The 45,919-nt window shown below is 61.7% G+C and carries 39 protein-coding genes and 2 tRNA genes; 35 read left to right on the top strand and 6 right to left on the bottom strand.

Annotation, left to right across the window (positions count from 1 at the left end; translation table 11 throughout):
• Nucleotides 1-33: 33 nt before the first annotated feature.
• The 4 genes from K8I04_15810 to K8I04_15825 form a co-directional block, all read right to left on the bottom strand.
• Nucleotides 34-831: a thiazole synthase gene (locus tag K8I04_15810; protein ID MBZ0073181.1), complete on the bottom strand. Its 798-nt coding sequence runs from the start codon at nucleotides 829-831 to the stop codon at nucleotides 34-36.
• Nucleotides 832-1,063: 232 nt separating this feature from the next.
• On the bottom strand, nucleotides 1,064-1,264 hold the full coding sequence (thiS, locus tag K8I04_15815; protein ID MBZ0073182.1) for a sulfur carrier protein ThiS: 201 nt from the start codon (nucleotides 1,262-1,264) through the stop codon (nucleotides 1,064-1,066).
• 230 nt (nucleotides 1,265-1,494) lie between these two features.
• Nucleotides 1,495-1,568: transfer RNA gene (locus tag K8I04_15820), tRNA-Gly, on the bottom strand.
• Between the two features lie 203 nt (nucleotides 1,569-1,771).
• Nucleotides 1,772-2,269, bottom strand: a complete 498-nt coding sequence (locus K8I04_15825) for a host attachment protein (protein MBZ0073183.1) — start codon at nucleotides 2,267-2,269, stop codon at nucleotides 1,772-1,774.
• Between the two features lie 428 nt (nucleotides 2,270-2,697).
• Between K8I04_15825 and K8I04_15830 the strand changes: the two genes are divergently transcribed.
• The 9 genes from K8I04_15830 (at nucleotide 2,698) to K8I04_15870 (ending at nucleotide 12,603) form a co-directional block, all read left to right on the top strand.
• Nucleotides 2,698-4,851 (top strand): AsmA family protein, encoded by a 2,154-nt coding sequence (locus K8I04_15830; protein ID MBZ0073184.1) that lies wholly within the window; start codon nucleotides 2,698-2,700, stop codon nucleotides 4,849-4,851.
• 62 nt (nucleotides 4,852-4,913) lie between these two features.
• On the top strand, nucleotides 4,914-5,438 hold the full coding sequence (locus K8I04_15835) for an SRPBCC family protein (GenBank protein MBZ0073185.1): 525 nt from the start codon (nucleotides 4,914-4,916) through the stop codon (nucleotides 5,436-5,438).
• Nucleotides 5,439-5,756: 318 nt separating this feature from the next.
• Nucleotides 5,757-6,878: an A/G-specific adenine glycosylase gene (gene mutY / locus K8I04_15840; GenBank protein MBZ0073186.1), complete on the top strand. Its 1,122-nt coding sequence runs from the start codon at nucleotides 5,757-5,759 to the stop codon at nucleotides 6,876-6,878.
• Nucleotides 6,879-7,306: 428 nt separating this feature from the next.
• Nucleotides 7,307-8,188, top strand: coding sequence for a glucose-1-phosphate thymidylyltransferase RfbA (gene rfbA / locus K8I04_15845; GenBank protein ID MBZ0073187.1), 882 nt, complete (start codon nucleotides 7,307-7,309; stop codon nucleotides 8,186-8,188).
• Entirely contained in the window at nucleotides 8,185-8,751 is a 567-nt protein-coding gene (gene rfbC / locus K8I04_15850) for a dTDP-4-dehydrorhamnose 3,5-epimerase (protein MBZ0073188.1), read from the top strand. The genes rfbA and rfbC overlap by 4 nt, the downstream gene beginning before the upstream one ends.
• A complete protein-coding gene (gene rfbD, locus K8I04_15855) occupies nucleotides 8,748-9,611 on the top strand; it encodes a dTDP-4-dehydrorhamnose reductase (GenBank protein MBZ0073189.1) in 864 nt (287 codons plus the stop codon). The genes rfbC and rfbD overlap by 4 nt, the downstream gene beginning before the upstream one ends.
• Complete coding sequence (rfbB, locus tag K8I04_15860; protein ID MBZ0073190.1) at nucleotides 9,608-10,654, top strand: dTDP-glucose 4,6-dehydratase; 1,047 nt, start codon at nucleotides 9,608-9,610, stop codon at nucleotides 10,652-10,654. The genes rfbD and rfbB overlap by 4 nt, the downstream gene beginning before the upstream one ends.
• Nucleotides 10,655-10,939: 285 nt before the next feature.
• A tRNA-Phe gene (locus tag K8I04_15865) sits at nucleotides 10,940-11,015 on the top strand.
• A gap of 67 nt (nucleotides 11,016-11,082) precedes the next feature.
• Nucleotides 11,083-12,603: a phosphomannomutase gene (locus tag K8I04_15870; protein MBZ0073191.1), complete on the top strand. Its 1,521-nt coding sequence runs from the start codon at nucleotides 11,083-11,085 to the stop codon at nucleotides 12,601-12,603.
• A gap of 363 nt (nucleotides 12,604-12,966) precedes the next feature.
• Here K8I04_15870 and K8I04_15875 read toward each other — a convergent pair whose 3' ends face one another.
• Complete coding sequence (locus K8I04_15875; protein MBZ0073192.1) at nucleotides 12,967-13,323, bottom strand: hypothetical protein; 357 nt, start codon at nucleotides 13,321-13,323, stop codon at nucleotides 12,967-12,969.
• A 502-nt stretch (nucleotides 13,324-13,825) separates the two neighbouring features.
• On the opposite strand from K8I04_15875, the gene K8I04_15880 reads away from it, so the two are divergent.
• The 20 genes from K8I04_15880 (at nucleotide 13,826) to K8I04_15975 (ending at nucleotide 35,060) form a co-directional block, all read left to right on the top strand.
• Nucleotides 13,826-14,062 (top strand): type II toxin-antitoxin system Phd/YefM family antitoxin, encoded by a 237-nt coding sequence (locus tag K8I04_15880; protein ID MBZ0073193.1) that lies wholly within the window; start codon nucleotides 13,826-13,828, stop codon nucleotides 14,060-14,062.
• A complete protein-coding gene (locus tag K8I04_15885; GenBank protein MBZ0073194.1) occupies nucleotides 14,062-14,451 on the top strand; it encodes a type II toxin-antitoxin system VapC family toxin in 390 nt (129 codons plus the stop codon). The genes K8I04_15880 and K8I04_15885 overlap by 1 nt, the downstream gene beginning before the upstream one ends.
• Before the next feature lie 648 nt (nucleotides 14,452-15,099).
• Entirely contained in the window at nucleotides 15,100-15,321 is a 222-nt protein-coding gene (locus tag K8I04_15890; protein MBZ0073195.1) for an AbrB/MazE/SpoVT family DNA-binding domain-containing protein, read from the top strand.
• A complete protein-coding gene (locus K8I04_15895; GenBank protein MBZ0073196.1) occupies nucleotides 15,318-15,731 on the top strand; it encodes a putative toxin-antitoxin system toxin component, PIN family in 414 nt (137 codons plus the stop codon). The genes K8I04_15890 and K8I04_15895 overlap by 4 nt, the downstream gene beginning before the upstream one ends.
• Before the next feature lie 274 nt (nucleotides 15,732-16,005).
• Nucleotides 16,006-17,772: a bifunctional sulfate adenylyltransferase/adenylylsulfate kinase gene (locus K8I04_15900; protein ID MBZ0073197.1), complete on the top strand. Its 1,767-nt coding sequence runs from the start codon at nucleotides 16,006-16,008 to the stop codon at nucleotides 17,770-17,772.
• Nucleotides 17,773-17,834: 62 nt separating this feature from the next.
• Nucleotides 17,835-18,059 carry a DUF433 domain-containing protein gene (locus tag K8I04_15905; protein ID MBZ0073198.1) on the top strand — a complete coding sequence of 75 codons (225 nt, stop codon included), beginning with the start codon at nucleotides 17,835-17,837 and terminating at the stop codon, nucleotides 18,057-18,059.
• Between the two features lie 494 nt (nucleotides 18,060-18,553).
• Complete coding sequence (locus K8I04_15910) at nucleotides 18,554-18,877, top strand: nucleotidyltransferase family protein (GenBank protein ID MBZ0073199.1); 324 nt, start codon at nucleotides 18,554-18,556, stop codon at nucleotides 18,875-18,877.
• Between the two features lie 61 nt (nucleotides 18,878-18,938).
• A complete protein-coding gene (locus K8I04_15915; GenBank protein MBZ0073200.1) occupies nucleotides 18,939-20,327 on the top strand; it encodes an oligosaccharide flippase family protein in 1,389 nt (462 codons plus the stop codon).
• Between the two features lie 17 nt (nucleotides 20,328-20,344).
• Nucleotides 20,345-21,331, top strand: coding sequence for a sulfotransferase (locus K8I04_15920; protein MBZ0073201.1), 987 nt, complete (start codon nucleotides 20,345-20,347; stop codon nucleotides 21,329-21,331).
• A gap of 403 nt (nucleotides 21,332-21,734) precedes the next feature.
• Nucleotides 21,735-22,499, top strand: coding sequence for a methyltransferase domain-containing protein (locus K8I04_15925; protein ID MBZ0073202.1), 765 nt, complete (start codon nucleotides 21,735-21,737; stop codon nucleotides 22,497-22,499).
• Nucleotides 22,500-22,672: 173 nt separating this feature from the next.
• A complete protein-coding gene (locus K8I04_15930) occupies nucleotides 22,673-23,650 on the top strand; it encodes a hypothetical protein (protein MBZ0073203.1) in 978 nt (325 codons plus the stop codon).
• A 218-nt stretch (nucleotides 23,651-23,868) separates the two neighbouring features.
• The gene (locus tag K8I04_15935; protein MBZ0073204.1) at nucleotides 23,869-24,663 is read left to right on the top strand and encodes a hypothetical protein; all 795 of its coding nucleotides are present in this window, start codon (nucleotides 23,869-23,871) and stop codon (nucleotides 24,661-24,663) included.
• Between the two features lie 13 nt (nucleotides 24,664-24,676).
• Nucleotides 24,677-26,104: an O-antigen ligase family protein gene (locus K8I04_15940; protein ID MBZ0073205.1), complete on the top strand. Its 1,428-nt coding sequence runs from the start codon at nucleotides 24,677-24,679 to the stop codon at nucleotides 26,102-26,104.
• Nucleotides 26,101-27,189, top strand: coding sequence for a glycosyltransferase family 4 protein (locus K8I04_15945; GenBank protein ID MBZ0073206.1), 1,089 nt, complete (start codon nucleotides 26,101-26,103; stop codon nucleotides 27,187-27,189). Before K8I04_15940 ends, K8I04_15945 begins: the two co-directional genes overlap by 4 nt.
• A 4-nt stretch (nucleotides 27,190-27,193) precedes the next feature.
• On the top strand, nucleotides 27,194-28,444 hold the full coding sequence (locus K8I04_15950; protein ID MBZ0073207.1) for a glycosyltransferase family 4 protein: 1,251 nt from the start codon (nucleotides 27,194-27,196) through the stop codon (nucleotides 28,442-28,444).
• Nucleotides 28,437-29,612: a glycosyltransferase family 4 protein gene (locus K8I04_15955; protein ID MBZ0073208.1), complete on the top strand. Its 1,176-nt coding sequence runs from the start codon at nucleotides 28,437-28,439 to the stop codon at nucleotides 29,610-29,612. Before K8I04_15950 ends, K8I04_15955 begins: the two co-directional genes overlap by 8 nt.
• Before the next feature lie 4 nt (nucleotides 29,613-29,616).
• On the top strand, nucleotides 29,617-30,432 hold the full coding sequence (locus tag K8I04_15960; GenBank protein ID MBZ0073209.1) for a class I SAM-dependent methyltransferase: 816 nt from the start codon (nucleotides 29,617-29,619) through the stop codon (nucleotides 30,430-30,432).
• Between the two features lie 21 nt (nucleotides 30,433-30,453).
• Nucleotides 30,454-31,638, top strand: a complete 1,185-nt coding sequence (locus K8I04_15965; protein MBZ0073210.1) for a glycosyltransferase family 4 protein — start codon at nucleotides 30,454-30,456, stop codon at nucleotides 31,636-31,638.
• Nucleotides 31,626-34,265 carry a carbohydrate binding domain-containing protein gene (locus K8I04_15970; GenBank protein MBZ0073211.1) on the top strand — a complete coding sequence of 880 codons (2,640 nt, stop codon included), beginning with the start codon at nucleotides 31,626-31,628 and terminating at the stop codon, nucleotides 34,263-34,265. Before K8I04_15965 ends, K8I04_15970 begins: the two co-directional genes overlap by 13 nt.
• A gap of 33 nt (nucleotides 34,266-34,298) precedes the next feature.
• Nucleotides 34,299-35,060 carry a class I SAM-dependent methyltransferase gene (locus K8I04_15975; GenBank protein ID MBZ0073212.1) on the top strand — a complete coding sequence of 254 codons (762 nt, stop codon included), beginning with the start codon at nucleotides 34,299-34,301 and terminating at the stop codon, nucleotides 35,058-35,060.
• A 253-nt stretch (nucleotides 35,061-35,313) separates the two neighbouring features.
• On the opposite strand, the gene K8I04_15980 is transcribed toward K8I04_15975, so the two are convergent.
• Nucleotides 35,314-36,132, bottom strand: a complete 819-nt coding sequence (locus K8I04_15980; protein ID MBZ0073213.1) for a WecB/TagA/CpsF family glycosyltransferase — start codon at nucleotides 36,130-36,132, stop codon at nucleotides 35,314-35,316.
• A 397-nt stretch (nucleotides 36,133-36,529) separates the two neighbouring features.
• Between K8I04_15980 and xrtD the strand changes: the two genes are divergently transcribed.
• The 6 genes from xrtD to K8I04_16010 all read left to right on the top strand — a co-directional run bounded on the left by xrtD (nucleotide 36,530) and on the right by K8I04_16010 (nucleotide 45,661).
• Nucleotides 36,530-38,059 (top strand): VPLPA-CTERM-specific exosortase XrtD, encoded by a 1,530-nt coding sequence (gene xrtD, locus K8I04_15985; protein MBZ0073214.1) that lies wholly within the window; start codon nucleotides 36,530-36,532, stop codon nucleotides 38,057-38,059.
• Between the two features lie 216 nt (nucleotides 38,060-38,275).
• Nucleotides 38,276-39,916: an undecaprenyl/decaprenyl-phosphate alpha-N-acetylglucosaminyl 1-phosphate transferase gene (locus K8I04_15990; protein ID MBZ0073215.1), complete on the top strand. Its 1,641-nt coding sequence runs from the start codon at nucleotides 38,276-38,278 to the stop codon at nucleotides 39,914-39,916.
• A 231-nt stretch (nucleotides 39,917-40,147) separates the two neighbouring features.
• Nucleotides 40,148-41,239 carry a GDP-mannose 4,6-dehydratase gene (gene gmd / locus K8I04_15995; GenBank protein MBZ0073216.1) on the top strand — a complete coding sequence of 364 codons (1,092 nt, stop codon included), beginning with the start codon at nucleotides 40,148-40,150 and terminating at the stop codon, nucleotides 41,237-41,239.
• Between the two features lie 202 nt (nucleotides 41,240-41,441).
• Complete coding sequence (locus tag K8I04_16000; protein MBZ0073217.1) at nucleotides 41,442-41,807, top strand: GxxExxY protein; 366 nt, start codon at nucleotides 41,442-41,444, stop codon at nucleotides 41,805-41,807.
• Nucleotides 41,808-41,858: 51 nt separating this feature from the next.
• On the top strand, nucleotides 41,859-42,815 hold the full coding sequence (locus K8I04_16005; protein MBZ0073218.1) for a GDP-L-fucose synthase: 957 nt from the start codon (nucleotides 41,859-41,861) through the stop codon (nucleotides 42,813-42,815).
• A gap of 212 nt (nucleotides 42,816-43,027) precedes the next feature.
• Nucleotides 43,028-45,661, top strand: coding sequence for a tetratricopeptide repeat protein (locus tag K8I04_16010; protein ID MBZ0073219.1), 2,634 nt, complete (start codon nucleotides 43,028-43,030; stop codon nucleotides 45,659-45,661).
• Nucleotides 45,662-45,919 lie beyond the last annotated feature (258 nt).

The following is a 45,919-nucleotide window of genomic DNA, read 5'->3' on the forward strand; positions in this document are numbered from 1 at the left end:
AATCCCGAATCCCGAATCCCGAATCCCGAATCCCTAGAAGAACATCCCATCCAACGGTGAGGAGGCGCTGGCGAAGCGTTTGCGGGGGATGCGGCCGGCGCGGAAGGCCTCGCGGCCGGCCTCGATGGCCTTCTTCATGGCCGAGGCCATCAGCACCGGGTCCCTGGCGCCGGCGATCGCGGTGTTCATCAGCACACCATCGCAGCCGAGTTCCATGGCGATCGCGGCATCCGAGGCCGTGCCGACGCCGGCGTCGACCAGGATCGGCACGCTGGCGTTCTCGACGATGGTGAGGATGTTGTAGGGATTGCGGATGCCCAGTCCCGAGCCGATCGGCGCGGCCAGCGGCATCACCGCGATACAGCCCATCTCCTCGAGGCGCTTGGCGATGAGCGGGTCGTCATTGGTATAGACCATCACCTTAAAGCCATCCTTGATGAGCGTCTCGGCGGCGGCGAGCGTCTGGATGATGTCGGGAAACAGGGTCTTCTCGTCACCCAGCACCTCCAGTTTCACCAGATCACGGCCATCGAGCAGTTCGCGCGCCAGCCGGCAGGTGCGTACCGCGTCCTCGGCCGAATAGCAGCCGGCGGTATTGGGCAGGTAGGTGTATTTCGACAACGGCAGGGCGTCGAGCAGGTTTGGCTGGTTCGGATCCTGGCCGATGTTGGTGCGGCGGATCGCGACGGTGATGATCTCCGCGCCGCTGGCCTCGACCGCACGCTGCGTCTCGTCCAGGTCCTTGTACTTGCCGGTGCCGACCAGCAGACGTGATCGATACACACGCCCGGCGAGCAGCAGGCCGTCATCATTCACGCTGGCGGGTTTCATCACGCTCGACATAGTGACACTCCTTCACTGACGTAGGGTGCGTCGGCGCAGCGACGCACCATGGCGGTGGTGTGGTGCGTCAGGCTGCGCCTCGACGCACCCTGCGGGTGTGGTGCCGACCTGCCCGGATCCCGGATCCCGGATCCCGAATCCCGAATCCCGAATCCCGAATCCCGAATCCCGAATCCCGAATCCCGAATCCCGAATCCCGAATCCCGAATCCCAGCCGGCCTCAACCGCCGCCTATGGCCTGCACGATCTCGATGCGGTCGCCATCGCTCAGTGCATGTTCGGCGTAGCGGCTGCGCGGCAGGATCTCGCGGTTGATCTCCATGGCGAGGCGCCGGCCGCCAAGCTCCAGCAGTTCGACCAGCTGTGCGGCGGTCAGACCGGGCGCGACGGCGCGGGGTTCTCCATTGACAAGTATGTTCATCATCTCGGTGTGGCAGACCGGGGTCCGGCCTGCGGTCCTCGGCTTGTGGACAGGAGCCACAGATTCTAACTCAAAACGCCGGATTCGGGGGTCGGGGGTCGGGGGTCGGGATTCAGCAATCAGGATTCGGGATTCAGGATTTAGGATTCAGGGCGTTGACACCTGAACCGAGGCCGTCATGCCCTTTACCGAATCCCGAATCCCGACCCCCGGATCACTTGAGCAAGGAATGGAGCGGGTGAAGGGAATCGAACCCTCGTATGCAGCTTGGGAAGCTGCCGTTCTACCATTGAACTACACCCGCGTGGGTCTCGGATTCTACACACAACGCCGGCCGGATTTCACCTCCCCTGGGTCGGGGTCGGGATTTAGCAAACGGGGGTCGGGATTCAGGATTTGGGATTCAGGGTATTGACACCCCATCCAGAGGCCCCACACTTCTTCCCGAATCCCGAATCCCGAATCCCGAATCCCGAATCCCGAATCCCGAATCCCGAATCCCGGCACTCAGCCGGCCGGGGTGCGGCGCTCGGGGATGAGGCGCTCGCGCGCCAGGTGTTCGTGCAGTTCCAGTGGTGACAGCTTGCTCAGGTCCTTGGCCAGTTCACGGATCTCGACACCGGCCTTGAGCAGGCTGTGGAGTTCGTGGCGCAGGAAGCCCAGCACGCGCGTCTGTGCCACCAGCACCAGTTCACGGGTGGCATTGGTCGCCATCAGGCGGGCGACCTCATGGGCGATATCGCGGGCGAAGCGTCGCTCCAACTCGTTCTGGTGCTGACTGCGGTGGTCGTCGTAACCGTGCGCCGGACTGCCGCCACCGCCGCGGTTGCGCCCGGATTTGAGGTTGGTCCACAGGTCGCTGCCGGGCAGGTCCTTCTCGGGGCTGACGAGGTCGGCGATCTCGTGCAGATTGGGTCCGGACTCCATCTCCGGGAACTCCGAATCCCGCAACGTAAAGAAACGGGCACGCGAACCACCGGCAACCACGACACAATTATGGTTCATACGGGTACTCCTTCATGCAGACCTACAAGACGGCGGCGCCGGACGGTGCACGCCTGGAATGCGGGGATGGCCGGGCCCCGGGTGTCGGGGCCGGACACATCGCCGGGACGGCCATCCGGGCGAATACTGGGAAACCTGGCGGCCATACCTAAGGACATAGCCGCCCGCCCGAGGGAATTCAAGGGGGGTGGAGTCGCTACGGCTGTCGATGTCGCACCTGTGTTTTTTTCTGTCCCCGGACCCGGAACGCGGACTCAATCAAGTTTGGGCGCCCGGCGGCGCGCAAAGTTCCGCAGGCCCGTGAATGTGCCCAAGCGCATGAAAAACGGATGGTCCTGCGCGGTGGCTCGCCGCGGTGAGGGGTCTTATACTGTAAGACTCGCCGGCAGCGCGGCGACCTAATCATTGAGATAAAAGGATGTCACAGCATGGGCAAGATCCTGCGAGTGCTCGGAATTCTGGTCGCGATCCTGGTGGTACTCATCGTCGTCGCGGCGCTGGTGCTGCCGCGCGTCATCGATCCGAACAACTACCGCGACCAGATCGCCGACCTGGTGAAGGACAAGACCGGGCGTGATCTGACCATCGCCGGTGGCATCGGCTGGTCGGTGTTCCCCTGGCTGGGCGTCGAGATCGGCGCGGTGCGCCTGTCGAATGCCAAGGGCTTCGGCGAGGAGCCCTTCGCCCAGATCAACGCGGCCCAGGTGCGCGTGAAGGTGCTGCCCCTGTTACGCAAGGAAATCGAGATGTCCACGGTGGTGTTGGACGGCTTGCAATTGCGGTTGGCCAAGGACAAGAACGGGCGCACCAACTGGGACGACCTGATGAAGAAGGTCGAGGGCGCCAAGCCGGCCTCCCCCGGGAAGCCCGAGCGCCCCGCCGAGCCGTCCCGGGGCCTGCCCGTGGCGGCGCTGGCCATCGGCGGCGTCCAGATCAAGGATGCCCAGGTGCTCTGGGAGGACCGGGCCGCCGGTGTCACCCAGCGCGTCGACGGACTCAACCTCGAACTGGGCGCCATCGAGCCCGGCCAGCCGGTCGACGCGACACTCAGCCTGAAGTACAAGGGCGGCAAGCCGGAGCTGGCCGCGCAGGTCAAGCTGGCGGCGGTGGTCGCGCTGTCCGAGAGCCTCGAGCAGGTCACCATCCGCAAGCTGAAGCTGGATGTCGACGCCCAGGGCGAGTCGCTGCCGGGCGGCCGGCTGCGCGCCGATCTCGCCGCCCAGGCGGCACTCGACCTCGACAAACAGACGCTGAGCCTGACGGACCTCGTGGCCCACGCCATGGGTCTCAGCCTGCGGGGCGAGGCCCAGGGCACGGGCATCGGGGGCGATAAGCCACAGTTCGCCGGCAAGCTGCAAGTCGACGAGTTCGTACCGCGTGAGGTGCTGAAGACGCTCGGCCAGAAGCCCCCCGAGGTCAGCGACGCCACCGTGCTCGGTAAGGCCGATGCCGGATTCGCGTTCAAGGCGACCAGCGACAGCGTGAACCTGTCCGACCTCAAGCTGCGGCTCGACGACAGTCACATCACCGGTTCGCTGGGCGTCAGCAACTTCGCCAAGCCCGCCACGACCTTCGATCTGACGCTGGATGCCATCGATCTCGACCGCTACCTGCCGCCGCAGAAACCCGGCGCGGTCAAGGTGGCACCGACGCCGGCCGAGGCGGCTGCCGGCGCCGCCGGTGCCCTGCCGGTCGACACCCTGCGCGACCTGAACCTCAACGGCACCCTGAAGATCGGCACGCTCAAGGCCTTTCAGCTGCGCAGCACCGACATCCGCGTGACCATTGCCGCGAAGGACGGTCTGGTGCGGGTGCATCCGGCCAGTGCGAAGATGTACGAGGGCAGCTACGCCGGCAACGTCACACTGGACGCACGTGGCAGGGAGCCGCGCATCGCCATGGACGAAAAGCTCGCCGGCGTACAGATCGGTCCCATGCTGACGGACATGACGGGCGACGCCAAGCTCACCGGCAAGGCCGACATCGCCGTGAAGCTCGGCGCCGCCGGCAATGACACCGACGCCATGCGCCGCACCCTGAACGGTAACGCCAGCTTCTCCCTGCTCGACGGCGCCGTGAAGGGCATGGACGTGCTCGACGAGATCCGCCGCGCCTATGCGCTGGTGCGCGGCAGGCCCGTCCCGGCGGCGACCGGCACGCCCAACCAGACCGATTTCAGCGCGCTCACCGGCACCGCCGTCATCACCAACGGCCTGCTGCGCAACGACGACCTGCTGGTCAAATCGCCGCTGCTGCAACTCGCCGGCAAGGGTACCGCCAATCTGGTGGACGAGCAGATCGACTACAGCGTCACTGCCAACCTGATCGACGTGCTGGAGGGCGAGGGCGAGCTCACCGGACGGCCGATCCCGGTGCGCATCACCGGCACGTTTGACGCACCCAAGGTCAGCGTCGACATGGGGCAGGTGCTCAAGCAGGAAGTGAAGAAACAGATCGAGAAACAGATCGAGAAGAAGCTCGGCATCGGCGGTGAGGCGCAGACGGAAGGGGTGAAGCAGGACGCCCAGCAGAAGCTCGAAGAAAAGGTACAGGACAAGCTCAAGGGGCTGTTCGGTAAATGATCCATGCACCCCGGCGGAGGCGGGTGGCGGGCCTCTGCCGGGATATCTTCCGGGATATCTGCATGGCGGTGCTGTTGACCGGACATGCGTTTGCCGCGGACGTATTGAACATCGACGTGGAGCAGACCGGCAGCCGCTATGCGGTGGAGGCCGAGGCCCGCTTCGATGTGCCGGCCGCGCGCTTGCGCGCGCTGCTCACCGATTACACACACCTCGATCGCATCAACGACGCCATCCGGCGCAGCGAGGTCCTGGCGATGACCGGGCCGCAGCAGCACCGGATACGCACCGAGGCGTGGGTGTGCGTGGGGCCGTTCTGCAAGGACATCGTGCAGATCCAGGACGTGGAGGTGCTCGCCGGCGGTGACATCCTCGCCACACTGCGCCCCGAGGGCAGTAATTTCCGCTACGGCCGTGCGCACTGGCAGTTCAGCACCGCGCCGGACGGCACCCGCATGCACTTCCGCAGCGAGATCGAACCGGCCTTCTGGGTGCCCCCCTTCATCGGCCCCTGGCTGATCAAGCGCGCCCTGCAGGCAGAGGCATTGAAGAGCGTCGCCAATCTCGAACGCCTGGCGAACGAGTGACAGCCGCGAAATCCGTGCACGTGACGGTTGTTTGATCGGCGCAAAAAACCGTTGGCCACGGAAACCACAGAACAACACAGACACCTGCAAAAACCCATTGGCCACGGAAGCACACGGAAGTACACGGAATGGAAAACCTGCCACGGTACTGGCTTCATATATTTTTCGTGTCCGGAGCTATGCAGCGGCCGCACTGTTTGCGGTCTGGGCCTTTACATGAGCATTGTTTCCGTGTCGTTCCGTGTGCTTCCGTGGCCAATGGGTTTTTACATTCCGTGTACTTCCGTGTGTTTCCGTGGCCAATGATGTGTTGATCTCATGACTACCACCAGTTTCAGCGACCGGGTCCTGGCCTGGTATGACCGCCACGGGCGCAAGGATCTGCCCTGGCAGCGCACGCCCACGCCCTACCGGGTGTGGGTCTCCGAGGTGATGCTGCAGCAGACCCGGGTCGCCACCGTCATCCCGTATTTCGAGCGGTTCATGGCGCGCTTCCCGGACGTGGTCACGCTGGCCGACGCCGCGCTCGATGAGGTGCTGCACCTGTGGTCGGGGCTGGGCTATTACGCCCGTGCCCGTAACCTGCATCGGGCCGCCGGGCAGGTGCGTGGCGCCCACGGCGGCGTGTTTCCCACCGACCTCGAGGCGGTCCAGGCACTGCCCGGCATCGGCCGCTCCACCGCCGGGGCGATCCTGGCGCTGGCCTGCGGGCAACGCCACGCCATCCTCGACGGCAATGTGAAACGGGTGTTGACGCGCGTCCATGCCGTGCCCGGCTGGCCTGGTGAGGCGGCGGTACTGGCGCGGCTGTGGGCCTACGCCGAGGCCGCCACCCCGCATGTGCGGCTGGCGGACTACACCCAGGCGATGATGGACCTGGGCGCGACCGTCTGTACCCGCACCCGGCCGGACTGCGCGCGCTGCCCGCTGGCCGCCGACTGCGCGGCCCGCCGCGCCGGCAACCAGGCCGCCTACCCGGCACCGCGCCCACGGCGCGTCCTGCCGGTGCGGACCACGCAGATGCTGCTGGTGCGCGATAGCAACGGCGCGGTGTTGCTGCAGCAACGTCCACCCACTGGCATCTGGGGCGGTCTGTGGAGTTTCCCGGAGGTCGAGACACCCGATGAGATAGAGGGTGAGATTGGAGGTGAGATCGCGGACAGGATCGAGGACGAGATCGAGCGCTGGTGTCACCGCGCCCTGGGTCGGCGTATAGACCGGCCGCAGCCCTGGCCGACCCTGCGCCACACCTTCAGTCATTTCCATCTGGATATCACGCCCTGGCTGGTGGACCTGCGCGACCATCACGCGGCCACCGTGTTGGAAGGCCCGCCGACGGTCTGGTATAACACGCGCACCGCCGCCCCCGGGGGGCTGGCCGCACCGATCACCCGCTTACTGGAGGCGCTTCAGTTGGGCGGCGTGAGGAGTGAGGCGTGAGGCGTAAAGACAACACCATTTTAGCCACGGAAGCACACGGAAAAACACGGAAAAATGCTTATGTAAAGGCCCAGGTAGTAGGGTGCGTCGAGGCGTAGCCTGACGCACCGAACTTCCGCGCCACGGTGCGTCGCTGGCGCCGACGCACCCTTGTTCTGGAGGCACTCCAGCTGTTCGGCGTGAGGCGTTAGGCGCTAGGCGTAAAGACAACACCATTCTAGCCACGGAAGCACACGGAAAAACACGGAAAAACTATTGCAAAAACCGTAGCGCAGCCATTGCTCCGACGCTATGCAGCGGCCACGCCCTTTGGGGTCTGGGCCTTTACATAAGCATTTTTCCGTGTTTTTCCGTGTGCTTCCGTGGCCATAATGGGTTTCACGCCTCACTCCTCACGCCTCACTCACATAAAACCACAGGACACACGCATGCGCGGTATCATTCTGGCAGGGGGTTCGGGGACGCGGTTGTATCCGCTCACGCAGGTGGTGAGCAAGCAGCTGATGCCGGTGTACGACAAGCCGCTGGTGTATTACCCGCTGGCGACGCTGATGCTGGCGGGTATCCGCGATATCCTGCTGATCTCCACGCCGCACGATCTGCCGCACTTCCAGCGTCTGCTGGCCGACGGTGCCGCTTTCGGGCTGAACATCCAGTATGCCGAGCAACCGACGCCGGGCGGGCTGGCGCAGGCCTTCCTCATCGGCGAGCGCTTCGTCGGTAATTCGCCGTCCAGCCTGGTGCTGGGCGACAACATCTTCTACGGTCACGGGCTCGGCACCAACCTCAAGCGTGCGGCGGCGACCGAGCGCGGCGCGACGGTGTTCGCCTACCGGGTGCGTGATCCCGAACGCTACGGTGTGGTCGAGTTCGACGCGGCGGGGCGTGCCATCAGCATCGTCGAAAAGCCCCGGGCGCCGCGCTCGCACTTCGCCGTGACCGGTCTGTACTTCTACGACAACCAGGTGGTCGACATCGCCAAGTCGCTTACACCCTCGCCGCGTGGCGAGCTGGAGATCACCGATGTCAACCGCACCTACCTCGAACAGGCCGGGCTCAATGTCGAGGTGCTCGGCCGCGGCACCGCCTGGCTGGATACCGGCACACACGAGTCCCTGCTGCAGGCCGCAAACTTCATCGAGGCCATCGAACAGCGCCAGGGGCTGAAGGTCGCCTGTATCGAGGAGATCGCCTACCGCATGGGCTACATCGACGCCGAACAGCTGGAGCGCCTGGCGCAGCCGCTGGTGAACAGCGGCTACGGCCGCTATCTGCGCGACGTGCTGGAAGAGACGCAGGGCGCACGATGAAGGTCATCGAGACGGAGCTGCCCGGCGTACTCATCGTCGAACCGACGGTGCATGGCGACGAGCGCGGCTTCTTCCAGGAGACCTACCACGCCCAGCGCTACGCCGAGGCCGGCATCGCACTGCCCTTCGTACAGGACAACCATTCGCGCTCCGGCCCCGGCATCCTGCGCGGACTGCACTATCAGCTACGCCACCCGCAGGGCAAACTGGTGCGCGTCACCCAGGGCGTGGCCTTCGATGTCGCGGTCGACATCCGCACGGGTTCGCCCACCTTCGGGCGCTGGGTCGGCGTGACGCTGTCGGAGGAGAACTTCCGCCAGCTCTATGTGCCGCCCGGGTTTGCGCACGGCTTCTGCGCGCTGAGCGCACGGGTGGATTTCCTCTACAAATGCACCGACTACTACCGCCCGGACGACGAGCGCGGCGTGATCTGGAACGACCCCGACATCGGCATCGTCTGGCCCGCGGTCGATGGCGACTACCGGCTGTCCGACAAGGATTGCCGCAATCCACGCCTGCGCGACCTGGACGCCGATCTGCCGCGGTACGGGGAACGGCCATGAAGGTGCTGGTCACCGGTGGCGAGGGCCAGCTCGGCACTGAACTGTGTCTGCGGCTGCGTGCCGCGGGGCACGCGCCGATCGCCTTCACGCGGGCGCAGGCGGACTTCACGCAGCCCGAGGCGCTGCGCGCGGCGATCGCGGGGCAGCGCGCCGACTGGGTGATCAACTGCGCCGCCCACACCGCCGTCGACAAGGCCGAGGCCGAGGCCGAACGCGCCTACGCCGTCAACCGCGATGGTGCGGGCGCGCTGGCCGCGGCGGTCGCCGGGTATGGCGGGCGGCTGCTGCACCTCTCCACCGATTTCATCTTCGACGGCACGCAATCGCACCCCTACCGCGAGGACGACGTGCCCAATCCGCTGGGCGTCTACGGCGCCTCGAAATGGGCGGGCGAGCAGGCGGTGTGCGCGGCGCTGCCCGCTGCCGTCATCGTACGCACCGCCTGGGTGCATGGCGCGCACGGCCCCAATTTCGTCAAGACCATGCTGCGGCTGGCGGCCGAGCGCGACGAGCTCAGCGTCGTCGACGATCAGATCGGCACGCCGAGCTGGACCGGCGACATCGCCGCCGCGCTGATCGCACTGCTGGATGCGGATGCGCGCGGCGTCTATCACTTCACCAACGAGGGCGTCGCCTCCTGGTACGATTTCGCGGTGGCGATCCTCGCCGAAGCGCATGCGTTGGGCTTTCCCATCACGGCACGACAGGTGCGGCCGATCCCGACCACGGCCTATCCCACACCGGCACGACGGCCGGCCTATTCGGTGCTGGACAAACAAAAGATACGCGCACTGCTGGGACGACCGATCCCGCACTGGCGCGAATCACTCATCACGATGTTGCGGGAGTTACGGACATGAAGCGGTTGCTGGTCACCGGCGGTGCCGGGTTCATCGGCTCGAATTTCGTGCGCTATTGGCTGGAGCGGCATCCGGACGACCGGCTGGTCAACCTGGACGCGCTCACCTACGCCGGCAATCTCGAGAACCTGGCCGACATCGAGGGGCGGCCCAACTACCGCTTCGTGCAGGGCGGTATCGGTGACCGTACCCTGGTGGAGCAGTTGTTGCGCGAGGAGGGCATCGACACGGTAGTGAACTTCGCCGCCGAATCGCACGTCGACCGCTCCATCCTCGGGCCGGATGCCTTCATCCAGACTAACATCCACGGCACCTTCGCCCTGCTGGAGGTGGCGCGCGCCGTCTGGGGCGACGCAGTGGAGGGACGGCGCTTCCTGCAGGTATCGACCGACGAGGTGTACGGCAGCCTGGGCCCGGACGCTGCGCCCTTCACCGAGACGCATCCGTATCAGCCGAACAGCCCGTATTCCGCCTCGAAGGCGGCCGCCGATCACCTGGTGCGCGCCTATCATCACACCTACGGCCTGCCGGTGGTGACCACCAGCTGTTCCAACAACTACGGGCCCTATCAGTTTCCCGAGAAACTCATCCCGCTGGTGATCCTGAACGCGCTCGAGGGCAAGCCGCTGCCGCTGTATGGCGATGGCCGCAACATCCGCGACTGGCTGTACGTCGAGGATCACTGCAGCGGCATCGAGGCGGTACTCGAGCGCGGCCGCCTCGGCGGGGTCTACAACATCGGCGGCAACAACGAGTGGACCAACCTCGACATCGTCCACCGCATCTGCGACCGGCTAGACGTACTGCGCCCGGGACCGAAGCCCTATCGCGAACTCATCACCTTCGTGCGCGACCGCCCCGGCCACGACCGCCGCTACGCCATGGATTCCTCCAGGATGCAGCGCGAACTCGGCTGGACCCCGGCACACCAGTTCGAAACCGGCATCGAGGCAACCCTGGACTGGTACCTCGCCCACCTCGACTGGTGCGACCGCGTGCGCTCAGGCGAATACCGCCAGTACCTGCGGACGCAGTATGGGTGAGGTGTGAGGAGTGAAACCCATTATGGCCACGGAAACACACGGAAGCACACGGAAGAACACGGAAAAGGGCTATTGCAAAAACCGTAACGCGGCCACTGGCCCGGTGCTACGTAGCGGCCACCCCGTTTGAGGCCTGGGCCTTTACATGAGTACTTTTTTCCGTGTTCTTCCGTGTGTTTCCGTGGCCAAAAATCTTTTGATCTCACGCCTCACGCCTCACTCCGCCCTGCGGGCGGGGATTCCTTGACTTACCCGGGTGCCACCGGTTTAATACGCCTTCTCTCGGGCTAGGTAGCTCAGTTGGTAGAGCAGGTGACTGAAAATCACCGTGTCGGCGGTTCGATTCCGTCCCTGGCCACCACTAGTTTTCGCTTACTATCAAAGGGCTGCCTGAATTCGGCGGCCCTTTTCCGTTGTGGGGACGGCAGATGGACAGCGAACGGGTACGCATCGACGAACTGATGGCCCGCAGCGGGGTCGGCTTCGGCACCAGCGGGGCGCGCGGGCGGGTGGTCGAGTTGACCGCGCCGGTCTGTTACGCCTACACGCGCGGGTTCCTGCAGCACCTGGAGGCGGCGGCCGGCCTGCGGGCCGGTAGCGGCGTCGCCATCGCCGGCGATCTGCGCGCGAGCACGCCGGCCATCATGGCGGCCATCGCCGCGGCCTGTGTCGATGCCGGTTACCGGCCGATCAACTGCGGCTTCATCCCCTCGCCGGCGGTCGCCGCCTACGGCATCGGCCGCGGCATCCCGTCCATCATGGTCACCGGCAGCCACATCCCGGACGACCGCAACGGCATCAAATTCAACACCGCCCAAGGCGAGATCCTCAAGGATGACGAGGCCGGCATCCGTGCGCAGACGGTCGCGCTGCCGGCGCAGGTCCGCACCGATGCACTGCCGCCGGTCGATGACCAGGCACGCGCCGACTATGTGCGCCGCTATCGGGACTTCTTCGGCAGCGGCGCGCTCACGGGGATGCGCGTCGCGGTCTACGAGCATTCGGGTGTGGCGCGCGATCTGCTGGGCGAGATCCTCGCCGGCCTGGGTGCGGAGGTGCTGCGCCTGGGGCGTTCCGAGGTCTTCATGCCGGTCGACACCGAGGCGATCCGTCCCGAGGACGTCGCACTGGCGCGGCAGTGGGCGGAGGAACACCGCTTCGCTGCCATCGTCTCCACCGACGGCGACGCCGACCGTCCGCTGATCGGTACCGAACGCGGCGACTGGCTGCGCGGCGACGTCGTCGGCGTGCTGTGTGCGCAGGCCCTGGGGATCACCGCGGTGGCCACACCAGTGAGCAGCAATTCCGTGGTCGAGGCCTGCGGCAGCTTCGCCCGCGTCGAGCGCACGCGCATCGGCTCACCCTTCGTGATCGCCGGCATGCAGGCACTGCAGGCCGCGGGGCACGCGGCCGTCGCCGGTTACGAGGCGAACGGCGGCTTTCTGCTGGCCTCCGCCATCGGGTCCGCTAGCGGGTCTGGCATCGGGTCTGGCATCGAGTCCGGCACCGAGACTGGAATAGGGCGCGACGGCCGCCGCCTGTCCGCGCTGCCGACGCGCGATGCCGTACTGCCCATCCTGGCGCTGCTGGCCGAGGCGCATGCGCGCAGCGTTCCGTTGAGCGCGCTCGGTGCCGATCTGCCGCCGCGCTTCACCGCCAGCGACCGGCTGCAGGACTACCCTACCGAGCGCTCGCGCGCCCTCATCGAGGCACTCAACGCCGGCGGCACGGTAGCGATGGAGCGGCTGTTCGGGAGTCTGTGCGGCAAGGTGGCATCCATCGACACCACCGACGGCCTGCGCATGCGCTTCGACAACGGCGAGATCGTACACCTGCGCCCCTCCGGCAACGCCCCCGAGTTCCGCTGCTACAACGAGGCCGATTCCGAGTTGCGCGCCGCAGAGCTGAACCGCGCCTGCCTGGAGGTGCTGCGGCACGCGGCCGGCTGACGCAGGAAGAGAGAGGGGGACGGTTTAGAATCTGCCGCCCTTGTCAGCCAGACGCAGGCAAAAAAATGGCCACGGAAGCACACGGAACAACACGGAAATGTTTAATCGTAGGGTGCGTCGAGGAGTGAGGCGTGAGGCGTAAAACCCATGATGGCCACGGAAACACACGGAAGCACACGGAATGCAAAACCCGTAGACCATACAGGCTGCGGTTGGACTTTACGGAGAGATAGATTCTTCTTTGGCGGCGGCTTGTTTTGGCGACACACGGTCACCGAATAGACGGTTTTCACAATAACCTTTTCCGTGTTTTTCCGTGTGCTTCCGTGGCCAAAATCGGGTTTGGGTTTTACGCCTCACGCCTCACGCTGCATCCCGCACGCTGGCGTGGATGACGATCTCGTCGAACGGTGCCGTGAGGCGGCCGCGGGCGTCTTTTTCCAGCAGGCCCAGCTCCAGCAGTTCCCGCACGTCGGTATGCACATTCTTGTAGTCACGCTCCACTGCCTGGGCCAGTTGCCGGGTATTGAGTGCCTCGTTCGCGGCGATGAACCGGACCAGCTCCAGGCGTTTTTCCGTGATCGCGGAGAAGAGTTCCCGCAGGCTGCCGAAGGCGATGCGTGGCGTAAGGTCGTCGCCGGCCAGTGTCCGCCGCCACGTTTGCGCGAAGGCATCCAACGCGGCCTGCGGTTTCAAGATTTCGAATTCGATACGGCTCATTCAGTCCACCTCCACCCAGCGCGGCACTTGTAGTGAAAGAGCTTCCGTGCTCGCATGATGGTACGTTAGACCATAAATATTATGGTGTCAAAGACCATCATGGTTTCGTGTGTGGGCCGACACAAACATCCGCCACGGAAACACACGGAAATATTTAGTCGTAGGGTGCGTCGAGGCGTAGCCTGACGCACCAAAATTCCCGCCTGTGAGCGGAGTGAGGCGTGAGGAGGAAAATCTGTTATTGGCCACGGAATCCACGGAACAACACGGAAAAATTGCTCTTATAAAAGCCCAGACTTCACGCGATGCGGTCGTTGTATGGCGCCGAGCCAATGGCCACGCTACGGTTTTTGCAATAGTTTTCCGTGTTGTTCCGTGGATTCCGTGGCCATATTGTCCCGACAGCCACTGCGGCGCTGTTTCTACCTTGGCACTGGTTTGATTATCGCCTGACCTCTGCTAACCTTAGTCGAACTTAGTCCGCTGGAGTTGTGAGGGCGTTATGGATCATCAGATCAACATTCACGAAGCCAAGACGCAGATGTCGAAACTCATCGAACGGGCACAAGGCGGGGAGGAGTTCATCATCGCCAAGGCGGGCAAACCCGTTGCACGTATCGTCCCGCTCGCAAAGACGAAGCGTACGCTGGGAATCCTGAACGGAAAAATTCGTATCCCGGAGGACTTCAATGCGCCCTTGCCCGAAGCGGTTCTGGCCGATTTCGAAGGGCGCGGCTGATGCGGTTCCTGCTGGATACGCATGTGCTGCTGTGGGCGGTGGGTGACAGCGGGCGTTTGCCGGAAACCACGCGCAACTGGCTGGAAGACGGCAACAACGAGGTCTTTTTCAGCGCGGCCAGTCTTTGGGAGATTGCCATCAAGGCGTCGCTGGGCCGGGAGGATTTTCAGATCGATCCGGGGCAGATACTGGAGGCCATGCCGGAAACCGGCTTTACTGAACTGCCCATCCGTGCACGGCACGCCGTGGAAGTCAGTCGCCTCCCACCGATCCACAAAGATCCTTTCGACCGACTACTGGTCGCGCAGAGCAGGGTAGAGCCGATGCTGCTCCTGACCAACGACGAATTGCTGGCAGAGTACACAGACAATGTGCGTCTGCTCCGCTAAGGGGTGACGGACGGGGGATAGATTTAAATCTGTCAAAAAATGGCCACGGAAGCACACGGAAATACACGGAATGCAAAACCCCATCGTGGCCTGACACCTGTAGGAGCGGCATTCCTGCCGCGATTCCGGAGGGATCGCTCACCCAATCCAATCGCGCCAGGAATGGCGCTCCTACATCAAAAACTCTTCTGTGTATTTCCGTGTATTTCCATGGCTAAACTCGGGTTTGAGTTTTACGCCTAACGCCTAAAGCCTAACGCCTAACGCCTAACGCCTAACGCCTAACGCCTAACGCCTAACGCCTAACGCCTCACGCCTCACGCCTCACGCCACAGGCGCGGAATTTTGGTGCGTCAGGCTGCGCCTCGACGCACCCTACCGGGGGTTTTGCCATAAGCATTTTTTCCGTGTTGTTCCGTGTGCTTCCGTGGCTGAAATCGGGCTCAGGTTTTGCTCCTCACTCCTCGCCACGGTGCGTCGCTGATGCGGCTCGCGCGCGTATCCGTAGCCCGGATATCCCTACGTGCCAGGCGGTGCAGCAGATTTATCCGTATCTGTTGAAGGAGGGCTATTTGGAGGGATGAGGTGGCATCCTCGGTGCGTATCACCTATATTTCCTTTATTCCTTACTTCCGTGGATCCTTGCTCATGCTTGCCAAGAAGACATCCAAGAACCAGATCACCCTGCCGAAGGCGGTCGCGGACCTCTTTCCGGACACCACCTACTTCGATGTCCGTGCGGAAGAGGGCCGGATCGTGCTGGTGCCCCTGCGGCCGGGCCGGGCGGAGGAGGTGCGGACGAAACTGGAGGCGCTGGGCATCCGCGAGGCGGACGTCGCCGATGCCATCGACTGGGCCCGGCGCAAGTGAGCCATCGGGTCGTGTTCGACACCAATACCGTGGTGTCGGCACTGCTGTTCGAGAACGGACAGCTGGCATGGCTGCGGGGTGCCTGGGCGGAGCGTGCGCTGATACCGGTGGTCTGCAAGGAAACCGTCGCGGAGTTGCTGCGCGTGCTGGCCTACCCGAAGTTCCGGCTCAATCGCGCGGAGATCGACGAACTGCTCGGCGATTTTCTCCCCTTTGCGGAGATTGCCGACGTGAAGGCTGAGGATCTGCCCGCCCGCCGCGATCCGCAGGACCGCGTGTTCCTCGCCCTCGCCGAGCAGACGGGCGCCGCCGCGCTGGTTACGGGTGACAGCGATCTGCTCGAATTGCGCGGGTCGTTTCCAGTGCGGATCCTGACGCCGGCCGAGTGTAAGGAATGGGTGCATTCTTGAGAGGCACGACCGCAAAGGTTTCGATGGGGTTTTGCCATAAGCATTTTTTCCGTGTTATTCCGTGTGCTTCCGTGGCCAAAATCGGCTTTAGCTTTTGCTCCTCACTCCTCACTCCCCACTCCACGCCACATCTCCTCCTTTACCCTTTCCCACAGAACCCCTACTATCAGGCGACGACGGCCGCCGAGCGAGAGAGGACCCCGAGGTCCCGTGGCAGGCACTACCCCGTTCCCGGAGAAGGCGGGGGTAATCCTACAATAAGAGACTGATCAGGATGGAGTTTCAGATTCAGCCGCACGGCGGCGTGCCGGTCGATCTGCGGGTCGACGCGGAGCGTGCCGAGGCGCTCAAGCAGGCCTCCCGCGATTTCCCCTCCCTGACCCTGAGCCGGCGCCAGGTCTGCGACCTGGAGTTGCTACTCAGCGGCGGCTTCGCGCCGCTGCACGGCTTCATGGATCAGGCGGCCTACGAGGGCGTGGTCGAGCGCCTGCGTCTGCCCGACGGGACCCTGTGGCCGATCCCGATCGTCCTCGATGTACCGGCTAACTTCGCCGAAAAGATGCAACCTGGCAGAAAAATCGCCCTACGCGACGCCGAGGGCTTCATGCCCGCCGTGCTCACCTTCCAGGACGCCTGGCGGCCCGACAGACGGCACGAGGCCGAGGCCGTCTACGGCACCGACTCCGACCGGCACCCCGGCGTGCGACACCTCTACGAGCAGGTCCAGGATACCTATATATATGGGACCCTCGAGGGCATCGAGCTGCCGGCCCATCACGATTTCGAGAACCTCTGGGACACACCGGCCGAACTGCGCGCCCTGTTCAGGAAGATGGGCTGGCGCCGCGTGGTCGCCTTCCAGACCAGCAAGCCCATGCACCGCCTGCAGCGCGACCTCACCCTGCAGGCCGCCAAGGACATCGGCGGCCACATCCTGCTGCACCCGACCGTCGGCATGACCAAGCCCGGCGACCTGCACTACTACGCGCGCGTGCACTGCTATCAGGCGATCCGCCGCCACTTCCCGCACAACCTCGCCGCGCTGTCGCTGCTGCCGCTGGCCATGCGCATGGCCGGCCCGCGCGAGGCGCTGTGGCACGCCCTCGTGCACCAGAACTACGGCTGCTCGCACATGATCGTCGGCCCCAAGCACGCCTATCCGCCGCCGGGCAACGGCCGCAACGGCCCCAGCGGCTCCAGCGCCGGCAGCGGCCAGGGCGCTGCCGGTGAAGACTTCTACGCCCCCTACGCCGCCCACGAGCTGCTCCAGCAGCACCAGGACGAGCTGAACATCCAGATCCTGCCCCTCGAGGCGCAGTGCTACGTCCCCAGCAAGGACCGTTTCCTGCCGGTGTCGAAGATCAAGGCGCAGCAGCTCGACTGCAGCGAATACACCGACGCCCAGTTGAAGAAGGACCTGGCGCTGGGCGAGGACATCCCCGACTGGTTCAGCTACCCCGAGGTCGTGCGCGAACTGCGCCGCGTCTATCCGCCGCGCGGCCGCCAGGGCCTGACGCTGTTCTTCACCGGCCTGTCCGGCTCGGGCAAGTCCACGCTCGCCAAGATCATCTATGCCAAGCTGCTGGAGGCCGGCGGCCGTCCCGTGTCACTGCTCGACGGCGACATCGTGCGCCAGCACCTGTCGAGCGAACTGGGGTTCTCCAAGCACCACCGCGACCTGAACATCCGCCGCATCGGCTTCGTCGCCAGCGAGATCACCAAGAACGGCGGCGTCGCCATCTGCGCCCCCATCGCGCCCTATCACAAGATGCGCCAGGCGGTGCGCGACATGATCGAGGACCACGGCGCCTTCATCGAGATCCACGTCGCCACGCCGCTGGAGGTCTGCGAGGCACGCGACCGCAAGGGCCTGTACGCCAAGGCGCGGCAAGGGCTGATCCCCGAGTTCACCGGCATCAGCGACCCCTACGAGGTGCCGGAGGCGCCGGAGCTGTGCATCGACACCTCGGGCATGCAGCCGATGGAGGCGGTGCAGGAGATTTATTTGTATTTGCTGAAAGAGGGGTATCTGGCAGAGTAACAGGGTGACGGGGCTGGTTGGGCGTGTCCAAGTCAGCCAGACGCTCAAGGAGAATTGTCGTCATGAGTAATCTCGATCGTATTACCGTAAACCCGGAGGTGTGCGGCGGCCGTCCGTGCATACGTGGGCTGCGTATCCGCGTGAAGGATGTCCTTGAAATGCTGGCAGGTGGTGCGACCTCCGAGGATATCCTCCGGGATTATCCGTACCTGGAAGCAGCCGACATCGCTGCGGCGCTGGAGTACGCGGCACGGCAATCGGACCATCCGGTCCTACGGGTGGCCTGACGAGATGCGATTCCTGGTCGACGCGCAGTTCAACGGGGTCAGACTCAGTTCAATGGCAGTTCAACAGTTCAATGGGGTCAGACTCGATTGATCAGAAGGTGATCAATCGAGTCTGACCCCATTGAACTGCCATTGAACTGCCACCGGCAGTGAAACCGTCGCATTCGGCCCCCGCTACATGGCCATGCCGGTCAGTGCGTTGTGGCGTATGGCGGGCTGATGCGGAGGGCGGGATGACAGAGGGCGGGGCGTTGCAGGAGATTTATTTGTATTTGCTGAAAGAGGGGTATCTGGAGGGGTGAAAGTGGCAGCACCCACACACGGCACTCCACGCACCCGTAGGAGCGGCATTCCTGCCGCGATCGCCGCCCGCCATGAAGGAGCAGGCGGAAGGTGAGGCGCTTGCGCCGAGAAGCTGCCCTGGGCCGTGTCCACGAACTACCACGACATTGAACACGAAACCCGTTATGAGCGTCGCCTGAATGATTGCCAGAATGACGTCCAAGAACCAGATCACCCTGCCGAAAGCGGTCGCGGATCTCTTTCCGGGCACCACCTGCTTCGATGTGCGCGCGGCCGCGCAGCGGTTCAGTACGTTCAACCCTACGGTGTTCGGCTCCGTGCTACATGGTGAAGACCGCGAGGGCGGCGACCTCGACTTGCTCGTCGATCCCCTGCCCAGCGTGACTCTGCTCGATCTCGGCGGATTGCAGGTGGAACTGGAAGAGATGCTCGGCGTGCCGGTCGATCTCCCGACTCCGGGTGATCTGCCGCCGAAGTACCGCCAGAAAGTACTGTCGGAAGCCAGGCCCGTATGAGCGAGGATGCCCGGCCTGATTATATCGACCACATGCCGGTGTCCGACAAGCCGGCTTCTGGGTGGACAAACCTTCTGAACGCTTCGAGGCGATAACCGTGTTGCGATCGTTGCGCCGTGCATCGGCATCGGAATTCGGCATCAACGTTCGGCGCCTCGTCGTAGGAAACGGTCTGGGTCAAGCGATTACGCTCTTGTCGACGCTGGTCGTCGCGCGACTGTTCGACCCTGATGATTTCGGGGTTGCCGCGTTGTTTGTGTCGGTAACGATGATGGCTTCCGTGGTCGGAAGCCTGAGATATGACCAGGCAATCATCTTGCCGGAGTCCGACAGTATCGCAGCGCGGTTGCTGGTGCTGGCTATGCTGCTTGCGTTTGCGAGTGCCGGCGCGTTCATGGTTGCGGTGGCAGTTCTGGCGTGGCTCGCACCGGAATTCGCCTGGGTGGAACAGCTTGGACCCTGGCTCTACGCCGTTCCGCTGGGTGCGCTCCTGATGGCGTTGTTCTACGCACTGTCGGCTTGGCACATGCGAAAGAAGGATTTTGGTCGGCTTGCGGCTGCGCCAGTCGCGCTCAGCACAGCCACAGCGGGTGGCCGCATAGGGCTCGGATTCTGGTGGGGGTCATCAGTTGCGGGATTGATACTGGGGACACTCATGGGTGTGGTGGCGCAGCTGTATGTGGTCACCACAGGCGTGCGCGGCGCCCTGCCCTCTGGCGGTGGCGGGTCGCCACCGAGAAGTGGGTTGTGGCAGCTTGCGCGGGAATACCGTGAGTTTCCGTTCTATGCGGCTCCCGCCGCGTTGGTGAAACAGGTCGGCGAGAATCTGCCCATCCTGCTGCTGTCGGTGATGTTCACACCCGCGGTGGTGGGTTTTTATGCGGTGGCCAACCGAATGATCCGCTTACCGGTGGGTGTGGTAAGCGAGTCGTTGCGCAAAGTCTACCTGCAGCGCGCTGCGCAACGGCTGAACAACGGCGCGACGTTGCGGGGCGACCTGCTCAAGGTGACGATCGGGATGCTGGGTATCGGTGCGCTCCCGGCCGCGTTTATCGTAGTGGCGGGGCCGTGGCTGTTCGGGCTGTTGCTCGGTGACCGATGGGTGACAGCGGGCGAGTACAGCAGAATTCTGGCGCCCTGGCTGTTGGCGATGTTTGCGGCCGCGCCGGCATCCACAGCGTACATCGTTCTGCGTCGCCAGTCCCTGTGGCTGCGCATGCAGACCGGACGCACGATCCTGATGGGAGGTGCGTTGTACCTGCCTTATTTTTTTGGGCGAGAAGCCGTCGATTGCCTGATCACTTTCATGGTTGCAGGGGTATTTGCCAATGTGAGTGTCATAGTGGCAGCGATTGGGTTGTGCTTCTATCACGATCGCTATGTGGTGCCAAAATTGCGAGTAGCTGCTGGGCCTTCCTCAATGACAAAACAAAATGTGAATAAATTCTGAAGGTGGCGGAAAGGAAAATGGTACGGAAGATCGATAGACCAATATTCTTTATAGGCGTTCCACGCAGCGGAACAACTATCCTTTTCGAAGCTGTGGCCAAGCATCCAGATATAGGTGGTCCGCTAACTTATCATGAACGTTGGCCGTGGTTGCTCGGCACGGGGGCGTTGCTACCCCTTCTCGACAACAAAGTGCTTGGGCTCCAGGGCCGGAAGAAGCAACATGGTGGGGTCATACCAGGGAATAGGTTGTTGCCGCAGCACGCCGAAGCTTATTCGTTCTGGACACATTATGCTCGTCCCGATTTTGCGCGCAGTTACCTACTTGGCATTCATGCCACTTCCGCCGATCAGGTACGGATACACAAGGTGCTCCGGCGATTATTGGCCTGGGAATGTCGTTCCAGGTTTGCCACAAAGCTTACCGGACCGGCACGCATTGGTTATCTACATTCACTTTTTCCAGATGCCTGCTTCATTCATGTGATTCGTGATGGTCGTGCTGTCGTCCACTCGTTGCTCAATGTTGCGTTTTGGCGTAGGGGCGGCGGGTTGGTTAATCCGTGGTGGAATCCCGGGTTTCCATCGACATATGTAGAATACTGGGAGCATGAAGGGCGGAGGCCTGAGATTTTGGCTGCCCTGCAATGGCGCAACATTATCGAGACTACTCGCAAGGAAGCTGCATCTTTGGCTGAAAATAAATACATGGAGATACGCTACGAAGAGTTTCTCGAGTATCCTCATCAGGTACTGTCGAGTATATACAGCTTCGTCGGCCTTCGGGACGCCGAGCGGGCACATGTTTATCTGCGCGAGCATCCGCCGCTGCGTGCCCTAAACCAAAAATATGCATCTGAAATGTCACGCGATGCGATTTGCAAAATGACGCTCGCCATGGAACCGTGGCTTGGAAGACTCAGCTATGGCGGAAGCGTGGCCATGGCGGAAGATGTTGGTCGAGATGCCAATTTGGGTAATACGGCTGAGGTATCGGGCACGTAAGCAGCCTTGGATTGGGCATAAATTCAGGCGAAGCCCATCTTAATGAACATATGGCTGCGAGTTTTCAATGCCGAGATTTTTAGTTACCGGTGGTGTGTAGCGAGATGAATCACTCACGTTGAGTGAGGGCTTTGAGTCAAATCATAGTATGGGTGGGCTGCGCCGAAATTGGCTGTTGATCGTGCAGCAATGGTTGTCTCCAACAAGATTGAGGGAGTGCTATGGAAAGGCAGTGTTTGCCGTGTGCAGGGCTTATCGAGGATATGAACGCGTTTCTACCTCGGCTGACGTAAACTTGCGGTAATCCGCAGAAAGAAGTTGCTACGAGTGTGTGGTCACTTGTTCGCTTACGCCCCCACCGTGGTTGAGCGCTGACCTTCGGCAGTTACCTTAGGAGAAAGTCATGACGCTAAGGCACAATGCTCGCAGACTAAAAAACAAGATCGATTTTTTTATCTTCAAATTTCGGAGCAGCGGAAAAGAGAAGTTTGAGTGCCCGGTTTGCGAGTATACAGGTCCTTTCATGGACGTCGCGCCCTCCACCGGCCTAAGAAAACACGCCAAATGCCCGAATTGCAGTGCCGCGGAAAGGCAACGAATTCAATTCCTGGTCGTCAAAAAGCTTCTAAGTGACATAAGCGCAACGGATATGAAGATGCTTCACTTTGCCCCTGAGCCATTCTTCCGAGAGTATTTCTCAAAGCGGTTCGGTCAATATGAAAGCGCTGACTTAAATATGAAAGATGTTGATCACAATGTTGATCTGCAGCAGCTCCCATTCGACAGTGGTAGCTATGATTTTGTTTTTGCCTCACACGTGTTAGAACACATCCCTGATGACGAAAAGGCGATTTCAGAAATACGCAGAGTCTTAAAGCCGAACGGAATAGCTATTCTTCCCGTTCCGATAGTTGCAGAACAAACAGTCGAGTATCCAGAGCCAAATCCTCATGAAGACTATCATGTTCGAGCGCCCGGAGTTGACTATTTCGACAAATATGAACGCTACTTTTCGCGAGTAGAGAGATTCAGTTCTGATTCGCTTCCTGAGAAACATCAGCTCTTTGTCTTTGAAGATAGAAGCCAGTGGCCGACAAAAAAGTGCCCTTTACGCCCTGCTATGTCGGGTGAAAAGCACATTGATGTTGTTCCTGTATGTTATGTCTGAGTTACGGTTTGCAGTCGAACGGTTCAAGGGGTCTGCCTCAAGGGATCAAGGTTCAAGGAGGTGGTTCAAGGGGTCTGGGAAGTTGATGCGTCGGTGGCCAATGCATGCCGAAGATAGGGGTTCAAGTTCTCTGCTTTTTAATCGCTGGTACTTAGCTAATTGTGGGTTGTAGGATGCCGAAATTTCTAGTGACTGGTGGTGTGCAGAGAGACGATGCTCTTAAGTTAGGAGAGGGGCGGCGGTATCACTGCGGGCGCTTATTGCGTATTGAATACGAGTCTCGTCGAACGGAGTCACTTTATGAACTAAGCGAAGGAGGCGACCATTATCCAGACGATACCCCAAATATGTTGTTTACCTCGGCTACGTTGGCAGATGGTCGACTCTACGTCTGTTCAGAAACAGAGCTGTTTATTTTTAGCTACCCTGAGCTGAGGCTGGAGCAGAGCGTATCCTATCCTTTCTTTCAGAACGTACATCATGTGGCACCTATAGGTAGCCATGTCGTGGTCGCGTCTACTGGGCTGGATCTTGTTGTTGCCCACGATAGTAAAACATTAGAGCCCATGCAGTTCTGGAATGTTCTAGGAAAAGACCCTTGGCACCGGTTCTCTCCGCAAACTGACTGTAGAAAAATTCATTCAACAAAGCCACACGAAGCACATCCTAACTTCGTATTTGCGATCGCTAGAGAAATCTGGGTTACGCGGTTTCAACAGAAGGATGCTGTGTGTCTGTCTGATCTCTCCAAACGAATTAATATCGGCGTCGAACGGGTCCACGATGGTCACGTTATTGGTGATCGTGTTTATTTTACGGCTGTTAATGGCAAAATTATTATTGCCGATACTGACACGCTATCGGTCGTCGAAGTCATAGATCTAAATGAAATGGAGCAAGTCGACTGTCCCCTTGGCTGGTGCCGGGGCCTCGCGATCATCGGCGATGTCGCTTATGTCGGTTTTTCCAGGATCCGCGAAACTCCGGTAAAGGAGAACCTTTTGTGGATGATGCGCTGGTCTGGTCGGCCACGCATCATGCCTACGCGAATTGCCGCGTATGATTTGCGCCGTCGGGAGAAGCTTGATGAGTTCGTCCTGGGTGGGCGTGGGCTAGACACCATTTATAGCGTGATCGCTGTAGAGGAATGATGCACTTGGTATCAGCACCAGGAGCCAAGGTTGATAAGCCACTGCTCATTCTTGGCTCAGGCCGCAGCGGTACGACGTGGATACAAGATGTGATCTCCGATGCCGCTCAATTACGCCCGATCTACGAGCCGCTACATCCGTGGGCTGTCCCTGCCGCACAAACGCTGGCCAACCGTTGTCTTGGGGCGGACGATTCCGCTCCCGATATGCGGCGGTTCATGGACGAGGTGTTTTCAGGCCGATTGCGCAGCGTCTGGACCGATTACCGCGTGCGCGGGGATCGCCTGCGCCTGGGGGCGCGCGACCTGCTCGATTTCGGAAGACTGCGCGTGTTTTATCGAACCGGCCGCCAGTTGGTCGGAAACTATCGGCGATACGGGCCCGGTCTGCGGAGGGCGGGCATCGTGGTCAAGTGCATCCGCGCCAACCTGATGCTGCCCTGGATGGTGAGGCACTACAGCCCGCGTATTCTGTTCGTGGTCCGTCACCCCTGCGCGGTGATCGCGTCCAAGCTGAGGGCCGGGACGGAGTCCTGGGTCCTCGATGGACCGTTCCAGCAGGATGTCCTGCGTCGCTATCGGGAGCAAGCGGTCATAATGGAGCGCGTCCGGCGGGCCGGCCTGGATCTCATGGATCCCGGTCTGGGCGGGGCCGCGCTCCACGCTGTGCTGTGGTGCATCGAGAATGTGGAGCCCCTGTATGAGGCGCGGCGGCTGGGGTGCACGGTCGCCTACTACGAGACGCTGGCGGGTGCCGGCGTGGGAGCCTGGGCGCCCGTATTCGAAGGACTGGGGCTCGACGTACGCCCGGATCCGGCTTTGCTGTACCGGCCCTCGGAACAGGCCGGTACTGAGCGTGTGCAGGCCGGTTTCGGTGAGGCCCATCAGCCGAAGTGGCGCACCTGGCTGAGTACGGATCAGGTTGCCGACATAGGGCGTGTGCTGGAACGGTTCGGATTTGTTGACTACAGCGTCGATGCCGCAGTGCCCATCGGGCGCGACGGCTGCGTATAAGAGGCGGTACCGTATGGATACCTGGGCGTGGACACAAATTATCGTGGCGCTGATAGTAGGGTTGGGCGTATTCGTCTCGCTCTACTTTTTGCCGCCGCGCTGGACGGTGACGGCGCTCGTCGTACTGATTCCGTTTCAGATCATTAATTCCCAGTATGGCAGCATGAATACCGTGCTGACCTATATGCTGGCGGGCGCGCTGCTGCTGCAGCATCGACTCATCAAGGCACCCTTGATAGGGAGCTTCATCCTGATTGGCTTCGTCTATATGCTGGCCATGACCCAGGCACCCCAAGCGCTGCGCTTTGGCAACGTGCTGTATCTTATCAGCGTCGGTGCCGGATTTCTGATGTTCTATGTGGTGTACAACACTATCCGTACCGCGCGTGATGTCCATTACTTCATAACACTGCTGGTGATCATCAACGTCCTGGTGACGCTGTATTGCTATCTACAGCTCGCGGCGGGCGGGCGGCAGCTCGCCTTGTTCGGTATCGAAGAGTTTGCGCTTACCCAGAACCGCATCACTGAAATCGATCGGCGCCTCGCCGGCCCATTCTCGGCGGTCGGCATCACGGCGGAATTTCTGGTTTTTCAGGTACTACTCATGGGATACCTGGCGATGCACGTGGTCAGGCGCGGCCGGCGCTTCTTGCTGTATGCGCTGATTACCGCCAACCTGGCATTCCTGGTCGCCACCGGCAACCGGGGCGGGGTGATCAGCCTTGTCGTGGGAGCGGTCCTGATGCTGTATGCGTTCCGCCGAGAACTGGGGATGCGGCGCATCATGCTCGCGGGGCTTGGTGGGGTCGGACTGTTTTTCATTGTCGCACTCGTCATCATCCAAACCACCGAATTCGACCTGCTGTACGAGCGCGTCGCATCCACAGAATTCCGCAGCGGCATGCCGGAGACGCGAGCCGGTCCCTGGATAGACGCCGCCGAACGCATCGCGAAGAAGCCCATTCTCGGCCATGGTCCCCGGGTACAGTTCGATCCGGAGACCATCATGCTGGCGCGCCTGGATTGGATTGCCGGCCACCCACACAACCTGTATCTGTTCCTCTTGTACACGGTCGGCATCGTCGGGCTGATTGCCTACCTGTTGCTGTTCGCCGGCATCTTTCGCCATCTGTGGCGTGCACGCCACCATAACTTCAATGACAGACTGATCCAGGGGCTTCCACGGGTCGGAATCGTGCTGATGGTGGTGTTCCTGATTGATCAAATCAAGGTCGAATTCCTGCGTTTCACACTCGCGGATTACCAACAATACTTGTTCGCCCTGTGGGGCTTCCTGCTGGCTGCGGCCGGTATTTTACGGGAGGAGTCGCGTAATGGGTCGGCGGTGACGGACAGCCCGGGACGTGTCGCGAATGCGGAGGCAGGATCTGCGTCGCCCTCGATTCTGCGGCCGGCATCCAGGAGGGTCGTCAAGTGAAGGTGGTAGTGGTGGTCGAAGCCGTTCCACCCTACTGTGGGGGCGGGGAGCAGGTGGCCTGGATCCAGGCCGTCGAGATGGCGAAAACTCACGACGTCACGGTGCTCACCTTTGGTGATCGGGAAGACAGGTTCACTCGGGAGGGCGTGGCAGTGTGCATGTTGCCTGCTACCCGGCAGCGGCTCTTACATTACAGCACCGCAGGTCGTTCCAGCCTGAATCGTATTATCTCGGCGTTTAATCCCGATGTGGTGCATCATCATATGCCCAATGTGCTCAGCGCCTGCATCAGGAAGGGTGATTGGCTTACGGTCAGCACCATTCATGACGGTACGCCGGAGAACGAGCTTCTCAAGCTTGGTGTCGCGACGCGTGCGCAGTTCGTCAAGTTCAAGACGCTCAGGTGGCTGAACGTGCGGAAGGCCGATGTCGTGACCTGCGTCAGCAGGTTCAGCCGGGATCTCATGCGTGGCCTGTACCCCGGGTATCGGGATAAATTTGTATTCATTCCGAACCCGATTTACGAGCGATTTTTCACACCCGTGTCCTCGCCGGACGGCGAATATGTGGTCAACGTCGGTCGTCAGATCGACTTGAAGATGGGCGTTCTCCTGGATGTGGCCCGCATGATGCCGGCTGTGGATTTCTGGTTCGTCGGGACCGGGCCCATGGTCGATACCGTGGATCTTCCTAACGTCCGTTTTTGCGGCTTCAGCGAACATGTCGAAATGTATATCGACCGAGCCGCGGTGTGCGTGTTTCCGTCCAAGTCGGAGAATTTTCCCCTGGTGGGGCTCGAAGCCATGGCGCGCGGCAAGGTAGTGATCGCGACGCGGCGTGGTTTCGGTGAGTATCTGATTCATGGCGAAAACGGCTATCTGCTGGACGCGACGGATGGCGAGTCCGTGATGCGGGCGTTGCGCGAAGTGCTCGGCGACGCGGATCTGCGCCATCGGCTCGCTGCAGCCGGGCGGCTCACTGCGGAGCGGTACAGGCCCGGCGCGATCGTATCGGTATATTTGCGCCTCTACGAGGAGGCACTGCGAGGCGGTGTTCGGCATGCTCTTCAGGTATGTGGGGAGTAGGATTATGCGGCTGGCCTATGTGACCGTGACCTTCCCGTGCCTAAGGGAAACGTTCGTGCTGAGGGAGGTTCGCCACCTGCGAGACCGGTTGGGCCCCGATGATTTCCGTCTGTATGCCTATCAGCGGCCTGTCGGGACCGACCTGAACGACGACAACAGGCCATGGGTTGCCAAGACTTCCTACCTCAAGCACTCAGTGTGGGCGAATCTCGGGGCCATGTGCACCTGGATGGTGACCGATCCCGGCCGTTCCTGGCGGGCGCTACGACTCTGGATGTCAGAGGTTCCGTCGCTGGATCTGCGCACTAATCTGCAGGTCGTGCTGCATGTTCTGACCGCGTTCGGCCTCGCGCGGAGGATTCGGCGTGATGGAGTGGACCGGATGCATGCGCACTTCGCCACTGCGTCCACCGTGGCCCTTTTCGCTCATATGCTGACCGGGGTGTCGTTCAGCTTCACGGCGCATGCGTCGGGAGATGTGTATGTGTATTCCCCGTTCCTGTTTCAGAAGCTGCGCCGTGCATGGCGAGTGATCGCCATATCGGATTATAACCGTCGCTATCTCGAACTGATCAGCGACTATACGCTCCCCCGTGGAAAGGTGGTGACGGTATTCAATGGAGTTGAGTTACCCGAGATCGACTTGGCACCAAAGACCAATGACGTGCCGCTGTTGTTCACGTCCGCGGCGTTCACCGGTTTCAAGGGCTATGGCACACTGTTGGAGGTGCTCGATCTCCTGCACAGAGACGGAGTCGACTTTCGCTTCGTCGCTGTCGGGGGTGGGCCGCTGTTCGATGTGATGCAGGCCCGGGTGCGCGAATTTGGACTCTCTGAATGCGTCAGCCTGCTCGGCCCGCAGCCGTTTTCGGAAGTGCAGAAGTGGTTGGCGCGTGCGGACATTTTCGTCTTTCCGGCTGAGATCGGCCTCAATGGCCAGAGGGATGGAATGCCGACGGCGATCACGGAGGCGTTGGCTTATGGCCTTCCGGTCATCGCCACCCATATCACAGGTATACCCCAGCAGGTGATGGACGGTGTCAACGGTTTTCTCGTCGAGGAGCGTGATCCGGAGGCGTTCGCGGTGCGCTTGAGGCAATTGCTGGATTCGCCGGAGATGCGGCTCCGCATGGGACGTGAGGGGCGGCGCCTTGCCGAGGATCGTTTCGATCTGCGTCGTACGCTGGGCAATGTCGAAGCGGCTTTGCTCAGGCCGTCCGAGTCATCCCATTCCGAGAGCCAAGGCCATGGCTAAGGTCGTGGTGATTCAACGCATCCTGCCACATTACCGCGTGCCATTTTTCCGCGCACTCGTCCAGACGTTGGCCGAGGACGGGCATGACGTGGTGGTAGTCTACGGGCAGGAGCGGCTGGGCACCGTGCCGCGCAGCGTCGTAGTCGGTGAGCCATGGGCGGTGAGAATCAAAAACAGCTATATCCGGGTCGGGCGGACAGATCTTGTGTGGCAACCCTGCCTCGCTCACGTGCGTGGGGCGGAACTCGTCGTTGTCGAGCAGGCGAACCGTCTGTTGGTGAATTATGCGCTGCTTGCGCGCCGGAAGATGGCCGGGCCGGCCTTCACGTATTGGGGGCATGGACGAAATTTCCAGACTGATCGCAAGTCAGGTCTGCGCGAGCGATGGAAGCGCCGGCTGTTGTGTGGCGCCGATTGGTGGTTCGCCTATACGGAGATCAGCAAGCGCGTGATGGCCGGCGCAGGTGTTCCGGTGGACCGTATCACGGTGGTGAACAATACCGTCGATGCCGACGAGCTGGCGGAAGCATTGCGTCGTCTGGGGCCATCCGACGTTGAAGCGGCGCGTGCCGCTCTGGGTATCCGGTCCCGGAGCGTGGCCTTGTACTGTGGCGGCATGTATCCGGACAAGCGGCTGCCGTTCCTTGTGGCGGCCTGCGAGGAAATTCGCAGACGCATACCCGATTTCGAGATGGTGATTATCGGTGATGGTCCTGATCAGCATCTTATCGAGGACGCGGCGCGCCGACACTCGTGGGTGCACTATCTCGGTGGTGTGTATGGTGGCGACAAAGCGAAATATTTTGCGATGGCCCGGGCGTTTCTCATGCCCGGCCTCGTCGGGCTGGCTATAGTCGATTCTTTCGTTGCCGCAGTGCCCATGTTCACGACCGATGTGCCCATACACAGTCCCGAGATCGCATATCTGCGGAACGGTGAAAACGGTGTCATGACGCGGCACGACGTATCGGCGTATGCAGAGGCGGTTGCCGCCTATTTGCAGTCATCGTCCATGCAGCAGCGGCTCATGGATGGCTGCAGGGATAGTGCGCAGGACTTTGGGGTGAGCCGCATGGTGGAGCGCTTCGCCGACGGCGTCAGACGGTGTCTTGAGGCGTACGGTCACGGTGGTCGCATTGCGGACGAATCGGAACGCTCGGGAGGATAACGGCATGAAGAGCGACGACATCGACCCTTATCTTGCCGGGGAGCGTCTGTATGGCGACGACCTGGCCGGCGATGCACTCCAGCAGTGGTTCAGGGATGAAGAGCACAGCTACTTCGAGATGTCGCAGGCAGGGTCGGCGGGTCATGGATACGGCTATCATGCACTCAACGATATCCATGGTTTCCGTTGGTTGCCTGAACGTCGGTTCAGACATCTGCTCGGTGTGGGCGGTGCGGCCGGGGAGGAATTCCATCCGGTACTTGGTCGTGTGGATCGGGTCACCGTGCTCGAACCCGCCGACGGCTTCGTCCGGGACTCTATCGGGGGTGTGCCGGCCCGTTATGTGAAGCCGGTTGTCAGCGGGGATCTGCCGTTTCCGGATCGAAGTTTCGATCTTGTCACCTGTTTTGGAGCTTTGCATCACATTCCGAATGTATCGAAAGTCATTGGCGAGCTTGCGCGCTGCACGGAGCCTGGCGGCTACATGCTGGTTCGAGAGCCCATCATATCCATGGGGGATTGGCGGCATGCGCGTCCGGGGCTCACCCGCCATGAGCGTGGCATACCCGTGAAGTTGTTCCGCGACATCGTGCGAAAGAGCGGGTTCCATATCGTCAGGGAAGCCAAATGTATGTTTCCGGTCATGCCGCGACTCGGACGTATGCTGGGCACGCCGATCTACAGTTCACGTTTGCTGACTCGCCTCGATCAGGCGCTTTCGTCGCTGACTCAATGGAATGAGCTATATCACCGGCGCCGCCTATGGCAGAAGTTCGCGCCCGTTTCAGTATTTCTGGTGCTCGAGCGGGAAAAAGACTAGGACGAACGGCGGTCGATATTCATGCGTATTCTTCAAATTCACAACTATTATCGAATCCCCGGAGGGGAATGTCGTGTTGTGGATGACGAGCGGCTGCTGCTGAAGCAATACGGCGAAGATGTTCATCTATATGCAAAGCGCAGCGATGAAATAGACGGCTATGGGTGGTGGCGCCGCATTCGCACGCTGCAGCAGGTGCCGCTCAATCGCGCCATTGTAAGGGAATTGACGGATCTGGCGCGCCGGCTACGGCCGGATGTGGCGCATGTGCACAACGTATTTCCGATGATTTCCGTGGGTGTCTACGACGCGCTCCATGCACTGGGGATACCCGTGGTCCAGACCGTGCACAATTACCGCTTCCTATGTCCGAACGGTACCTTCTTCGTTGGCGGGAAGGTGTGTGAAGACTGCAGTACCACGGACTTCGGTCCGTGCGTACGCAAGAAATGCATGCGCGGCAGCCGCATCGTGAGCCATTACTACGCACGTGCCATTTCCCGTGGATGGAACGCCGATATCTTTTCATCCGCAGTCACGCGCTTCCTGGCTCTCAATGAGTTCACGGCAGGCCGGCTGGAACAGGCCGGCATCGCTCGCTCCAGCATCCGCATATGTCCCAATTTCGTCACCACGCCGCCGGTGAGAGAGACAGACCGCAAGGAGCCCTTCGCATTGTATCTGGGGCGGCTCAGTGAAGAGAAAGGTCTGTGGACCCTGCTGAAGGCGGCGGAGACGCTTCCCGCTGGGGCGCGCCTCGTGATCGCGGGTACGGGGCCTCAGGAGACTGTGCTGCGTCGTCATGTCGATTCGCGGCTGCGCGGTATAGTTTCATTCGCGGGTTATGTTTCGGGGGAGGAGAAATTCGAACTGATCAGGCGCGCGGCGTGCGTCGTTGTGCCTTCGGAATGGTATGAGAACTGTCCGATATCGGTGCTGGAGGCATTGGCTTGCGGAACGGCTGTAGTTGCCAGCGCAATCGGCGGATTGCCAGAACTGGTTCGGAATGGCGAAACGGGGTGCCTGTTCGATCCGGGGTCGGTGGAGCCGCTCGCCGGCGCGTTGCGTGGCTATATCGAAAATCTACAGCTGGCTGTCGATCATGGTGTTGCGGCCAGGCGGCTCGCAAGCGAGCAGTTCAGTGGTGAAATCCATTATAGAGGTTTGAGGGCCGCCTACGAGGATGCGCGGGCATGTATGGGTTGAATGGCTGGTTTTTTCTGCTGTTCCGCTTGGGCATCGCCTTGGCCATGTATCCCGTCTCGTCAGCTGGTGCCGGTCAAAATATCTTGGCAAATCCGGGCTTCGAGGATACCGGCTTGTTGGTTCCTTTTGGCGCGTGGCAGGACAACAGTGGCTGGGCCGAGGTTGACGTACGCTACGATCGCCAGGTAGGGCGCAATGGTACGGGATCGGCAGCGCATATCGTCGCGTCGCATTATCGGCGCGGTGCCGCGCAATTCGTGCAGGGGGGCATCGCCGTACGCAAGGGCCAGACCTATGTGGTCTCGATATGGATGCGTGGCAATCTCTCACAGCCGGTCGGCATAGTGTTGCGCGAGCATGGCAGGCCCTATCGTACGCTGGCTGGCCAGTCGTTTCGGGTTTCCGATGAATGGCGCGAATATCGTTTCAAAGCCGTCGCCAAGGAAAATTCGAGCGATGCGTATTTTATGGTTAGATTCGAGGGTGATGGAGAGCTGTGGCTGGATGATGCCGAACTGGCGGAGGATCACGGCACGGCCCAGGCTTTGTCGGTCGTTGAGGGTAATTTGATTGCAAACGGCGGTTTCGAGGTGGGGCTCGGGCGCTGGGGCGTGTTGTACCGGGAAGCGGGGTCCCCCGTGACAGCATCTGCGATCGAATATCAGAATCCTCAACCGGTTCTGGATACGGCCGGAGCGTTCGAGGGCAGGCAGGCCATGCGGGTGGAGGTCCCCCGAGGGGGTGGCGTCACTGTGTCTTCGGCATATGTCCAGGCTGTTCCCGGCCACGACTATGTGCTTCGCGTTCGATTGCGCGCGGATCATCGGCACAAGGTTCGGATCGGACTAGGACATGGCATATTTGGAGATCGCCGCGCTCGTCCGACCTCGGTTGTCGTGGGCACGCAGTGGAAGACCTACGACTTGCCGGTGCGGTTGCCGCAGGCGGTTGGGGATGCATACTTTGCATACGTCCAGTCCGCGGAGGTCGGGGTCTTGTGGATCGACGCTGTCGAACTCGTGCAGGGCCGGTCGGGTGCTTATCGGCCTGCTGCACCCGTAGAAGTAGGGCTGCTGCGGGAGGGGTTGCCGACAGTCATGGAGGTCGGAGATACATCATCACTGGGGCTGGTGGTAGCGGCTCACGTTGCCGGAACGGCAACGCTCAAACTCACGCTGTACGACTATGAGGGCAGGCGGCAGGAGTTGCTTACCAAGACGCTGAATCTCAGTGCGGGTGATCGCTGGAGGTCGGAGGTCAGAATTCCCACGGGGCAGCCGGGATATTTTCGTGCGCTCGCTGAGGTCGACTTGGACGGTGTGCGGGTGGATGCCGATGAATTCGCGGTGGCGGTTGTGCCAGAGGCTTCCGCGCCGCGGACGGATTCCCCGTTCGGCAATCACGCGCGATTCAACGATGAGTCGTTGGGGCTCGCGCGACAACTGGGAGTGAGCTGGCTGAGACTACATCCACCGCGTACCACCAAATGGTATTCCGTTGAACCCGAGGCCGGGCGGTTTCAGTTTTTCGATGCGGCGATAATGGATGCAAAGCGCCGTGGCTTTCAGATACTGGGTTCTTTGGATGGTGTGCCGCGATGGATTTCGACTGCGCCGCAGGATCAGACGGTGCATAACAATTCGGGCTACACCGCGTACTTGCCTGCTGACTACGAAAAATGGCGTGAATATGTGTATCGCACGGTCGAACACTATCGCGGGGTAATCGATTACTGGGAGGTGTGGAATGAGCCCTCATCCCATACATTCCTGAAGCTTCCGGATGGGCGCGGCATGGGCGCGCGCGCGGATGCCTATATGAAACTTCTTCGGATTGCATATGAGGCCGCCAAAGAGGCCAACCCGGATGCCAAGATCGTTGCGGGATGCTCGACCACCATCCCCCCGGCCGATTGGTTTGAGCTGCTGTTTGAAAGAGGCGCCTACGACCTGATGGATATTGCATCTGTGCATCTTTACCAAGGAGATGCGCCGGACGGTCCGGCCGGGATATCCACCGCCGAATCCGTGCGACAGCTCAGGACGCTCATGGAGCGCCAGAATTCGTCGCGGCCGCCCAAACCGATCTGGCAAACGGAAGTCGGCATTCGGCATCCGGGAACGATGTATGAGACCCGCGTCAATGCGTATGTGGAGGCGCCGCTGACCGGTCCGGAAGGCGCTGAATACATCGTCAAGCGCCATGTAGATGTGCTGGCTGCGGGGATCGAAAAATGGTTCTACTACGATATGTTCTGGAGCGAACGGCCGGATCGCCAGGACTATATCGGTTTGTTCGAGTGGGATGGTGCTGCGCGTCCGGCCGCTGCGGCTTATGCTGTTCTTGCGCATATGCTGTATGGGTTAAAGTTCGAACCCGGGGTGGAAGATGGTGGCGATCAGACCGTCATTGCGAAGTTTTCTGGTGGCGAGCATATGGTCTACGTGGCTTGGTCTACCAGGGAAGGTCAGCAAGCCGCAATCCCCTTGGCTGATAATGAGCGCATTGCGGCGGTCTACGACATCATGGGGCGAGCCGTGGGCCAGCCCTCTGCGACGAACGTGTCACATATCGACGTCGGGGTTAGCCCACGATATGTGGTTGTAGAAAGAATGAACAGTAATTAAGTGCCTGACTGGCGTTGGTGCTTTGGGGGGGGTATGCAGCATTGGGAAAAGCAAAAGGCGCAACATGATGCCCGCTACGCTGCTGGGCCGCGCGGGCATACCGTGTCTAGCGACCCATTGGTGAATTATGTGACGCGCTGGCGGTTGCGCGAGGCTTTCCGCAGGCTGCGTTTGGCTGCTGGTAATCGTATTGATACTGATTCGAGAATTCTGGTGATGTGTGCTGGCGAAGGACTGGAAGGTTCGGTGCTGTACGACCTTGGGTATCGAAACGTTACGGTGTCTGATATCTCTGACGTTGGGGTTGGTCAGGCGATAAGCAGGGATTCTCGTCTAAAAGGTGTGGTACTCAACGCAGAGGCTGTGGCCCTTGATGACAACGCGTATGACGTAGTGGTAGTCCAGGATGGACTTCATCATCTGCGCAGTCCAGTTGCCGGTTTCACCGAGATGTTACGGGTAGGTGCTGTCGCAGCGATTTTTCTGGAACCACATCAGTCATTGGCAGGTAGTCTTCTCGGCACGAAATGGGAACGGAACGGGGAGGCGATCAATTATGTGTTCCGCTGGAACCGACGACTCGTTGGAGATGTTTCAAGCAGCTACTTGGTAGAAAAGCCGTTTGATAATCTGAGTTTTTCATTCTGGCATCATAATATCGTATTGGGCCGGCTGGGGAGGCTGGTCGGTGGCGGCAGACAGGGTGTTCTGCTGGTGCGCACGTTAAAAGTTCTGCTTGATGGTCTCATGGGGCGGTGGGGGAATCAGTTTTGCGGGCTTGTTGTGAAGCAATAGGAAGAACTAGACAAAAATCGATATCAGACATGAGGGTGCGCGAGAAACAATGAAATGCACCGGTGTCGCAAAGCTCGGGATCAGAACACTTAGTGGCTGAGAAGCAGTGTTGTGTGCGGTGTATGATCTTGTCCGCGGTTTCTGTACGATTCCGTAGCAAGTTCGGTTTTCGCGCTAATGGTCTGGCACTTAGTAGGGGTGCAGACTATTGTTGAGGCCGAAGATGCGGATTTTCTTGGAAAGCGTGGAACTGCTAGTGCTTATTAGTCGTAAATAAATCCTGCCCCGAAAGTACCAAAAACTTCGTGTTCGTGACGAGATACCGCTTCCACAGCCGCCGCGGTTCGCTCAGCAGGCGGTGCAGCCATTCCAGTCCCAGTCGCTGTACCCACTCCGGGGCCCGTTCGATGGTCCCCGCATGGAAGTCGAAGGCGGCGCCGACGCCGAGCGTGACGGCGTGGATATCGGTCTTGCGGCGCGCCATCCAGATCTCCTGCCGCGGGCAGCCCAGCCCGACGAAGACGGCGCCCGCGTCCGAGCGGTTGATCGTCTCGATGTAGCTCCGTTCGAGGTCTTCGGGCCAGTCGCCGAACTTCGGACTCAGTGCGCCGCGGATGTCGAGGTTGGGGAAGTCGCGGCGTAGCCGCGCCTCGAGCCGGCCCAGGGTGTGCTCGCTGGCGCCGAACAGGAACACGCCCGTGCCGGTCCCCTCCAGGGCGGCGCAGAGCCGTAGCATCAGGTCGGGGCCGGCGATGCGGGTCTGGCCGGGAAAGCCCTTGCGCCGCAGGGTCCAGGCGATGGGGGCGCCGTCGGGGAGCACCATGTCCGACGCCGCCAGGGCACCGGCCAGCCGGTGGTCGTCGCGGGCCGTCACCGCGGAATGGACGTTGCAGAGGCACACAGCGCGGGACTCGCGCCCGCCGGCCCAGGCACGGATGCGCCCCACTGCCGAGTCCCAGTCCAGGGCGTCGATGAAGCTGCCCAGGACGGGGGCGCCGCGGCGGGTCCCGGCCTCGGCCTGCGGCTGCGCGTCGGTCGTGGCATCGGTGGGGGGTGTCGGGGGTGTCGGCACTGTCTGGTCCGCCAGATCTCGGAGATGTTATGCGCCGGCGTGCCGCCGGTCGGTTGTTGTCGTCCCGCCATTACAAACCAGTGGCTTGCATTTGTATAGGCCCGTGATTACCGTCCGGGGGTGGCGATCAGACGCTGCCGGCAGCGGGGGACGAACAATAAGCTGCCGCGCCGGTGCCCCCGACTTGGCTGCACCGGCTCCAGGATGTCCGCCGGCCGCCGAGAGATAGCGGAACGGGCCGCCCGGCCGGTGGGGTTGTGATATTGTTGGGCACCGGCCCGGGCGGTGAGTACCGCCCCCTATAAAAACGATATGTGCCAAGCCGGCATCGGCCCGGCCGAACTGCAGACACAAGACCAAGGATGCTATGACTACCACTCCCGTTACGGCGTGGCGCATGCCCGCCCTGCTCTGGATCGTTTGTGTCCTGGGCCTTGCCCTGGCCGGCTTCGCCGCACTGGATTCGCTGGTCGCAATGGTCGACCGCTGGGACCGGAGCGAGGAATACGGCTACGGGTACATGATCCCCGTCATCACGCTGTTCCTCATCTGGCAGCGCAAGGACAAGCTCGAACGGCTGCCGTTCACGGGCTCCTGGCCGGGCGTGGCGCTGCTGGCCGCCGGCGTGCTCATTACCTTCGTCGGCCAGCTCAGCACGTTGCACTCCATCACCCAGTACGGCTTCGTCATCACGATCATCGGCGCGGTCTACGCTCTCCTCGGCTGGGCGGCGTTCCGTGTCATTCTGGTCCCGCTGCTGCTGCTGTTTCTGATGGTGCCGCTGCCGAATTTCATCTTCAACAACCTGTCGTCCCAGCTGCAGCTCATCTCCTCCGAGATCGGCGTCGCCGTCATCCGCCTGTTCGGCATCAGCGTGTTCCTCGAAGGCAATGTCATCGACCTGGGCGTCTACAAGCTGCAGGTGGTCGAGGCCTGCAGCGGTCTGCGCTACCTGTTCCCGCTGCTGGCGCTGGCGATCATCGCCTCCTATTTCTATCAGGCGGCGGTGTGGAAGCGGGTGTTGCTGATCCTGTCGAGCATGCCCATCACGGTGCTGATGAACAGTTTCCGCATCGGCGTCATCGGCGTGCTGGTGGAGTTCTACGGTATCGAGCAGGCCGAGGGTTTTCTGCACGATTTCGAGGGCTGGATCGTGTTCATGGCCTGTGTGGCGCTGCTGATCGTCGAGATCTGGCTGTTGTCGCTGGTGGGCAAGGACCGGCGGCCGTTCCGGGAGGTCTTCGGCATGGAGTTCCCGGCGCCGACGCCGGCGGATGCCGTGGTGACCGCGCGCCGTGTTCCGGCACAGGGCTGGGTGGGGCTGGTGCTGTTGGGGTTGGCGGTCGCCGGCGCGGTCGCGGTCAGTGGGCGGGTGGAGGAGATCCCTCAACGGGTCGGCTTCGAATCCTTCCCGCTGACCCTGGACGGCTGGCGCGGTCATACCGAGCGGCTCGATTCCATCGTGCTCGATGAGCTGAAGCTCGACGATTACATCCTGGTCGATTACCGCAACGACGCCGCCGATCCCATCAATTTCTATGTCGCCTATTACGGCTCGCAGCGCTCCGGCGCCTCGGCGCACTCGCCGCGTTCCTGCCTGCCCGGCGGCGGCTGGCGCATCGAGTCGCATACGAAGGTCAATATCGAGCCCGGTGGTATCCCGGTGAATCGTTTTGTCATCCGCAAGGGCGAATACCGTCAGTTGGTGTACTACTGGTTCAAGCAGCGCGACCGCATCATCACCAACGAGTTCGCGGTGAAGGGGTATCTGCTCTGGGATGCAGTGACACGCAACCGCACCGACGGGGCGCTGGTACGGCTGACGACCCTGATGCAGCCGGGCGAGGATATCGAGCGCGGCGATGAGCGGCTGCGCGCCTTCGCGGTGCTGGCGGTGCCGGAGCTGGAGGAGTACGTGCCGGATTGATGTTTGAAGATTGTATTGGCCACGGAAGCACACGGAACAACACGGAAGGGCTCTCGATGTAGGAGCGCCATTCCTGGCGCGATGGGGTCGGGCGGATGATCCGACGTGAATCGCGGCAGGAATGCCGCTCCTACGGGTGGGCGGATCGCGTCGGGATCTTTCATCCCGTGTGCTTCCGTGGCCTCATGAAGTTTACATAACTAGAAGATATCGCATTTGACTGAATCCCTACCCACGCTGGTCGTCATCTTCATGGTCGCGCTGGCGGTGAGCATGCTGCTCGTGCCGGCGATGATCCGGCTGGCGCCGCACATCGGCATGATCGATAAGCCCGACCCGCGCAAGGTGCATGCCGTGCCGATCCCGCGGGCGGGCGGTATCGGCATCGTGGTCGGCGCCTTACTGCCCATGGCCATCGTGCTGCCGTTCAGCGATGTCATGCTCAGCTTCTACCTGGGTTCGGTGATCCTGCTGGCCTTCGGTGTCTGGGACGACATCGCCGAACTCGGCCACTATGTGAAATTCATCGGCCAGTTCGCAGCGACGATCCTGGTGGTGTACTACGGTGGCGTGGTGGTCGAGACGTTCCCGTTCATGAACATGGAGCCGTTGCCGCCGGCCATCGGCAAGCCCTTCACGGTCATCGCGCTGGTCGGCATGATCAATGCCATCAACCACTCCGACGGCTTGGACGGCCTGGCCGGGGGCGAATCGCTGATGAGCCTGGTGGGCATGCTCTATCTCGCCTCTCAGGCCCACGGCTTCGAGACCATGGTCATGGTGGTGGCGGTGATGGGCGGCGTGTTCGGCTTCCTGCGCTTCAACTCCCATCCGGCGCGGGTGTTCATGGGTGACGGCGGCAGCCAGTTCCTGGGCTTCGCGCTGGGCGTGCTGGCCGTACTGCTCAGCCAGCGCGACAACCCGGCGCTGAGCCCGATGCTGCCGTTGCTGCTGCTGGGCCTGCCGGTCGCCGACATCCTGGTGGTGTTCTGGAAGCGGGCGCGGGCCGGCGGCAGCTGGTTCCGGGCGACCAAAAATCACGTCCATCACCGGCTGCTGGAGTTGGGCTTCCATCACTACGAATCGGTCGCGATCATCTATACCCTGCAGGCCGCGCTGGTGTTCGCGGCGGTCGGCCTGCCCTATGCCGCGGACGGTGTCTTGCTGGCGATCTATCTCGGCACCTGCTTTGCCCTGTTCCTGCTGTTGCGCCGTGCCGAGGCGCTGGGGTGGCGGGCGCACGCGGCCGGTGATCCCGGGCCCATCGCGCGCACCCTGAACCGCGGCCGCGCCCATCCGCGGGTGAAACACATCCCCGACCGCGTCGTCGCCGTGGCCGTGTCGCTGTTCATGCTGGCCGGCGCCTTCGGTGTCAGCCAGGTGCCGACGGATCTGGCGCTGATTGCCGCGGCCCTGACCGTGGCGCTGCTGGTGCGGCTGGTGCTGGGCTACCGCGTCTGGTTCCTGCTGCTGCGCCTGCTGGTGTTCGTGAGCATCGCGCTGGTGGTGTACCTGTGCAGCCGCTATCCGGCCGAGGGCATGGCGGGGCTGGCCTCGCTGGAGTATGCCTTCTTCGGTATCCTCGCCCTGGCCATCGTCATCAGCGTGCGCCTGGTGGAGACCGACCGCTTCCGGGTGACGCCGCTGGATTACCTGGTGGTACTCATCGCCCTGGCGCTGGCCGTGGTGCCCGAGGCCTCGCGGCAGACCTCGGGCGCCGTGGAGATGGCCCTGCACGCCATCCTGCTGTTCTACGGCGCCGAACTGGCCCTGCGGCACATGCAGTCGCGCTGGAACCTCTTCACCGGATCGATGCTGGTGTCGATCGGCGCAGTCGCGGTACGGGGGTTGGTGTAGGGGGCGGGGTTATTGGCCACGGAAACACACGGAACAACACGGAAAAATGCTTATGGCAAACCCCCTTGTAGGGTGCGCCGGCGTCAGCGACGCACCGTGGTGCGGAATTTTGGTGTGTCAGGCTACGCCTCGACGCACCCTACGGCCAAACATTTCCGTGTATTTCCGTGTGCTTCCGTGGCCAACAAGGTCTTATAGCAATCAATCAATCACTGCATGGAGTACGTTTTGATGACTGGAAAAGTTGCCCTGATCACGGGGGTTACCGGGCAGGATGGAGCCTATCTTGCCGAGCTGCTGTTGGAGAAGGGTTATACGGTGCATGGCATCAAGCGCCGTGCGTCGTCGTTCAATACGGATCGTATCGATCATCTGTACAGCGATCCGCATGAGAAGGGGCGGCGCTTCATCCTGCATTACGGCGATCTGACCGATGCGACCAACCTGATCCGCATCATCCAGCAGGTGCAGCCGGACGAGATCTACAACCTGGCGGCGCAGAGTCATGTGGCGGTGTCGTTCGAGACGCCGGAATATACGGCCAACGCCGATGCGCTGGGCACGCTGCGGTTGCTGGAGGCGATCCGCATCCTGAAGCTGGAGAACAAGACGCGCTTCTATCAGGCCTCGACTTCGGAGATGTTCGGCAAGGTGCAGGAGGTCCCGCAGCGTGAGACCACGCCGTTCTATCCACGCAGCCCCTACGGTGCGGCCAAGGTCTATTCCTACTGGATCTGCGTGAACTACCGCGAGGCCTATGGCATCTACGCCTGCAACGGCATCCTGTTCAACCACGAGTCACCGATCCGCGGCGAGACCTTCGTGACGCGCAAGATCACCCGCGCCGTGAGCCGCATCAAGCTCGGCCTGCAGGAGAATCTCTATCTCGGCAATCTGAACTCCCTGCGCGACTGGGGCCATGCGCGCGATTACGTACGCGCCCAGTGGCTGATCCTGCAGCAGGACCAGCCGGAGGACTTCGTCATCGCCACCGGCAAACAGCATTCGGTACGCCAGTTCGTCGAGGCCGCCTTCGCCGAAGTCGGCATACAGCTGCGCTGGGAGGGCGAGGGCGTGAACGAGAAGGGTATCGATACCAAGAGCGGCAAGGTGCTGGTCGAGGTCGACCCACGCTACTTCCGCCCGACCGAAGTCGAGGCCCTCCTGGGCGACCCGACCAAGGCCCGCGAACAACTCGGCTGGGAAGCCGAGATCACCCTGGACCAGATGGTCGCCGAAATGGTCCGTGAAGACCTGATGCTCGCCGAGAAGGACGAGATGTGCAGGCGCGAGGGCTTCCGGACCTTCGACTATAACGAATAAGGGCTGATGGCCACGGAAACACACGGAAATACACGGAAAATAATTATCGCAAAACCCCTACCCTCCCAGAAGGGGCGGTTTGCGAGGCATATATTTACGGCGTGGGCCGAGTTGGTTTTTCATAAATATTGTTCCGTGTGTTTCCGTGTGTTTCCGTGGCCAATAATCGTATGGAAAAATGTGATCCATGGAGGGATCTGCCATGTTGAATCAGGAAGAGCTGACGTACCGTATTCGAGGGTGTGTATATGAGGTTTTCCGGGATCTCGGCTGCGGTTTCCTCGAGAAAATCTATGAGCGGGCGCTGTTGCGGGAGTTGCGGATCTGTGGCCTCGATGTACAGGCCCAGGTTCCGATCGAAGTGCAATACAAGGGTGCCGTGGTGGGCGAGTACTTCGCTGACATGCTGGTGGAAGATACGGTTATCATCGAACTGAAGGCGCAGCGCGAAGCCTCCAAGGAAGCTGAGGCGCAGTTGTTGAATTATCTGAAGGCGACAGGAATTCGTATCGGGATGTTGGTAAATTTCCATTACCCTAAAGCGACCATAAAAAGGTTTGTTTTATGATTTTACATTTCCGTGTTCTTCCGTGTGTTTCCGTGGCCAACAAAAATTATGATGAATAAGAGTGACAAAATTTATATCGCCGGCCACCGCGGGTTGGTGGGTGCGGCGATTGTGCGGCGGCTGCGGGCGGAGGGGTATACGAATCTGCTCACGGCGACCAGTCGTGAGTTGGATCTGCGTGAGCAGGCGGCGGTGCGGGCGTTTTTTGCGGAGCAGCGGCCGGATTATGTGTTCCTAGCCGCGGCCAAGGTCGGTGGTATCCTGGCCAATGACTCTTATCCGGCGGAGTTCATCTACGAGAACCTGATGATCGAGGCCAATGTGATCGATGCGGCCTACCGCAACGGGGTGCAAAAGCTGTTGTTCCTCGGCAGCACCTGCATCTATCCGCAGCTGGCGCCGCAGCCGCTCAAGGAAGAGTATCTGCTGAGCGGGCCGCTGGAGCCGACCAATGAGTGGTACGCGGTGGCCAAGATCGCCGGCATCAAGCTGTGCCAGGCCTATCAGCGCCAATACGGGGCGCGTTTCATCTCGGCCATGCCGACCAATCTCTATGGTCCGGGCGACAACTTCGATCTCGAGAAGTCACATGTGATGCCGGCGCTGATCCGGAAGTTCCACGAGGCCAAGGTGAGTGGGGCACCGACGGTGACGGTGTGGGGCACGGGCACGCCGCGGCGCGAGTTTCTGCACGTCGACGACTGCGCCCGCGCCTGCGTGTTTTTGATGGAGCACTACGAAGGCGCCGATATCGTCAACATCGGCACCGGCACCGACATCCCCATCGGCGACCTGGCATCGCTGGTAAAGCAGGTGGTCGGCTATTCGGGTGAGATCGTCTTCGACACCAGCAAACCCGACGGCACCCCACGCAAACTGGTCGACGTCGCCCGCATCACCGCCCTCGGCTGGCGCGCACAGATCGGCCTGGAGGACGGCATCACAGACGCCTATCGGTGGTTTCTGGAAAACGTCAACGCCGCGCAGCAGGTGCGGGGCATGGGATGAGTTTTGTTGGCCACGGAAACACACGGAAATACACGGAAAAATGCTTATGGTAAAACCCACCCGGCCCGCGCTGCATATGTATACGTCGCGGGCAGCGCCTGACCGGAAGGCCTGGGTTTTTGAAATGAACATTTTTCCGTGTATTTCCGTGTGTTTCCGTGGCCAAAGAAATTTCTTATAAATAAATATACGCAGTACGTGGAGGATTGACGATGGCGATTGGTACTCGGAAGAAACTGCTGGTGCTGGCTCTGGCCGCGGTGCTGCTGGCCGGCTGTGGCGGGGCGGAGGAGCGCAAGGCCAAGTATCTGGAACGCGGTAAGGCCTACATCGCCGAGGAGAACTGGGACAAGGCGCGGGTCGAGATCAAGAACGTGTTGCAGATCGACCCCAAGGCCGCGGATGCCTATTACCTGCTCGGCCAGATCGAGGAGAAGCGCCAGGACTGGAACAGGGCCTTCGGCAATTACTCCAAGGCGGTGGACCTCGACCCCGATCTGGTGGATGCGCGCAGTCGGCTGGCGCAGTTCTATATGCTGCAGGCCAATGTCTACAAGTCACAGGACCAGCGTGATGGCGAGGCCAGGGCGCTGGGGCAGGCGCAGACCGAGATCGACGCGATCCTCGCGCGCAATCCCCAGCATGCCGGCGCGCGGGCGCTGCAGGCCTCGATGCTGTTGCGCGAGGGCAAGCGCGACGAGGCGGTGGCGCTGGCCGAGGCGGTGGTGAAGGAAGATCCGACCTATGGGCCGGCGGCGGGGCTGCTGGCCTCGTTGTACGAGCAGGCCGGGCGCACGGCCGCTGCGGAGAAGGTGCTGGTCGCCGCCACCGGCACAGCGGAGGATCCCATCCCGCTCCAGATGCACCTGGCCCAGCTGTATGCGCGTGAGGAGAAGAACGACGCCGCCGAGGCGGTGTTGCGTGAGCTGATCGCGGCACGGCCGGCGGAACTGGGCTACCGGGTGCAACTGGCGCGCTTCCTCGCCCAGACCGACCGGATCGATAAGGCCGAGACGGTGCTGCGCGAGGCCATCGCGGCCGACCCGGCGGATGCCAAGCGCTACCTTACGCTGGCCGACCTGTTGGCGGCCAAGAAGGGTACGGATGCGGCCGTCGAATTCCTCCAGCAGTCCATCGCCCAGCAGCCCGAGCTCGCCGACCTGCGCCTGGGACTGGCCCGGCTGTATGAGCAGGAACAGAACCTGGACGAGGCGAAGCAGGTCTACGACGCCATGATCGCGCGCTACGGCGACGAGCCGGCCGGTCTGCAGGCGCGCAATCACCTGGCGAGGCACGCCGCGGCGGCGGGCGACCTGGAACGTGCCCGCACGCTGGTCGGTGAAGTCCTCGCCAAGAACCCGCAGGACGGCGATGCCCTGGTACTGAAGGGGCGTATTGCCTTGCAGGAGCAGGATTACGATACGGCGGTGGGGGCCTTCCGCTCGGTGCTCAAGAGCCAGCCGGACTCGGTGCCGGTGCTGCACCTGTTGGCCGAGGCACAGCTGCGCAAGGGCGATACCGAGCTCGCCGGTGACACCCTGCGCCGTGCCGTCGAGATCGCGCCACAGAACGTGGAGGCCCGCATCAAGTATGCGCGCTTCCTGATCGCAAAGAAGGAACTTGCGCGCGCGCTGGAGCAGATCGACGCGGTGCTGGCGCACGATCAGGCCAATGTCGACGCGTTGGCGGCCAAGTCCGAGCTGCTGGCCGCGAAGGGCGATCTGGCGGCGGTCAAAGAGGAACTCCTCAAGCTCAAGGAGGCGGCGCCCGACAATCCCGAGGCCTCCTTGCGGCTGGCGCGCGTATACATGGCCGAGGGCGATGCCGCTGCGGCCGTCGCCGAGTTGGATGCAGTGCTGGCGCGTGATGCAAAAAACATCCCGGCCCTGGTGCTCAAGACCGACATCCTGGCGTCAACCAATGATGTGGCTGCGCTCGAGTCGACCATCAACGCCCTCAAGGCCGCGGCCCCCGACAATGCCGAAGGCTACTTCCGCATGGGGCGCCTCCTGCGCGCCAAGGGAGACACCGCCGGTGCGCTCAAGGAATACGAGCAGGGCTATGCCCTGGCCAAGGACGCCGGCAAGCTGGCCATGCTCTCGGAGATCGTCAATACGCAGATCGCTGCCGGTCAGACCGATCAGGCGCTGGCACGGCTGCAGGCGATTCTGCTCGAGGACCCCGAGCACAAGGTGGCGAACGACCTCATTGGCGTGGTGCAGATGGCGCGCAAGGAGTACGGCGCTGCCGAGGACGCCTTCACCCGGCAGATCCAGATCAACCCCAACAGCGGCACGGTCTATGGACAGCTGGCTGCAGCACGCGAGCTGCAGGGCAATACCGCCGGCGCGGTCGCGGCCTACGAACAGGGCCTCGGGGTGCTCAAGGACGATGCCGGTCTGCAGCTGGGACTGGCGTCCCTGTATGAGCGCCAGGGGAACTTCGAGGCGGCCATCGAGCGCTACGAGGCCATCCTGGCGACGCAACCCGACAATGCCATTGCGACGAACAATCTCGCCGCCCTGCTGACCGATCACCGTGACGATCCCGAGAGCCTCGCACGCGCCCAGGCGCTGGCCGTGAAGCTCGAGCCGGTGCAGCGCCCCGCCATCCAGGACACCGTCGGCTGGGTATATTACCGCGCCGGTGATTATGCCAAGGCGGTAGAGGTGCTCGAGGGCGTCGTGAACGCGGCACCCAAGGTGGGGATCTTCCAATACCACCTGGGCATGGCCTACGCCAAGGCCGGCGACAAGGCGAAGGCCAGAAACGCCCTGAGCGCAGCGCTGGAACTCGGCGACTTCCCCGGCGCCGACGAGGCGCGTAAGACGTTGGAGGGGTTGTGAGAGGGTGAGGCGTGAGGCGTTAAAGGCAAAACCATTTTGGCCACGGAAGCACACGGAACAACACGGAAGAATGCGTATGGCAAAACCCCTTGTAGGGTGCGTCGGCGTCAGCGACGCACCGTGGTGTGGAATTCCGGTGCGTCAGGCTGCGCCTCGACGCACCCTGCGGGCAAACATTTCCGTGTTGTTCCGTGTGCTTCCGTGGCCATCACGGTTTCACGCCTCACGCCTCACGCCTCACTCCTAACAGAATGATAA

It is taken from the genome of Gammaproteobacteria bacterium, assembly GCA_019911805.1.
GTDB lineage: Bacteria > Pseudomonadota > Gammaproteobacteria > Thiohalobacterales > Thiohalobacteraceae > JAHJQQ01.

Coding starts and splice junctions, on each gene's coding strand:
- K8I04_15810 (MBZ0073181.1), bottom strand. CDS start 831: ATGAAACCCGCCAGCGTGAATGATGACGGCCTGCTGCTCGCCGGGCGT.
- thiS (MBZ0073182.1), bottom strand. CDS start 1,264: ATGAACATACTTGTCAATGGAGAACCCCGCGCCGTCGCGCCCGGTCTG.
- K8I04_15825 (MBZ0073183.1), bottom strand. CDS start 2,269: ATGAACCATAATTGTGTCGTGGTTGCCGGTGGTTCGCGTGCCCGTTTC.
- K8I04_15830 (MBZ0073184.1), top strand. CDS start 2,698: ATGGGCAAGATCCTGCGAGTGCTCGGAATTCTGGTCGCGATCCTGGTG.
- K8I04_15835 (MBZ0073185.1), top strand. CDS start 4,914: ATGGCGGTGCTGTTGACCGGACATGCGTTTGCCGCGGACGTATTGAAC.
- mutY (MBZ0073186.1), top strand. CDS start 5,757: ATGACTACCACCAGTTTCAGCGACCGGGTCCTGGCCTGGTATGACCGC.
- rfbA (MBZ0073187.1), top strand. CDS start 7,307: ATGCGCGGTATCATTCTGGCAGGGGGTTCGGGGACGCGGTTGTATCCG.
- rfbC (MBZ0073188.1), top strand. CDS start 8,185: ATGAAGGTCATCGAGACGGAGCTGCCCGGCGTACTCATCGTCGAACCG.
- rfbD (MBZ0073189.1), top strand. CDS start 8,748: ATGAAGGTGCTGGTCACCGGTGGCGAGGGCCAGCTCGGCACTGAACTG.
- rfbB (MBZ0073190.1), top strand. CDS start 9,608: ATGAAGCGGTTGCTGGTCACCGGCGGTGCCGGGTTCATCGGCTCGAAT.
- K8I04_15870 (MBZ0073191.1), top strand. CDS start 11,083: ATGGACAGCGAACGGGTACGCATCGACGAACTGATGGCCCGCAGCGGG.
- K8I04_15875 (MBZ0073192.1), bottom strand. CDS start 13,323: ATGAGCCGTATCGAATTCGAAATCTTGAAACCGCAGGCCGCGTTGGAT.
- K8I04_15880 (MBZ0073193.1), top strand. CDS start 13,826: ATGGATCATCAGATCAACATTCACGAAGCCAAGACGCAGATGTCGAAA.
- K8I04_15885 (MBZ0073194.1), top strand. CDS start 14,062: ATGCGGTTCCTGCTGGATACGCATGTGCTGCTGTGGGCGGTGGGTGAC.
- K8I04_15890 (MBZ0073195.1), top strand. CDS start 15,100: ATGCTTGCCAAGAAGACATCCAAGAACCAGATCACCCTGCCGAAGGCG.
- K8I04_15900 (MBZ0073197.1), top strand. CDS start 16,006: ATGGAGTTTCAGATTCAGCCGCACGGCGGCGTGCCGGTCGATCTGCGG.
- K8I04_15905 (MBZ0073198.1), top strand. CDS start 17,835: ATGAGTAATCTCGATCGTATTACCGTAAACCCGGAGGTGTGCGGCGGC.
- K8I04_15910 (MBZ0073199.1), top strand. CDS start 18,554: ATGACGTCCAAGAACCAGATCACCCTGCCGAAAGCGGTCGCGGATCTC.
- K8I04_15920 (MBZ0073201.1), top strand. CDS start 20,345: ATGGTACGGAAGATCGATAGACCAATATTCTTTATAGGCGTTCCACGC.
- K8I04_15925 (MBZ0073202.1), top strand. CDS start 21,735: ATGACGCTAAGGCACAATGCTCGCAGACTAAAAAACAAGATCGATTTT.
- K8I04_15930 (MBZ0073203.1), top strand. CDS start 22,673: ATGCCGAAATTTCTAGTGACTGGTGGTGTGCAGAGAGACGATGCTCTT.
- K8I04_15935 (MBZ0073204.1), top strand. CDS start 23,869: ATGGACGAGGTGTTTTCAGGCCGATTGCGCAGCGTCTGGACCGATTAC.
- K8I04_15940 (MBZ0073205.1), top strand. CDS start 24,677: ATGGATACCTGGGCGTGGACACAAATTATCGTGGCGCTGATAGTAGGG.
- K8I04_15950 (MBZ0073207.1), top strand. CDS start 27,194: ATGCGGCTGGCCTATGTGACCGTGACCTTCCCGTGCCTAAGGGAAACG.
- K8I04_15955 (MBZ0073208.1), top strand. CDS start 28,437: ATGGCTAAGGTCGTGGTGATTCAACGCATCCTGCCACATTACCGCGTG.
- K8I04_15960 (MBZ0073209.1), top strand. CDS start 29,617: ATGAAGAGCGACGACATCGACCCTTATCTTGCCGGGGAGCGTCTGTAT.
- K8I04_15965 (MBZ0073210.1), top strand. CDS start 30,454: ATGCGTATTCTTCAAATTCACAACTATTATCGAATCCCCGGAGGGGAA.
- K8I04_15970 (MBZ0073211.1), top strand. CDS start 31,626: ATGTATGGGTTGAATGGCTGGTTTTTTCTGCTGTTCCGCTTGGGCATC.
- K8I04_15975 (MBZ0073212.1), top strand. CDS start 34,299: ATGCAGCATTGGGAAAAGCAAAAGGCGCAACATGATGCCCGCTACGCT.
- xrtD (MBZ0073214.1), top strand. CDS start 36,530: ATGCCCGCCCTGCTCTGGATCGTTTGTGTCCTGGGCCTTGCCCTGGCC.
- gmd (MBZ0073216.1), top strand. CDS start 40,148: ATGACTGGAAAAGTTGCCCTGATCACGGGGGTTACCGGGCAGGATGGA.
- K8I04_16000 (MBZ0073217.1), top strand. CDS start 41,442: ATGTTGAATCAGGAAGAGCTGACGTACCGTATTCGAGGGTGTGTATAT.
- K8I04_16005 (MBZ0073218.1), top strand. CDS start 41,859: ATGAATAAGAGTGACAAAATTTATATCGCCGGCCACCGCGGGTTGGTG.
- K8I04_16010 (MBZ0073219.1), top strand. CDS start 43,028: ATGGCGATTGGTACTCGGAAGAAACTGCTGGTGCTGGCTCTGGCCGCG.